General features: G+C 60.5%; 45 protein-coding genes (1 of these 45 cut by a window edge). 20 read left to right on the top strand and 25 right to left on the bottom strand.

All coding sequences use genetic code 11. The features are described 5' to 3' along the window. Positions 1-1,411, top strand: the 3' portion of a protein-coding gene (locus tag TMS3_RS12320) for an HD domain-containing phosphohydrolase (protein ID WP_025165584.1). 1,547 nt of this gene lie to the left of the window's left edge; the window shows 1,411 of its 2,958 coding nt (coding positions 1,548-2,958); the start codon falls outside the window, past its left edge; it ends in the stop codon at positions 1,409-1,411. 106 nt (positions 1,412-1,517) lie between these two features. On the opposite strand, the gene TMS3_RS12315 is transcribed toward TMS3_RS12320, so the two are convergent. Beyond that, on the bottom strand, positions 1,518-1,859 hold the full coding sequence (locus TMS3_RS12315) for a YggL family protein (protein WP_025165583.1): 342 nt from the start codon (positions 1,857-1,859) through the stop codon (positions 1,518-1,520). A gap of 236 nt (positions 1,860-2,095) precedes the next feature. Here TMS3_RS12315 and dacB point away from each other — a divergent pair, with 236 nt between their 5' ends. Further along, on the top strand, positions 2,096-3,538 hold the full coding sequence (gene dacB / locus TMS3_RS12310) for a D-alanyl-D-alanine carboxypeptidase/D-alanyl-D-alanine endopeptidase (RefSeq protein ID WP_025165582.1): 1,443 nt from the start codon (positions 2,096-2,098) through the stop codon (positions 3,536-3,538). 77 nt (positions 3,539-3,615) lie between these two features. Here the strand turns inward: dacB and rlmKL are convergent, their stop codons facing one another. After that, positions 3,616-5,889: a bifunctional 23S rRNA (guanine(2069)-N(7))-methyltransferase RlmK/23S rRNA (guanine(2445)-N(2))-methyltransferase RlmL gene (gene rlmKL / locus TMS3_RS12305; protein WP_025165581.1), complete on the bottom strand. Its 2,274-nt coding sequence runs from the start codon at positions 5,887-5,889 to the stop codon at positions 3,616-3,618. Between the two features lie 427 nt (positions 5,890-6,316). On the opposite strand from rlmKL, the gene rmf reads away from it, so the two are divergent. Next, positions 6,317-6,532: a ribosome modulation factor gene (gene rmf / locus TMS3_RS24635; protein ID WP_083491746.1), complete on the top strand. Its 216-nt coding sequence runs from the start codon at positions 6,317-6,319 to the stop codon at positions 6,530-6,532. A gap of 89 nt (positions 6,533-6,621) precedes the next feature. Here the strand turns inward: rmf and TMS3_RS12300 are convergent, their stop codons facing one another. Further along, positions 6,622-7,650 carry a quinone-dependent dihydroorotate dehydrogenase gene (locus TMS3_RS12300; protein ID WP_025165580.1) on the bottom strand — a complete coding sequence of 343 codons (1,029 nt, stop codon included), beginning with the start codon at positions 7,648-7,650 and terminating at the stop codon, positions 6,622-6,624. An 86-nt stretch (positions 7,651-7,736) separates the two neighbouring features. Continuing rightward, positions 7,737-7,958 carry a DUF2835 domain-containing protein gene (locus TMS3_RS12295; RefSeq protein ID WP_025165579.1) on the bottom strand — a complete coding sequence of 74 codons (222 nt, stop codon included), beginning with the start codon at positions 7,956-7,958 and terminating at the stop codon, positions 7,737-7,739. A gap of 150 nt (positions 7,959-8,108) precedes the next feature. On the opposite strand from TMS3_RS12295, the gene TMS3_RS12290 reads away from it, so the two are divergent. Further along, positions 8,109-9,014 (top strand): DUF6685 family protein, encoded by a 906-nt coding sequence (locus TMS3_RS12290; protein WP_025165578.1) that lies wholly within the window; start codon positions 8,109-8,111, stop codon positions 9,012-9,014. Positions 9,015-9,078: 64 nt separating this feature from the next. Here the strand turns inward: TMS3_RS12290 and TMS3_RS12285 are convergent, their stop codons facing one another. Beyond that, a complete protein-coding gene (locus TMS3_RS12285; protein ID WP_025165577.1) occupies positions 9,079-9,474 on the bottom strand; it encodes a helix-turn-helix domain-containing protein in 396 nt (131 codons plus the stop codon). Between the two features lie 132 nt (positions 9,475-9,606). Between TMS3_RS12285 and TMS3_RS12280 the strand changes: the two genes are divergently transcribed. Further along, positions 9,607-9,828 (top strand): hypothetical protein, encoded by a 222-nt coding sequence (locus TMS3_RS12280; RefSeq protein WP_025165576.1) that lies wholly within the window; start codon positions 9,607-9,609, stop codon positions 9,826-9,828. Then, positions 9,825-10,100: a hypothetical protein gene (locus TMS3_RS12275; protein WP_025165575.1), complete on the top strand. Its 276-nt coding sequence runs from the start codon at positions 9,825-9,827 to the stop codon at positions 10,098-10,100. The genes TMS3_RS12280 and TMS3_RS12275 overlap by 4 nt, the downstream gene beginning before the upstream one ends. 220 nt (positions 10,101-10,320) lie before the next feature. Here TMS3_RS12275 and TMS3_RS12270 read toward each other — a convergent pair whose 3' ends face one another. From TMS3_RS12270 to TMS3_RS12250, 5 genes are all read right to left on the bottom strand, one after another. Further along, on the bottom strand, positions 10,321-15,183 hold the full coding sequence (locus tag TMS3_RS12270; protein WP_025165574.1) for an NAD-glutamate dehydrogenase: 4,863 nt from the start codon (positions 15,181-15,183) through the stop codon (positions 10,321-10,323). Between the two features lie 337 nt (positions 15,184-15,520). Beyond that, a complete protein-coding gene (locus TMS3_RS12265) occupies positions 15,521-16,825 on the bottom strand; it encodes a TRAP transporter large permease (RefSeq protein WP_025165573.1) in 1,305 nt (434 codons plus the stop codon). A 61-nt stretch (positions 16,826-16,886) separates the two neighbouring features. After that, positions 16,887-17,393 (bottom strand): TRAP transporter small permease, encoded by a 507-nt coding sequence (locus tag TMS3_RS12260; RefSeq protein WP_025165572.1) that lies wholly within the window; start codon positions 17,391-17,393, stop codon positions 16,887-16,889. Between the two features lie 93 nt (positions 17,394-17,486). Next, positions 17,487-18,473 (bottom strand): TRAP transporter substrate-binding protein, encoded by a 987-nt coding sequence (locus tag TMS3_RS12255; protein WP_025165571.1) that lies wholly within the window; start codon positions 18,471-18,473, stop codon positions 17,487-17,489. A 355-nt stretch (positions 18,474-18,828) separates the two neighbouring features. Continuing rightward, entirely contained in the window at positions 18,829-19,773 is a 945-nt protein-coding gene (locus TMS3_RS12250) for a LysR family transcriptional regulator (RefSeq protein WP_025165570.1), read from the bottom strand. Positions 19,774-20,053: 280 nt separating this feature from the next. Here TMS3_RS12250 and TMS3_RS12245 point away from each other — a divergent pair, with 280 nt between their 5' ends. The 11 genes from TMS3_RS12245 to TMS3_RS12195 all read left to right on the top strand — a co-directional run bounded on the left by TMS3_RS12245 (position 20,054) and on the right by TMS3_RS12195 (position 33,119). After that, positions 20,054-21,271, top strand: coding sequence for an OprD family porin (locus TMS3_RS12245; RefSeq protein WP_025165569.1), 1,218 nt, complete (start codon positions 20,054-20,056; stop codon positions 21,269-21,271). A gap of 143 nt (positions 21,272-21,414) precedes the next feature. After that, on the top strand, positions 21,415-23,298 hold the full coding sequence (locus TMS3_RS12240) for a methyl-accepting chemotaxis protein (protein WP_025165568.1): 1,884 nt from the start codon (positions 21,415-21,417) through the stop codon (positions 23,296-23,298). Positions 23,299-23,709: 411 nt separating this feature from the next. Then, complete coding sequence (locus tag TMS3_RS12235; RefSeq protein WP_025165567.1) at positions 23,710-24,462, top strand: 5-oxoprolinase subunit PxpA; 753 nt, start codon at positions 23,710-23,712, stop codon at positions 24,460-24,462. After that, entirely contained in the window at positions 24,459-25,178 is a 720-nt protein-coding gene (gene pxpB / locus TMS3_RS12230; RefSeq protein ID WP_025165566.1) for a 5-oxoprolinase subunit PxpB, read from the top strand. Before TMS3_RS12235 ends, pxpB begins: the two co-directional genes overlap by 4 nt. Further along, the gene (locus tag TMS3_RS12225) at positions 25,175-26,116 is read left to right on the top strand and encodes a 5-oxoprolinase subunit C family protein (RefSeq protein WP_029866313.1); all 942 of its coding nucleotides are present in this window, start codon (positions 25,175-25,177) and stop codon (positions 26,114-26,116) included. Before pxpB ends, TMS3_RS12225 begins: the two co-directional genes overlap by 4 nt. Positions 26,117-26,325: 209 nt before the next feature. Then, a complete protein-coding gene (locus TMS3_RS12220; RefSeq protein ID WP_025165564.1) occupies positions 26,326-27,285 on the top strand; it encodes an AAA family ATPase in 960 nt (319 codons plus the stop codon). Between the two features lie 4 nt (positions 27,286-27,289). Next, on the top strand, positions 27,290-28,231 hold the full coding sequence (locus TMS3_RS12215; RefSeq protein ID WP_025165563.1) for a DUF58 domain-containing protein: 942 nt from the start codon (positions 27,290-27,292) through the stop codon (positions 28,229-28,231). After that, positions 28,228-28,722 carry a DUF4381 domain-containing protein gene (locus tag TMS3_RS12210; protein WP_025165562.1) on the top strand — a complete coding sequence of 165 codons (495 nt, stop codon included), beginning with the start codon at positions 28,228-28,230 and terminating at the stop codon, positions 28,720-28,722. Before TMS3_RS12215 ends, TMS3_RS12210 begins: the two co-directional genes overlap by 4 nt. Next, a complete protein-coding gene (locus tag TMS3_RS12205; protein ID WP_025165561.1) occupies positions 28,715-29,734 on the top strand; it encodes a vWA domain-containing protein in 1,020 nt (339 codons plus the stop codon). Before TMS3_RS12210 ends, TMS3_RS12205 begins: the two co-directional genes overlap by 8 nt. Beyond that, entirely contained in the window at positions 29,731-31,479 is a 1,749-nt protein-coding gene (locus TMS3_RS12200; protein ID WP_029866311.1) for a VWA domain-containing protein, read from the top strand. Before TMS3_RS12205 ends, TMS3_RS12200 begins: the two co-directional genes overlap by 4 nt. After that, entirely contained in the window at positions 31,476-33,119 is a 1,644-nt protein-coding gene (locus tag TMS3_RS12195; protein ID WP_025165559.1) for a BatD family protein, read from the top strand. The genes TMS3_RS12200 and TMS3_RS12195 overlap by 4 nt, the downstream gene beginning before the upstream one ends. Positions 33,120-33,489: 370 nt before the next feature. On the opposite strand, the gene TMS3_RS12190 is transcribed toward TMS3_RS12195, so the two are convergent. From TMS3_RS12190 to TMS3_RS12145, 10 genes are all read right to left on the bottom strand, one after another. Continuing rightward, complete coding sequence (locus tag TMS3_RS12190; RefSeq protein WP_025165558.1) at positions 33,490-35,844, bottom strand: efflux RND transporter permease subunit; 2,355 nt, start codon at positions 35,842-35,844, stop codon at positions 33,490-33,492. Positions 35,845-35,862: 18 nt separating this feature from the next. Next, positions 35,863-36,954 carry a WD40/YVTN/BNR-like repeat-containing protein gene (locus TMS3_RS12185; protein ID WP_235576633.1) on the bottom strand — a complete coding sequence of 364 codons (1,092 nt, stop codon included), beginning with the start codon at positions 36,952-36,954 and terminating at the stop codon, positions 35,863-35,865. A gap of 197 nt (positions 36,955-37,151) precedes the next feature. After that, positions 37,152-38,522: a DUF1329 domain-containing protein gene (locus TMS3_RS12180; protein WP_025165556.1), complete on the bottom strand. Its 1,371-nt coding sequence runs from the start codon at positions 38,520-38,522 to the stop codon at positions 37,152-37,154. Between the two features lie 66 nt (positions 38,523-38,588). After that, positions 38,589-40,625: a DUF1302 domain-containing protein gene (locus TMS3_RS12175; protein WP_025165555.1), complete on the bottom strand. Its 2,037-nt coding sequence runs from the start codon at positions 40,623-40,625 to the stop codon at positions 38,589-38,591. Positions 40,626-41,283: 658 nt separating this feature from the next. Then, complete coding sequence (pepN, locus tag TMS3_RS12170; protein ID WP_025165554.1) at positions 41,284-43,971, bottom strand: aminopeptidase N; 2,688 nt, start codon at positions 43,969-43,971, stop codon at positions 41,284-41,286. 83 nt (positions 43,972-44,054) lie between these two features. After that, positions 44,055-44,882, bottom strand: coding sequence for a DUF2797 domain-containing protein (locus TMS3_RS12165; protein WP_025165553.1), 828 nt, complete (start codon positions 44,880-44,882; stop codon positions 44,055-44,057). Beyond that, positions 44,882-45,148 carry a YeaC family protein gene (locus TMS3_RS12160; protein ID WP_025165552.1) on the bottom strand — a complete coding sequence of 89 codons (267 nt, stop codon included), beginning with the start codon at positions 45,146-45,148 and terminating at the stop codon, positions 44,882-44,884. The genes TMS3_RS12165 and TMS3_RS12160 overlap by 1 nt, the downstream gene beginning before the upstream one ends. A 27-nt stretch (positions 45,149-45,175) precedes the next feature. Beyond that, positions 45,176-46,033, bottom strand: coding sequence for a rhomboid family intramembrane serine protease (locus tag TMS3_RS12155; RefSeq protein WP_025165551.1), 858 nt, complete (start codon positions 46,031-46,033; stop codon positions 45,176-45,178). Further along, positions 46,030-47,004 carry a metallophosphoesterase gene (locus TMS3_RS12150; protein WP_200929660.1) on the bottom strand — a complete coding sequence of 325 codons (975 nt, stop codon included), beginning with the start codon at positions 47,002-47,004 and terminating at the stop codon, positions 46,030-46,032. The genes TMS3_RS12155 and TMS3_RS12150 overlap by 4 nt, the downstream gene beginning before the upstream one ends. Further along, entirely contained in the window at positions 47,004-47,894 is an 891-nt protein-coding gene (locus TMS3_RS12145) for an NAD(+) kinase (RefSeq protein WP_025165549.1), read from the bottom strand. Before TMS3_RS12145 ends, TMS3_RS12150 begins: the two co-directional genes overlap by 1 nt. Before the next feature lie 105 nt (positions 47,895-47,999). On the opposite strand from TMS3_RS12145, the gene TMS3_RS12140 reads away from it, so the two are divergent. Continuing rightward, the gene (locus TMS3_RS12140) at positions 48,000-48,947 is read left to right on the top strand and encodes a DUF1853 family protein (protein ID WP_025165548.1); all 948 of its coding nucleotides are present in this window, start codon (positions 48,000-48,002) and stop codon (positions 48,945-48,947) included. A 79-nt stretch (positions 48,948-49,026) separates the two neighbouring features. Here the strand turns inward: TMS3_RS12140 and TMS3_RS12135 are convergent, their stop codons facing one another. From TMS3_RS12135 to TMS3_RS12115, 5 genes are all read right to left on the bottom strand, one after another. After that, the gene (locus TMS3_RS12135; RefSeq protein WP_025165547.1) at positions 49,027-50,136 is read right to left on the bottom strand and encodes a cyclic nucleotide-binding domain-containing protein; all 1,110 of its coding nucleotides are present in this window, start codon (positions 50,134-50,136) and stop codon (positions 49,027-49,029) included. Between the two features lie 21 nt (positions 50,137-50,157). Beyond that, on the bottom strand, positions 50,158-51,078 hold the full coding sequence (locus TMS3_RS12130) for a 1-aminocyclopropane-1-carboxylate deaminase/D-cysteine desulfhydrase (RefSeq protein WP_051394223.1): 921 nt from the start codon (positions 51,076-51,078) through the stop codon (positions 50,158-50,160). A 51-nt stretch (positions 51,079-51,129) separates the two neighbouring features. Further along, complete coding sequence (locus tag TMS3_RS12125; protein WP_025165545.1) at positions 51,130-52,500, bottom strand: chromosome partitioning protein ParA; 1,371 nt, start codon at positions 52,498-52,500, stop codon at positions 51,130-51,132. 217 nt (positions 52,501-52,717) lie between these two features. After that, a complete protein-coding gene (locus TMS3_RS12120) occupies positions 52,718-53,089 on the bottom strand; it encodes a nuclear transport factor 2 family protein (RefSeq protein ID WP_407691616.1) in 372 nt (123 codons plus the stop codon). 74 nt (positions 53,090-53,163) lie between these two features. Further along, positions 53,164-55,197 (bottom strand): NADPH-dependent 2,4-dienoyl-CoA reductase, encoded by a 2,034-nt coding sequence (locus TMS3_RS12115; RefSeq protein WP_025165543.1) that lies wholly within the window; start codon positions 55,195-55,197, stop codon positions 53,164-53,166. A 185-nt stretch (positions 55,198-55,382) separates the two neighbouring features. Between TMS3_RS12115 and TMS3_RS12110 the strand changes: the two genes are divergently transcribed. Both TMS3_RS12110 and TMS3_RS12105 read left to right on the top strand, forming a co-directional pair. Beyond that, positions 55,383-56,324, top strand: coding sequence for a carbon-nitrogen hydrolase family protein (locus tag TMS3_RS12110; protein WP_025165542.1), 942 nt, complete (start codon positions 55,383-55,385; stop codon positions 56,322-56,324). Further along, positions 56,321-57,376 carry an AraC family transcriptional regulator gene (locus tag TMS3_RS12105; RefSeq protein ID WP_025165541.1) on the top strand — a complete coding sequence of 352 codons (1,056 nt, stop codon included), beginning with the start codon at positions 56,321-56,323 and terminating at the stop codon, positions 57,374-57,376. Before TMS3_RS12110 ends, TMS3_RS12105 begins: the two co-directional genes overlap by 4 nt. Positions 57,377-57,671: the final 295 nt, after the last annotated feature.

Below are 57,671 nucleotides of genomic sequence, written 5' to 3'. Positions count from 1 at the left end.
TGAGTACCAGCGTCTGCTACAAGCCCTCGACTGTGCCCGCGTACATGTGATCTCGACCGGCCTGCACCATCGCCAAGGCGACACCGTTGGTGTGCTGGTATTGCTGCACTGCGACACGGGCGAAGAATCCGACCTGGTGATCCAACGCCCCGAACGCCTGGCCTTCATCGAGGCGGTCTCCGGCGTCGCCGCGTTGTGCATCGAAAGCCAGCGCTTGCTGGAGCGGCAGAAACGCCTGCTCGATGCCATCATCCAACTTGTCGCCGGTGCCATCGACGCCAAGAGTCCTTACACCGGCGGTCACTGCCAGCGTGTGCCGGAAATCACTCTGATGCTCGCTCACGCGGCGGCTGACAGTGACGAGCCAGCCTTTCACGACTACCAGCCCAGCGCCGAAGAATGGGAAGCCCTGCATATCGCCGCCTGGTTACATGATTGCGGCAAAGTCACCACCCCCGAATACGTAGTGGACAAGGCGACCAAGCTGGAGACCCTCTATGATCGTATTCATGAAGTGCGCACCCGTTTCGAGGTCCTCAAACGCGACGCCTGGATCGCCTACTGGCGTGGCTGCGCGCAAGGAGGCGCCGAGGAATCATTGGCCGCCCTGCGCGATGAATTGCTGACGACCCTGGATGAGGAGTTCGCCTTCGTCGCGCGCAGCAACCTGGGCGGCGAAACCATGGCTGACGCCGATCTGACGCGCCTGCAACAGATCGCCAAACGCACCTGGATGCGCACTCTGGATGACCGCCTCGGCGTGTCATGGGAAGAAGCCCAGCGCCAAGCCCGACAGCCAGCACCGAGCCTACCGGTCAGCGAACCGCTGCTGGCCGACCGCCCCGAACACCTGTTCGAACGCCCAGCTGCCGAGCTCATTCCCGAGAACAATCCCTGGGGCTTCAAGTTGCAGGTGCCGCAGCACAAGTTCAACCGCGGCGAGCTGTACAACCTGAGCATCAGCTACGGCACCCTGACAACCGAGGAACGCTACATCATCAACCACCACATCGTGCAGACCATCCTGATGCTCAGTCGCCTGCCCTTCCCCGAGCACTTGCGGCATGTCGCGGAGATCGCTGGCGGCCATCACGAGAAGATGGACGGCTCGGGCTATCCAAAAGGTCTGCGTCGCGAACAGATGAGCCTGCCGGCCAGGATGATGGCGATTGCCGATATCTTCGAGGCGCTGACAGCAGCGGACCGGCCCTACAAAAAAGGCAAACTGCTCTCCGAGTCACTCAACCTCATGGCGAACATGTGCAAAGGCGCGCACATCGACCCCGAGCTGTTTGCCTTGTTCGTGCGCGCGAAAATCTATCAACGTTACGCCGAACGTTTTATGCAGGCGCAGCAAATCGATGCAGTGGATGAACACAGCGTGCTGAAGAAAGCCGGACTGGTGGACTAGGTCTGCAGGATCTTATGGCGGGACGATAAAGAAGTGCAGGGTGATGCAGCGATAGCGGGGCTAAACAGCGGCAGGGCATGCGTTGCGCATGCCCTGCCGGCGGACATCAGGCCGGGTTGACCTGAGCTTCCGGGTACCAGACATCCATCAACGGGCTGACATTGAAGTCGACCAGCTCGCTGCGGCCCTTCAGCCAGGCCTCGACAGCAGCACGCTGCTCGTCGTTGACCGAGCCGCGCTTGGCCAGGCACACCAGGCCGTAGTCATCGCCACCGACATAACCCAGGCCGTTGGCCGTCATGGCGTCGCTGAGGAACTGATCGAGGAATGCATCAACGGCCTCGTCAGTCAGGTCCTCTTTAAAGTTCAGGTTCAGCTCAAAACCCAGCTCTTGGAATTCATCCACGCAGAGTTTTTTGCGCAGACGGCGGGAACGGTTGGTAGCCATGAAACAATCCTCAAGAGTGATAACGCGCGGCACTTTAGCAGTTTAGCGCTCGACATGCCCGACTCTCTGTTAGCTGAGCCATCAGCGGCCAATAAATAACTAGCGCACGCTGGTCGTAGAGCCGCCCTGGCGCCTTGGCCTTCGGGCATAATGCGCAACAATCTGCCAAACCGCTGTGGGACTTTGCGCCTAAGCCGCGTGTCCTTTTCAGCCCTCGCCTGGAGGGTACCTGCCCCATGATCAAAACCCTGCGCCAACTGGCTATTGCCGGCTTGCTACTGCCGCTCGCCCTGCCCCTCAACGCCGCCGTCGACAGCAGTTTGCCCAGCAAAGTGCAGCAGGCGCTGAAAGCCAACAAGATCAACTCCAGGTCGCTGTCATTGGTTACCCTGCCGCTCAACGGCCCGGGCAACAGCACCTTTTTCAATGCCGATATTTCAGTCAACCCGGCTTCGACCATGAAGCTGGTGACCACTTATGCCGCACTGGAACTGCTCGGCCCTACTTACCAGTGGAAAACCGAGTTTTACACCGACGGCACACTGAAAGGCGACGTACTACACGGCAACCTGTTCCTCAAAGGGGGCGGTGACCCCAAGCTGAACATGGAGAAGCTCTGGTTGCTGCTGCGTGACCTGCGCGCCAATGGCGTACGCCAGGTGACGGGCGACCTGATTCTCGACCGCAGCCATTTCAACCAGCCCGAACTGCCTACCTTCAATGATGACGGCGGTGACTCCAACAAACCTTTCCTGGTCACCCCCGACGCCCTACTGGTCAATCTCAAGGCCCTGCGCTTTATCGCGCGCAACGAGGCGGGCACCGTGCACATCGCCGCCGAACCACCGATTGCCAATATTCGCATCGACAACCGAGTCACATCACTGAAAGCCGGCAAATGTCCGGGTTGGCCGGACGTGCGTTACAACCCGGTGAAACAGTTCGACGGCACCACGGTGATCGTCACCGGCAAGCTGGCGGCGGGCTGCAGCGCGCAGACTTACCTGTCGCTGCTCGATCACCCGAGCTATGCCGCCGGCACTGTCAGGGCAATCTGGCAGGAGCTGGGGGGCAGCATCCTCGGCAAGGACCGCATGGCCGAAGTCCCGAAGAACGCCCGCCTGCTCGCCCGCGCCTTCTCCCCGGACCTGGTGGAGATCATCCGCGACATCAATAAATACAGTAACAACACCATGGCTCGACAGTTGTTCCTGAGCCTCGGCGCGCGCTTTCGCAACGAAGCCGACGGCGACGATGCCAAGGCCGCACAGCGGGTGATCCGCGCTTGGTTGGCGCGCAAAGGCATCACCGCCTCACAACTGGTGATGGAGAACGGCTCGGGTTTGTCCCGCGCCGAGCGTCTCAGCGCCCGGGAGATGGCGAAGATCCTGCAACTGGCCTGGAAAGGCCCCTATGCAGCCGAATTCATCAGCTCCCTGCCACTGGTGGCGATGGACGGTACCATGCGCAAACGCCTGCAGCGCACCGCCCTGGTCGGCGAGGCGCACATCAAAACCGGTACGCTGAACAATGTGCGCGCCATCGCCGGTTTCAGCCGCGACAGCAATGGCAATAGCTGGGCCGTGGTGGCGATTCTCAACGATCCCAAGCCCTGGGGCGCCTCATCGATTCTCGACCAGGTACTAATCGACCTGTATCGCCAGCCCAAAACCCGCTAACGAACGTGTAGGAGCGACCTTGGCGGCGATGAGCTACAGACTCAATCGCGGCCAAGGCCGCTCCTACACAAACCAGATCAGCCGCGCGAGGTCAGTCGCCAGGCCCGATGGATTTTCGGGTTGCGGGCGAAATCCGGATCCAGGGTCGAAGCGCTGATCTCCTCCACCGCATAACGCGTCGCCAGCCCCTCATCGAGCAGGAACTTGCGGAAGTTGTTGGAGAAGTACAGCACGCCGCCCGGGGCCAGGCGCGCCATGGCCAAGTCGAGCAATTGCACGTGGTCGCGCTGCACGTCGAACACGCCCTCCATACGCTTGGAGTTCGAGAACGTCGGCGGGTCGATGAAGATCAACTCGTACTCGCCGCGATCTTCCGCCAGCCAGGTCATCACATCGCCCTGCTCCAGCTTGTTCTTGTCGGAGAAGCCATTGAGCGACAGGTTGCGTCGCGCCCAGTCCAGATAGGTCTTCGACAGATCGACACTGGTGGTACTGCGCGCCCCGCCCTTGGCCGCATGCACAGTCGCGGTAGCGGTATAGCAATACAGATTGAGGAAGCGCTTACCGGCGGCCTCACGCTGGATACGCAAACGCAACGGTCGGTGATCGAGGAACAACCCGGTGTCGAGGTAATCGGTGAGGTTGACCAGCAGCTTGGCGCCGCCCTCGTTCACCTCCATGAATTGCCCCTGAGTGGCCTGGCGCTGGTATTGCTTGGTGCCTGCCTGGCGCTCGCGGCGCTTGATGATCACCTTGCTCTTGTCGACATTCAGCGCCTGCGGGATCGCCGCCAGAGCATCGAACAAGCGCGCCTGGGCCTTTTCCGGGTCGATTGACTTGGGCGCAGCGTACTCCTGCACGTGTACCCAGTCTTCATAGAGATCGATCGCCAGGGCGTACTCCGGCATATCGGCGTCATACAGCCGGTAGCACTCAACGCCCTCGCGCCGCGCCCACTTGCCCAACTGCTTGAGGTTCTTCTGCAGGCGGTTGGCGAACATCTGCCCACCTTCGCTCAGGCGCGCCTGCTCGACGACTGGGGCCGGCGCCGGCGCCGGCTTGAGCGGATTGCCGTTCTTATTGTACTGACGCTCTTGCGGCTCCAGCGGCGCCTTGGCGGCTTCAGCCTGCTCGCGCTCACGCTCGCGTTGCTCCGGCGTACGGCGCTCGCCGGTGACGAACTGCTCCGGCTGCACCTTGATCAGCAACAACTTGCACGGCAAGGCGCCGTTCCAGAAGGCGTACTGTTTGTGGCTGCGAATGCCCATGCGCTTGCCCAGATCGGGCGCGCCGGTGAACACCGCCGCCTCCCAACCCATACAGGCCTGGCGCAGACGTTCGCCGAGGTTCTGGTAGAGGTACAGCAGGCTGGCCTCATCGCCAAGCCGCTCGCCATAAGGTGGATTGCAGATCACCAGGCCTTTCTGGTTCTGATCCGGGCGCGGTTCGAAGGTCGCCACTTCACCCTGGTACACCTTGATCCAGTGGCTCAGCCCGGCGCGATCGATGTTGTTGCGCGCCGGCTGAATCAGCCGCGGGTCGGCTTCATAGCCACGAATCCATAACGGCGGCTTGGCCAGGCCTTCGGCCTCGCGCTGCTTGGCCTCGGCATGCAGTTTTTTCCACAGGGCCGGCACATGACCCAGCCAGTTACTGAAGCCCCACTGCTCGCGGGTGAGGTTCGGCGCGATGTCAGCAGCGATCATCGCCGCCTCCACCAGAAAGGTGCCCACACCGCACATGGGGTCGGCCAGCGCGCCACCTTCGGCGGCAATACGTGGCCAGCCGGCGCGAATCAGCACTGCCGCAGCGAGGTTTTCCTTGAGCGGCGCAGCGCCTTGCTGCAGGCGATAGCCACGCTGATGCAGGCTGTGCCCGGAGAGGTCCAGTGACAGAATCGCCTCGCCGCGATCCAGGCGCAGGTGAATGCGCAGATCCGGGTTGAGCTTGTCAATCGACGGACGCGTACCATCGGCCTGGCGCAGCTTGTCGACGATTGCGTCCTTGACTTTCAGCGCACCGAAATGGGTGTTGTCGATGCCCGAGCCATGACCACTGAACTCCACTGCCAGGCTACCGGCAGGCTGCAGATGTTCAAACCAGTCCACTTCCAGCACGCCTTCATAGAGCGTTTCGGCGTCCTGTACCGAGAAGCGCTTGAGCACCAGCAACACGCGGTTGGCCAGACGCGACCACAGACACAGCCGGTAGGCAGTCTCCATCGTGGCCATGCCGCGGATGGCGGAAGTATGTTCGCGCGCCTCCTCGAGCCCCAGGTTGCTGGCTTCCTCGAGCAGCAAGCCTTCCAGGCCTTTGGGGCAAGTGAGAAAGAGTTCGTAACGATCCGACATGGGAATATCCAGTGCCTAAGGCAATAAGCGGCGTGAAGAGCAATCAACACAGCCAAAATAAGTGACAAAAAGTCGCAGCGCGACCCTTCGTCGGAATAAACAATACTCACAATCGCGAGTTATTCGCGATGGCATAACACCAGCACACACAGCGCAAACGCCCATGACGTCAGTGCCCGTCTGCAAAAGCGGTGCATTTCCTGACCCGCCTTATGGCCACACCCTCAAAAGCATTGCGCCTTTATGACAAAACGATCATTCACAGGCACTCAAGCATTCGATAGAAATCTACCTAGGCCGTCGCCGCAAGGGCGAGGGCACAGGAGGTTCGCGACGCCGGCAGCGAACACCGATGGCAGATACTTTCTGCCTGACCTCGCCACGAGGTCTAAGGGACATAACAGTCAACAAGTGAGGGCAACACCCTATGAGAAGACTTAAGCGTGACCCGTTAGACAAAGCTTTTTTGCGCGGCTATCAATACGGCATCAGTGGTAAATCCCGCGAAATGTGTCCTTTCACTCTTCCGTCCGTTCGCCAAGCCTGGTTAAACGGCTGGCGCGAAGGTCGCGGTGACAACTGGGACGGCATGACCGGCACCGCCGGTATCCATCGACTCAACGAACTTCACGCTGTCGGCTGAACAAGGAACCTACTGACTTCACCATGCGGTCCCATCCGGGCCGCGGGCGCAAGCCCAAGGGCTCCCTCAGGGAGCCCTTTTTATTGCCCTCATGCCTTACGCGGCAGCCCGGCAATCGCATCCACCGCTTCGCGGATCAACGCCGGCCCCTTATAAATAAACCCTGAATAAATCTGCACCAGACTGGCGCCCGCGGCGATCTTCTCTGCAGCGTGCCTGCCTTCGGTGATGCCGCCTACGGCAATGATCGGCATGCGCCCAGCCAGCTCACTGGCCAGCACCTGGACTATATGCGTGCTCTGGTCGCGCACCGGCGCACCGGACAGACCGCCCGCCTCATCGCCAAACTCCAGCCCTTTGACCCCTTCACGGCCCAGCGTGGTGTTGGTAGCAATCACTGCGTCCATCCCGGCTTCGAGCAATGCGGCGGCGACTTGCCGAGTTTCCTCGTCGCTCATGTCCGGGGCTATCTTGATCGCCAGCGGTACCCGCTTGCCATGTTGCTGAGTCAAAGACTCCTGACGCTGGCGCAAGGCTTCGAGCAGCTGCTTGAGCGAGTCACCAAACTGCAGGCTGCGCAAGCCCGGGGTGTTCGGCGAGCTGACGTTGACCGTGACGTAACTGGCGTGGGCATAAACCTTGTCCAGACCTAGCAGGTAGTCGTCCACTGCTCGCTCGACCGGGGTATCGAAGTTCTTGCCGATATTGATACCCAGTACGCCGTTGAACTTCGCTGCCTGTACCCGTGCCAGCAGATGATCGACACCGTGATTATTGAAACCCATGCGATTGATGATCGCCTCGGCCTCTGGCAGACGAAACAGGCGTGGCTTGGGGTTGCCCGGCTGCGGGCGGGGCGTCACGGTGCCGATTTCGACAAAGCCAAACCCCAACTGGGCGAAGCCATCAATGGCATCGCCATTCTTGTCCAGGCCGGCTGCCAATCCGACCGGGTTGGCAAACTCCAGGCCCATGACCTTGACCGGCAAGCTGGCCGGCGCTTTGTTCAGCCAAGCATTAAGGCCCAGCCGACCGCCGGCGCCGATCAGGTCGATAGACAGTTCGTGAGAGGTCTCCGGGGAGAGTTTGAACAGCAGCTCGCGGGCCAGGGTATACATGGGCAGGCTTAGCTCGATAAGGGTGAAGTCGGGAAGCCAGCGATTATAGCCGTCCAGGCGCCCTGCACGCGAGGCGCCCTGGCACTTCAGTTCAAACGCCGCAGGTTCACTAATTCGCCAGCCGCGCTAAACTCCAACTCAAAGGCGCCGTAAACGCCTTCATGGGTCAAAAACGGCCGAACGTGATGAGCGGGCAGACTGACCCGACGACCGTCACGGCTGTGCAGCAGAATGCGGTTGGCGCGGCCTTGATAGACTGCACGCAAACGCTCGGCAGATAACGCAATATCCAGTACCAGACTGGGCATGGAGGCACCTTCACAAATGAGTGCGGCAATCTTGCCACAAGCGGCGCACAGCCCCCGTAATAAACCTGTCGTATTGTCCGGCATAGGCTGTGCAAGGTGCGCAAGGCACTGTCACACTGGCGTAGATGATCCTGGAGTTCGTATCCGGCCATGAGTCTGTCCGAGCAACCCGCTACCCTCAGTTCACGCCTTGCCGGCCTGGCCCAACGCCTGGGTCTGATCGGTCGTGTGCCACGCCAGATACTGGAGCGCGCCAGCACCCTTCGCCTGCCATTCGCCCCGCTGCCGGCACGCCGCGATAGCATCTGCTGGCTGGATGGCCCACAGCTACATCGCCTGGTCGAACTACCGCGTGACGCGCTCTCCGGCCCGGTTCAGGAAGACAAGGCCCAAGCCCGTGCAGTGCTGATGCGGATCGTCGAGGTGCATGAGCAGCAGCTGGCATCGTTCGACCTGCGTCGGGTCGATGGGTTGTCCAGCAACGAACCCGACCAAGCCCACTTTTCCTGTTTCGAGGATTACGCAGCCAGCGAAGGCTGCCGTCACGTGCGCATCATCAGCTACAAAGACTTCGTCAAAACCATCAGCCTGGCCCTGCCGCGGTTTCTCGCTGGCGATCCGATCGAATTACGTCAAGCCTGCTGGCATGGCGAGCGGGTGTTCTGGGCTGGCGAGCATCACAGCGAAGCCTTCGCCTGTGCCGTAGCCTATGCCCGCCGGCGCGAGCTGGAAGTCGCCCTACCCGCCCAGTTATCCCACTACCGTCTGAGCGTCAACGGCCTGACGGAATTGCAACGCTGCTATCACGTCCTGGCCATGCCCGGCGCCGCTTGGAGCGACCCGGCGTTTATGAGCCTGCTGCTGGATAACGGCCTGCCTTACGCACGCCTGTCGCTGCTACGCACCCCAGGCGCTGCGGAGTTCCTCCTGCTGCCCAAACACTCAGCCGAGGCCACCGCCCTGGGTGAAGGCCTGCGCCTGGCCGGGGCAGCTGATGTGGTAGCGTACATGAAGACTCTCGCGGCGCAGAACGCGGCTGAAACCCATCAGCGCTAAAGACATGAGACCTGCCAGGCGAACAGGGCTTTGCGTTTCGACTCGTAGCCCGACCGGCTAAGGCTCAGCCCGCCCCGTCTTCACTGTCACACAACTCATCCAGCACGGCTTGGTGACGACTCGTCCACTCCTCCAGTGAAACACCACTGCTTTTCAACAGATCTGGATTGCACTTGACCAAATAGACTGCCGCCTTTTGTGCGGAATCCGCCACCTTGAGCTCCAGTGGTTGCCGGTCGACCGGCCCTTCGTAAGCGATCCAGCGGCTGAATTCCTCGAACACACTGCAGACTTTCTCGAAGTCCTCGTCGTGCATCTTCTGCCAGCCGTTCTCAATATTCTCCAAGCGCTTGGGTTTTATCCCGACGATTTCCGCGAAGGCGGGCCGACTCAGGCCCATCAGTTCGCGCAGGCCCCGAAGCCGCTCGCCAGCTGTAAATAGGAAACGCCTCTTCGTCATCGTTGACCCAGCCTTGACGGGAAATCATTATGCTGTTGACTTACTAATAATTAGTAACTAAAACTAACAGCGTGGAACCTGGCCCATCGCGAACAGGCCTGCCGAGGAGGTCGTCATGGTGCAGGAAGCCGAATGAAAGTGGAAGAACTTGCCGGTGACCTCTTCGTTGCCTGCCCTCGCTACATCACTCTGGAGCGATTCGCCGAACTGACGGGATTCAAGGAGCAGAAGAAGATGCTGGCTCGATGGGTCGCCGAGGGTGCTCTGCCCACTCGCCGTTTTGGCCAGCATCGAATGATCGACATGCATGCGTTGCTCCAGCGCCTTAGACAAGCCAAAGGAACTCAAGGATGAAACACGTCTGTCTTTCACAAGTATGCCTACACGCCGTCGATCTGGTTCGGGGCAAGATCATCCACCTGCAGGAAGAAGAGCGCGTCCTCTTCGAACCCTTTTCATCGATCGGCTATTTAAGTTTCATGCCTTGCGCGCACACACCAACACTGACCCTATGCTCCTGCCGTCACCCTGCGCTCTTCGAGTTCTATTTCTACTATCGCTGGCTGCCCGGCAATCTGCATCACTTCAAGTTGCCGCATGGCGAGCGCACGCATGAATTGATTTAGCCACACGAAGACATTCATCGAGGCGTCACCTGCTGAATCTCTCCACTATCGCCGGCCTGACAAATCAACAGAGACTGAGCGCGGTGCCCACACGCCAAGAGAGCCTCAGGCTTTCGCCGCCCGCCAGTATTTCGCGTAAGCGTCGACAATCGGCCCTCCCGACAGACCTCTATAAAAAAGCCCCGCACTAGGCGGGGCTCAGGTTTAGCTCAGACAGGCCTCAGGGAATGCAGACTCCATGCTGAGCGCTTTGCGCCAGGTCCATCAGTTCACGGTTGGCGACTGCGTACATGGCGTAGTCGGCGCCGGTCGACGCGCGCAGCTCAGCGAGCATGTTTTTCCAACGCTCCACCAGCGGACGGTGCTGCTCCAGCCATACCCCCACGCGCTCATCGATCAGCTCAGGCCCGTCGGCCATTTGCAGAACCGAAACGGTGATCGCCCGCTGCTGCCAATCCAGATCATCACGGAACGCTTCCCGCGCCAGAGCCTGCCAGTTGCTTTCCACCGCCAGGCTGGTGATTTGCTGCACGTACCAGGACAGCTCCAGCGCCCCGCCTACAGCGAAGTAAGCCGTCGCCACCTGAACCGGATCCTGACCGGTGACATCCGAGGCCTCGATAATTGGCAGCAAGGTGTACAGGTGACTGGTTCCCGCCACCACGCGCGCCAACGCCTCAGGCACACCGGCTTCGACATAGCCCTGGAAGCGCGCCAGCCACTGCTCGCGCGCCGGCCCCTCAAGCAATTCGTCCAGGCGCATGGCCAAGGCTTCGATGCGCGGTGCGAAATGCGCCACGTCGTGAGCGGCATCCAGCTCGTTACGCCGGCTACGCAGGAACCAACGCGTGGCACGACGGCCCAGACGCATCAACTCGTCCATCAGGGCCAGTTGCAGCTCGGCCGGCACTTGGTAATCCAACGCTTCGATCTGCTGCCACCAATGCGGCAAGCGGAATACATCACGCACAATCACATAGGCGCCCGCGACATTCGCCGCGCTCATGCCGGTGGACTCCTTCAAGCGCTGCACGAAGGTAATGCCCATGTGGTTGACCAGATCGTTGGCAATCTGCGTGCTGACAATCTCACGCTTCAGACGATGACGGTGCATGGCTTCGCCGAACTTATCCGCCAGCAATGACGGGAAGGCGGTTTCCATCTCACGCGCCAAGTAGTCATCATCCGGCACTTGGGATTTCAGCAGCGACTCTTTCAGATCGATCTTGCTGTAGGAAATCAGCACCGACAGCTCAGGTCGTGTCAGGCCCTGACCACTGGCGGCACGCTCGTTGAGTTCCTCGTCCGTGGGCAAGAACTCCATGCCACGATCCAGTTTACCCGCGGTCTCCAGCGCACCCATCAGGCGCTTGTATTCGGCCAGACGTTCACGTGCGCGGCGCTCGGCAATAGACAATGCCTGCGTCTGTTTGTAGTTGTTGCCCAATACCAGACAACCTACCGCGTCGGTCATTTCGGCCAACAACGTATTGCGCTGCTTACCGGTCATATCCCCTGCGGTAACGATCTCGTTGAGCAGGATCTTGATATTGACCTCATGGTCGGAACAGTCGACCCCGGCGGCGTTGTCGATGAAGTCGGTGTTGCTGGCGCCGCCATTGAGGCCGAACTCCACCCGACCGAGCTGGGTCACGCCGAGGTTACCGCCTTCGCCCACCACCTTGGCGCGCAACTCGCGACCGTCGACACGCAGCGCATCGTTGGCCTTGTCGCCCACATCGGCGTGGCTTTCCTTGCTCGACTTGACGTAGGTGCCGATGCCGCCGTTCCACAGCAGGTCAACTGGCGCCTTGAGCAGGGCATTGAGCAGTTCGGTCGGCGCCAACTTGTCGGCACGGATATCGAAGCGTTCCTGCATCTGCGGGGTGATGGCGATGCTCTTGGCACTGCGCAGGAAAATACCGCCGCCGGCAGAGATCAACGAGGCATCGTAATCCGCCCAGGACGAACGCGGCAGGTCGAACAGTCGCTGGCGCTCGACGAAGCTCTTCGCCGCATCCGGGTTAGGGTCGATGAAGATGTGCATGTGGTTGAACGCCGCAACCAGCTGCAGCTTGTCGGAGAGCAGCAGGCCGTTACCGAACACGTCACCGGCCATGTCGCCGATGCCGATCACCGTGGTGTGGTCCTTTTGCACATCGATACCGCGCTCACGGAAGTGACGCTGCACCGAAACCCAGCCGCCCCTGGCCGTGATGCCCATGCCTTTATGGTCATAACCAGCCGAGCCACCCGAGGCGAAGGCATCGCCGAGCCAGAAGTCGTACTCGCCGGCAATACCGTTGGCGATATCGGAGAACGTCGCGGTGCCCTTGTCCGCTGCGACCACCAGGTAGGGGTCGTCCTCGTCATGGCGCACCACGTTGACCGGCGGTACCACTTCGCCTTCCTTGAGGTTGTCGGTAATGTCCAGCAAACCACTGATGAAGATTCGATAGCAGGCAATACCCTCGGCCTGGATCTCATCGCGCGACCCCCCTAACGGCAGGCGCCGCGGCACGAAACCACCCTTGGCACCGACTGGTACGATCACGGCGTTCTTCACCTGCTGAGCCTTGACCAGGCCGAGCACTTCGGTGCGGAAGTCTTCCTCGCGGTCCGACCAGCGCAGGCCACCCCGTGCGACCTTGCCACCGCGCAAATGGACACCCTCGACACGCGGCGAGTAGACGAAAATCTCATACTTCGGCACCGGCTTGGGCATGTCCGGGATAGCCCGCGGATTGAGCTTGAAGCTGAAGTAGGGCTTGCCCAGCCCTGCGGCATCGACCTGGTAAAAGTTGGTGCGCACGGTGGCTTTGATCAGGTCCAGATAGCGGCGCAGGATGCGGTCTTCGCTCAGCACCGCGACATTGTCCAGGGCATTGACGATCGCCTGCTCCAGCTTCTGCTGCTTGCTGTCGAGGTCCTCGGCAGTCAGCTTGCGCGCCAGATAGAAACGGGTCTTGAACAGCCGCACCAATTCCTTGGCGATATTGGTGTGACTGACCAGGGTGCTGGCGACATAGCTGAGAGAGAAACCCAGGCGAATCTGCTTGAGATAACGCGCGTAGGCACGCAGCAACGCCACATCGCGCCACGGCATGGCGGCAGTCAGCACCAGTCGGTTGAAGGCATCATTCTCGGCGTCGCCGCCGACGATATGCACGAAGGCATCTTGCAGGGTGTCATTGAGCTGCTGGATATCGACATTCAAACCTTCGGCATAGGTGAAGGCGAAGTCGTGAATCCAGAACTCCCGACCATCCTGCCGGTTGAGGCGATAGGGGAACTCACCGAGTACGCGCAGGCCGAGGTTTTCCAAGACCGGCAAGACATCCGAAAGCGGCAGCGGCGTATCGGCGTGAAACAGCTTGCAGTGCAGTTGCTGGCCACTCTGGGTCAATGGCTGGTAGAAGCTCATCACCAGCGGTCGCTCATTGCTCAGGCTCAGCAGATGCTGCATGTCGACCACAGCAGAGTGCGGCGCGCAGCGCTCACGGTAACCCGCCGGAAAACCACCAGGGAAGTCCGCCAGCACATTGGTGCCCTGCGCTTCGCCCAAGGTTTCCACGATCAGACCGGCGTAATCGTCATTCCAGGAACGGCAGGCCTGAATCACTTCTTTTTCCAGGCGCACCGGATCGATCTGCACCTTGTTGTTCGGGTCGACCCGCAGGATGAATTGCACCCGCGCCAGCACCGACTCGGAGAAGAAGGTCCAGAACTCGACGTCGGTGCCTTGCAGGCGCTCCATCAGTACCTGTTGGATTTTCAGGCGGATCTCGGTGGAGTAGACATCGCGCGGTACATAGACCAGGCAGTAGCACACCCGCCCGTAAGGATCGCGGCGCAGGAATACGCGAATCTTGTTGCGTTCCTGAATCTGCACGATGGCCATCGCGGTGTTGAACAGCTCATCCAGGGAGGTCTGGAACAGGTCGTCGCGTGGCAATACTTCCAGCACCTGAGCTAATTCCTTGCCCTGGTGCGCCTTACTGTCGAAGCCCGCACGCTGCTCGATCACTGCGACCTTGCGGCGGATATAGGGAATATTCCACACGCTTTCGGCATACACCGCCGAGGTGTAGAGGCCCATGAAGCGGCACTCCTTGACCACCTGCCCCTTGCTATCCAGCTCACGAATGGAAACGAAATCCGGGTAGGCAGGACGGTGCACGCGGCTCGGCTCGGCGGCCTTGGCGAAGGACAGCAGCAGCGGCGCGCGCAGATAGCTGACGGCCTCTGGGTCGATATGCTGCTCCTCGGCCTTGAGCCCCTTGCGCAGTCGCTTGGACAGGCCCAGCAAGGAACTCTCGTCATACATCACCGTACCGCCATCAGCGGCATCGGCTACGGTAAATTCCTCATAACCGAGGAAGGTGAAATGGTCGTCGAGCAACCAGTTGAGGAACACCTTGATTTCTTCGAGCTCGGCACCCTCGACCTTGAGCTTGGCCTTATCCAGCCAAGCCAACAGCTCCTTGGCCTTGGCCTTCATCGGCTGGAAGTCGGCGACGCTCAGGCGCACCTCCTTGAAAACTTCCTGCAGGGCTTTTTCCAGGGTTCTCAACTCGCCGGCGCTGGCACAGCGATCGATCTCCAGAAAAATCAGCGCCTCTTGCAGCACACCCTCGCCCTGCGTGCCGCTGGGCAGAATCTCCAATAGCTCGCCATTACTGTTGCGGCGCACACTGAGCACACTGTTCTGCAGGGTATGAATGCTGTAACCGCGACGGTTCAGCTCCATGCGCACCGAGTCGACCAGAAACGGAATATCTCGATGGAGCACTTCCACCGCACTGTGGGTCGACTGCCAGCCGTGTTTTTCATAATCCGGGTTGAACACCCGCACTTCTGTCTTGGCAGGGTCGAAGCGCTCCAAGAGGCGCCACGCCGACAAGGTGCAGCCGACCAGGTCGGAAAGACGACGCTGGGTGAGCTCCTCGAGAGCGATGATGCCGAAAAATTGCTCGGCGAACAGGGCGACTTGTGGCAACGCCTGCTCACTGACGTGCTGCGCCAAGGCCGCTTGCAGTTGATGCTGGAAGTCGGCTTTGCTGGCCGCAGTAAAGAACGCCATGGTTGTGCTCCGTTTGGCTTGTGATTCGACTAGGGCAGTCGCGAGTCATGACTGGTGCCACAACGCTGTAGTTCAACGTTAGTCCAGGAGGCCACAATTGCGTTCAAAGTGGCTGCTCCTGAACTCTGGCGACCTCAACGACTCGCTGGTCACATTTGCCGGATGAGCTTAACGATGGAACACCGTGAAGCGCTTGCCGCGCTGCGACATTTTCTTTCAAGGCTGCTCCCCCAACAGGCAAATGCCATGGAAAGAGGGGCATTCCTCCAGCTTGCAGCGCCAAGTGGAAGCTCGACCACCGACAAAGGGCGCCGCAACACCCCTGGTCTGGACAAACTCAGGCGCCCCGCATCGCCTGCGGCAACAGTAGAACGATCTGCGGAAATGCAGTGATCAGGATCGCCGCCAATACCAACAACAGGAAGAACGGAAAGCTGGCCTTGGCTACTTTCCACATGTCGTAGCCGGTCAGGTTCTGGATGACGAACAGATTGAACCCCACCGGTGGGGTGATCTGCGCCATCTCGACCACCAGAATGAGGAAGATGCCGAACCACAGCAGGTCGATGCCCGCCGCCTGCACCGCCGGCAGCACCACCGCGGTGGTCAGCAGGATGATCGAAATACCGTCGAGAAAGCAGCCCAGGACGATAAATAACAGGGTCAGTGCCAAGAGTAATAGATAAGGCGAAAGCTGCTTGGCGATGATCCAATCGGCCAGCGCCGAAGGCAGCCCGGTGAAACTCATGGCCGAAGTCAGATAAGCGGCGCCGAGCAAAATGAAGAAGATCATGCACGAGGTGCAAACCGCCCCCATCAGGCTGGCCATGAAGGTCTCGCGGCTCAGAGAGCCCGAGCACAGGGCAATCAGCAGTGCGCCGACAACCCCGACCGCCGCCGCTTCAGTGGCCGTGGCAAAGCCGGCGTATATTGAGCCGATCACCGTCATGATTAACAGCACTACGGGAATCAACAACTTGGAACCCCGAAGCTTCTCCATAAACGGCAAGGCTTCGGTTTTTTCCGGCAGTTTGTCGCGATTGAACATCGCCCAGAGCATCAGAAAACCACTGAAAATCGCCAGCAACAGCAGGCCCGGCAGAATGCCCGCGATGAACAGCCGGGAGATGGACACCTGCGCCGCCACGCCATAGACGATCATCATGATCGAAGGCGGAATCAACAGCCCCAGAGTTCCGGCCCCCGCCAGCGAGCCCATGGCAATGTTATCCGGGTAGCCGCGAGACTTCAGTTCCGGCAGGGAAATCCGGCCGATGGTCGCCGCCGTGGCCGCCGACGAACCGCTGACCGCCGCAAAGATACCGCAGCCGAATACATTGACATGCAGCAGACGTCCGGGCAGCCCGCGCATCCACGGCGACAGGCCATTGAACATGTCTTCGGAAAGCCGCGTGCGATAAAGGATCTCGCCCATCCAGATGAACAGCGGCAGTGCCGTCAATGTCCAACTGGCACTGGAAGCCCAACTGGTGGAAGCGAGAATCGAGCCGGCCGGCGCACCGCCGAACAGCTCCATGCCGATGATACCCACGCCTATCAGCGACAGCGCAACCCATACCCCCCCACCAAGCAGGGCAAACAACGTCACCAGCAAGGTGACTGTAATTATCATGTGGTCCATGGCTAACTCACTGATGCGGTGCGGCCACGGCCGCAGAAAAGAGGGACGCCTGCAGTAGCTCTCATTCGCTCATCGCTGCGCTGACGTCGGCGACCTCGAAACGCCGCCCCAGGCATACCAGTACCAGACGCTCGGCCATCGCGATTACCAGGATCAGGGTACCGAGCAACATGGGTAGCTGTGGCAACCACATCGGAATGGGCAGCAGGCCGGACGACACCTCGTTGAACTCATAGGACTCGATTACGAAAAGCGTGCAATACCAGGCCAGATAAGCGGCGATTGCCAGCCCGATGAAGGTACTCAGCAGGTCGGCGAAAAAACGCCCGCGAGCCGGCAGCAACCGCCACAGCAGTTCGACACGAACATGTGCGCCACGCTGCAAGGCATATGGCAATGCCAGGAAGCCCGAAGCCGCCATGGCGTAAGCAGCAAACTCATCCGCGGAAGGCACCATAGTCCCCAGTTGGCGCGAGACGATCTGCGCGACCACCAACAGACAGATCAGGACGAGAAACACACCGGACAACCATCCGGACAGGGTGTAGAGCTTATGCAATGGCGTCATGGTCCGCAGAATCCCCTGATCGCTGGTAGATATCGGAGTACAACGCACACTGCATGCACAGATGCGCGTTAACCCCAATGACGTGAGACGACGTCAGTTCTTGTACGCGTCGATGATTGCCTTACCGTCGGCGCCGGACTTCTGCAGCCATTCGTCGACCATGGTTTTACCGATGCTCTCGAAACCGGCCTCGACCGCCTCAGGCGCGCTTTCGGCAACCTGCATGCCGTTATCGGCGAGGGTCTTCACCAGCGCACTGGTCTCCTCCTGAGCAATCGCCCAACCGCGGGTCTCGGCACGCGCAGCGGCCTCCAGCACAGCCTTTTGCGATGCGTCGGGCAGACGTTTGAAGGCACGCGCATTGACGATCACGAAGTTCTTCGGGATGAACGCCTTCACGTCATAGTAGTAGCTGGCGAAATCCCAGGCTTGGGAGTCGACGCCGGTAGTCGGCGAAGTCAACATGCCGCTGATCATGCTGGTACTGAAGGCTTGAGGGATTTCACCGGTTTGAATCACCGTCGGAATAGCCCCCATCAGCTCGACCATGCGCGAGGTCGCCGGGTTGTAGGCACGAAACTTCATGCCCTTGAAGTCATCCATGTTGCTGATCGGAGTCTTGCTGTAGATGCTCTGCGGCGACCAGGGCATGGCGTACAGCAGCTTGATCCCCTGCTTGGCAAGACGTGCTTCCACCGCCGGGCGACTGACCTCCCAGAGTTTCTGCGCCTGACTGTAGTTACGGACCAGAAATGGAACGCTGTCCACTTCATAGATCGGGTCTTCGTTACCCAATACCGACATCAGCACATCGCCGACCTGAACCTGACCGGTCTGCACCGCGCGCTTGACCTCGGGACGCTTGAACAGCACCGAGTTGGCATGGATGCGTATCTGCAACTCGCCGGCGGTGGCGGCTTCGACATCTTTGGAGAAATCCTTGGCCACCGTGGTGATGAAATTGCCGTCAGGCTGCTCGACCGACATGTTCCAACGCTCAGCGGCCTGCGCGGAACACACACTGATGCCCAAGGCGAAGGTCATAGCCGAAAGTGCGAAGCGAAATGAAGTGTTCTTCATGAGTTTCTCCGGATTATTGTTGTAGGCGCTGTGGTCTGTGCCGGCGCTTGAGGGAAAACACCCCGAGTCTTGTTGAATAGGCAAAACCTGTCCAACTAGAAAAAGCGGGAGCGCATGATCGGAAAATGTTATGAGGCGAAACACTGCGAAAGCAGGGCGCACCATCAATGTGGATGATTATAGAGAGGCAAGAGGGGCGGCATTGCCCGGCCCGCCCATTTGCGAAGACGCTGACAGGCGTGCGGTGGCTCCAGTAGCGCTCTGAGGCGCTACGCATAAATCCGCGCAACGACACTTCACTTGCACACTCGGCGAATCGACGCTTCTCACTATCGGCGACGTCGCCAGCACAGACTCAGTCGGTGCTCGGCTCCACGCCGGGAATCGTCAGCGCGACCATCGCCTCGCCCATCTGTTCGGCGTACTCGCAGAGCGCCTCACAGGCGAGCGCGATTATGTCTTCGCTCAGCTCGAGGCCAGCGCCGGTGCGCCAGGTGGCAACCATACCGAGCGGAGAAGGCTGCGGCACATCATCGAGGATGGTCAGTACGCCTTGCTTCAGCTCTTCGCTGACCAAGGCCGCCGGTAACGCGCCGATGCCGAAACCGTCACGAACCAAGCGCGTCATGGCCGCCACGGAATTCACGCAACTGATCCGCGGCGCACTGACGTTGCCGGCGTGCAGTAGGTTGAGGATGTCCTGGTGCGGGCGGGAATTTTTCGAGAAGGTGATGATTCGCTCTTTAGCCAACTCATCCATCGATGCGTAGTCACGGTGATACAACGAGCCGGTCGGCACTATCCATTGCACCGGGAAGTTCGCCAATTCCAGATTGCGCACACTGTCGCCGTTGACCATATCGGTCTGCAAAATGATATCCAGATAGCCCTTGTGCAATTGATCGCAGAGATTACGCGCGGTATCAGCCGTCAGCTCGATTTCCACTGCTGGGTAGCGCTCCATGATCTTGGTCACGAAGGGGCTCAGCCAGGTGTGAATAACCGTGTCCATGGCCCCTACCCGGATGCGCCCCTGGATGTTGCCGGTATCGCTGATTGACTGCTTAAGCGCCTGCATGGTGTCGATCATGCGCTCGGCGTATTCGAGCACCTTCTGCCCTTCCGGCGTCAGCGAAACGCCCTTCGAATCACGTAGGAAGAGGCGCACCCCCAACTCGTCTTCCAGCGCAGCAATACGACTTGAAATAGAGGCCTGGGTGCTGAACAACTTTTCCGCGGTGAGACGAAAACTCTTCAGCCGCGCGACCCACACGAAGGTCTCGAGAAATCTCAGGTTCATGGCCAGCGGGCCCCTCTGTGTAATGAAGCTCTGCTACGGACAAAGCAATACGCAATGATGCACGCGAAGCAGGCCGCATGCCAATTTCGAGGCTATCCCCTGAATGGCGTATCGAATTTTCTTATCGCCCGCCCCCTGTTTTTTCTCGTTGGACGTTTACGCCTTGCCCTCCCAAGAATGCCCCGGCGGTATCGCAAGCCCCAATAAAAACAAACATAGAACTGCGCCCTGCCCAGCCCCCCCTTTCAGCTGCGTGCATGGCGTCCAGGAGATACTCAGGATGACCCCGAACAAGCGTATAGCGGCCCTGCTGATAGCCAGCAGCCTTCCCGGTCTGGCCAACGCCGATTTCATCAGCGACAGTAAAGGCACCCTCGAGCTACGCAACTTTTACTTCAACCGTGATTTTCGCCAGCACAGCGCACGCGACAAAGCGGAAGAATGGGCGCAGGGTTTTCTCCTGCGCCTGGAGTCTGGCTATACCGATGGCACGCTGGGCGTGGGCCTCGACGCTACCGGACTAATGGGCTTGAAGCTCGACTCCGGCGATGGCACCGCTGGCAGCGGCCTGTTGCCGGCCGACCGCTCCGGCGGTTCCCAGGACGAATACTCGAAGCTCGACCTGACGGCGAAGTTCAGAGCATCCAAGAGCACCTTGCGAGTGGGTTCCCTGGCCTTCCGCAGCCCGATCGTTTCCTCGAATGACACGCGCCTGCTCCCGGCATCGTTTCGAGGCGCCCTGCTGAATGTGCAGGAGTTTGACCAGCTCACACTGCAAGGCGGCAAGATCGATCGCATCAAGGCCAACAGTTCCAGCGACTATACCGAAATGAGCGCCAACCGCATCGGAGGCAACAGCGACTCGTTCGTGTTCGGCGGTGGCGATTACAAACTCACCCCCGAGCTCAGCGCTGGCCTGCACTATGGCAATCTGCAGGACATCTATCGGCAGTACTACAGCACCCTGGTCTACCTCAGACCATTGGGTGAAGGGCAGTCGCTCAAGACCGACCTGCGCTTTTCCAAGAGTCAGGAAGACGGCAACTTCCGCGATATCGACAACCAGGCCTTCGGTGCCATGTTCACCTACACCCTGGGCGGCCACTCCTTCGGCGCCGGCTACCAGCGCATGAGCGGCGATGATCCATTCCCATACATCGCCAGCAGCGACCCCTTTCTGGTTAACTTCATCCAGATCAATGACTTCGCCAACATCGACGAACGCTCCTGGCAGGCGCGATACGACTATAACTTCGCCGCACTCGGCCTACCCGGCCTGACGTTCATGAGCCGCTATGTCTCCGGCGACAACGTACAGGTTGGCGCCAGCAACGCTGGCAAGGAATGGGAGCGCAACACCGACATCGCGTACGTCGTCCAGCAAGGTCCGCTGAAGAACCTAGGGGTCAAATGGCGTAATGCGACCGTGCGCTCGAACTTCGGCAACGACCTGAACGAGAACCGCCTGATCCTCAGCTACAGCCTGGCGCTCTGGTAAAGCGCTGCACCGCCGACGGTCAGGCACCGTCGGCCCTTCTCCTGTTCCGCCAACTGCCTGCGCCCTTGGCGCTTTCGATGCTCAAGCTATCCAATCACCGACCGATGCCTGTAACTCATGCCCGAAGGTGGTGAGGAGTATCCATGCAGTTCTTCCTATCCTGGAAACAGAAGTTCCGCCTACTAATCGTCATCACCCTGATCAGCCTGGGCCTGATGGCGGCCTCGTCGTTTTGGGCGAGCCAGCGATTGAGTACCTCTCTGCAAGCCCGCGAAGAAGCCACGGCCTACGCTGGCGCCTCCTTCGCGCTGATGAACGACTGGCTGAAACTCGGGCCCCTGCGCCAAACACTCACCCCCGAAACCCAAGACGCCTTCCCCCAGCGGCTGAACGCGCTCGAACAACGCGCCGGACAGTTCGTCGCCCAGGCCCAAGGCCTGGGGTACAGCGTGATCGCCGAGAGCGCCAGGCAAATAGAGCAGTTGATCCTGGCCGAAACCGACTTGCAACGACAATGGCTGGAGCTGAGTCAGCAACTCGGCCTGAGCCCCTTCGCCGGCAAACGCCAGGCCCTGGCGAACAGCGCCGAGAAACTGGAGCCGATCAACATCGATCTGATTCGCCCCTTTATCGCCGCAGCCCTGAGCAACCAACGCGACTACCTGGCGACCTTCGATAATGGCTACGCAGACAAGACCGAGGCGGCCATCGGCGACATGCAGGCCAAAATCGACGAACTGGACTGGCGAGAAAACCAGATCGGGCAGGCGGTCACAGGCTTTGCCGAGACCTTTGCCCAGGCGCACGCACTGATCCAGCAGATCCGCAAGATCGACACTCAACTGGCTAGCCTGGGTTGGCAGATCGAACAACGCATAGATGAGCAAAACCTCACGCTGAAAGACGGCTTGCTCACCACCACCGCCCTGCAAGCACAACAAGCTCGCCGCGCTTCGCACTGGATCATGGGTCTGAGCTTCGTCGGCGTCGCGCTGTTCCTGCTGCTCACCCTGAGTCAGGCTTCGCGGGCCCTGATGAGGCAACTGGACAATGTCACCCAACGCCTCACTCAAGTCGCCTCCGGTAACCTCACAGGCACACTGCCAGTCGGCCGCAACCCCAAGGACGAATTCAACCAGCTGAGCGCGACGACCAACCGGATGATCCAGGGCATCGGCCGGATCGTCAGCCAGGTCATCGACGCCAACCGCGAACTGGCCCAACTGCACAGCCACCTCATCGAGGCAATGCGTCGCCTCGGCGAAAACAGCAGTCAGGTTGAATTACAGACCGAACAGGCCGCCTCGGCCTCGCAGCAGATATCGGCAACCATCAACGAGATGGCGCAACGCAGTTCCGACGTCGGCGACGCCACCCACACGGCCTACGACTCGGCCCGCATGGGCAGTAGCATCATCGACGCCAGCGTCGCGAGCATGGACCGGTTGTCGCAACTGATTCAGGCCACCCATGCACAGGTTGCCCTGCTCACTCAATCCAGCGAAAAGGTGGCCGGCATCATCGATGTGATCAACAGCCTGGCGGACCAGACCAATCTGCTCGCCTTGAATGCCGCCATCGAGGCCGCCCGTGCCGGCGATGCAGGACGTGGCTTCTCGGTGGTAGCTGACGAGGTGCGCTCACTGGCGCAGAAAACCGTCTCGGCCACCACCGACATCGCGCGTATCGTCGGCGAGTTCAAGCAACAGACACAGAATATGGATGAGCTGATGACCAGCGGGTTGTCCCTCGCCGCGGAAAGCGAGCGGCATACCGGACAGGTGGCGGGCGTCATCGAGGAGATCACCCAATCGATGGAGCGGCTCAGCGGCGAGATGAATCAGGTCGTGGTGGCCATCGAGGAAATTTCCAGCACCACCGAGGACATCGCCGGAAAGATGGAGGAAATCAACGTCCACACCGGCGAGACCAAGGGCCTGCGCCTGAACCTGGATCAACACACCCAAAGTCTTTCCACCCAGATCAAGGCCCTGAACCGCAGCGCGCAGCAGTTCCAGGTCATCTGACAGGCGCCCATGGCTACGACGTGCCAGCGATCGGCAAACGTTCGCCATGCTTGACGTGGATGGCGCCCTCGCCATGCAGCGACGGCACGTATTGCACAGCATACGAGTGCGCTCGAGCGGGCTGGCAATGCCGTTCTGCATGACGAAGATCCGCCAGGCCGCCAGCATCCAGACACCGGGGCCAGAGGTGCTCGGGCGTTTGGCCGCAGTGGCGACTAGCACAGCGGCAACCATCGACTTTTCCTATCTCCGGTGCACGTTTTTATTAGTTGGACGCGCCAAGTGGTCCGTTCAAGAATGCTGCACGGTCCATTTTTTATAAAAACAAGCCCGTGCAGCGGCCACTCAACAAGCGTTGCCGCCTGCGTCTGACAGACCAGAGCATGACGCTCCGCCCAGAGGAATACTTCCGTGAATAGCCTGCTTCTGAACTGCGATATCGGCGAAAGCTTTGGCCCTTGGAAAATGGGCATGGATGCCGAGGTCATGCCCTATATCGACTGCGCCAACATCGCCTGCGGCTTCCACGCCTCGGACCCCAGCACCATGCGCAAGACCGTTGCCCTGGCTGTCAGCCACGGCGTGCGCATCGGTGCCCACCCGGCCTATCAAGACCTGGTCGGCTTCGGCCGTCGTTCGATGGACTGTTCGGCGCAGGAAGTCGAGGACCTGCTGCTCTACCAGATCGGCGCCCTCGAAGCGATCTGCCGCAGCCAGGGCAGCCGTGTCAGCTATGTAAAACCACACGGCGCGCTGTACCAGGACATGATGCGCAAACCGGACATCCTCCGCGCGGTGATGCGCGCCGTGGCCAGCTATGACAAGGGCCTGCCGGTGATGCTGATGACTACCCGCGACAATCAACAGGCGCAAGCCATAGGCGACGAATTCGGCATCACCCTGTGGTTCGAGGCCTTCGCCGACCGTGCCTATGACGCCGCAGGTTATCTGGTCGCGCGCAGCCAGCCGGGCGCGGTACATCACGACAGCGACGTTATCGTCAACCAGGCCACCACCCTGGCCAAGGGAGATGCGCTGGTCGCCAGCGATGGCAGCGCTCTGCCCCTACGGGCCGACACCCTGTGCGTGCATGGCGACAACGCCGGATCGGTCGCCGCAGTGCGGCGCATCCGCCAAGCATTCGACGCATTGGCTCAGGCATGACTGCACGCGCCCCTGTGCCACAACTCGAAGTCGCCGGCATCGACAGCCTGATCCTGCGCCTGTTCGACCGCATCGAAGAAAGCAACATGCCCTGGATGCTGGCCGCCAGCCAACGGCTGCGCAGCAGTTTCGGCGATGCCCTGATCGACCTGGTCCCGTCCTATACGACCCTGTTGTTGCACTACGATCTCGAACGCATTACGGCGCTCGGGGCCAGGCAGTTGATCGCCGCGGCCTTCGCCGACCTGCAACCTGCCACTACTGCAGGTGGACGCTGTCACAACCTACCGACCTGGTACGACCGCAGCGTCGGTCCGGAACTACCGCTGCTGGCTCAGCGCAGCGGCCTCAGCGAGGCCGAGGTCATCCGCCGCCACAGTAGCCATGAATACCAGGTATTTGCCCTCGGCTTCGCACCCGGTTTCGCCTTCATGGGGCTGGTCGAAGAAGCCCTGGCCACGCCACGCCTGAGTACTCCGCGCAAACGCATCGCACCCGGCAGCGTGGGCATTGCCGAACGCCAGACCGCGGTCTATCCGGTGGTCTCGCCCGGCGGCTGGAACCTGCTCGGACGCAGCCCGGCCAAACTCTTCGACCGCAACATCGACGGCTACAGTCTGTTGCAGCCAGGCGATCGGGTACGTTTCGAGCCCATCGACCGTGCCGAATTCATCCGTCTCGGCGGCGACGACAGCCCTCTGGAGATGACCCAATGAGCCACTCCCCCACCACTGGCGGGTTGCGCGTCGAACGCAGTACCCCATTTATCCAACTGCAGGACGCCGGCCGCTATGGCGTGCGCCACCTGGGCGTGACCCAGAGCGGCGCCCTGGACTGGATATCCATGTACTGGGCCAATTGGCTATTGGGCAACGCGCTCGGCGCCGCGGTGCTGGAAATCACCCTGGGCAATCTCAACCTGATCTGCGAACAGGACGCTTGCCTGGCCCTGACAGGTGCTGACCTCGGCGCCAGCCTGGACGGCCAGCCCCTGGCACCCTGGCGCAGCTTCAATGTTCGCCAGGGCCAGCAACTCAAGTTCGCCCAACCACGTCATGGTGCACGCGCCTACCTGGCGGCGCCCGGCGGCTTCAATGCCCCCAGCGTGCTCGGCAGCTGCGCCAGCATTGCCCGCGAGGAACTGGGCGGCTTGCAGGGTAACGGCAAACCCCTGGCGGCCGGCGAGCGGCTGACCTGGACCGGTACGGGACTGCACCAACGGGTAATGGATGAGCGACTGATTCCCGTATTCACGCCTTCACCGCGCCTGCAACTGGTCATGGGCGCGCAAATCGGCGACTTCAGTGGGCAGAGCCTGTTCGACGTATTCAATGACGCCTGGAAGATTGACTCACGCTCCGACCGAATGGGCATGCGCCTGCTCGGCCCAAAGTTGCACTGCCGGCGCTCAAGCATGGTTTCTGAAGGTATTCCACTGGGCGCCGTGCAAGTGCCGCCCGATGGCCAACCAATTGTCCTGCTCAATGATCGCCAGACCATCGGCGGCTACCCGCGCCTCGGTGCCCTCACCCCACAAGCGGTGGCGAGGCTGGCGCAATGCCTGCCCGGAGAGGAGCTGCGCCTGGTACCGGTGCAGCAGGAGTCGGCGCAAGACGCGCACCGGCGTCTACTCGATCAATGGCGACATGGCTAGGGTCTGTTACCGTTTCATTGCGAGCCGCGAATGAAACGGCAACAGACCCTAGCTCCCACCTCATCCGCTCATTCTGGAGTACCTCGCCAAGCGCCAGTCGCATGGCGAGGATGCCGAGTCGCGCATAGCCGACACGACGGCAAATGCATTAAAGTCTAGGCCGTCGTTGCGCCTGGCACGACGTGCATCCCCCCATAAAGAGTCCAACGATGGAACACCGTGAAGCGCTTGTCGCGCTGCGACATTTTCTTTCAAGTCAGATACTCGGCCAGGAAAAACTCATCGAAAGGCTGCTGATTGCCCTGCTGGCTGATGGCCACATGCTGGTCGAGGGAGCTCCCGGCCTGGCAAAGACCAAGGCGATCAAGGAACTGGCCGAAGGGATCGAAGCTGAGTTCCATCGCATTCAGTTCACTCCAGACCTGTTACCTGCCGACATCACTGGTACTGAAATCTACCGCCCGGAGACGGGTAGCTTCGCGTTTCAGCAGGGACCAATTTTTCATAATCTGGTACTCGCCGACGAGATCAACCGTGCTCCGGCCAAGGTACAGTCGGCGTTGCTCGAAGCCATGGCCGAGCGCCAGGTCAGCGTCGGCCGCAACACCTACGACCTGTCGCCGCTGTTTCTGGTGATGGCCACGCAGAACCCGATCGAGCAGGAAGGCACCTACCCACTGCCGGAGGCCCAGCTCGACCGCTTCCTGATGCACGTCACGATCGGCTTCCCGGATGCCGCGGTGGAGCGCAAGATTCTCCTGCAGGCCCGTGGCGAGGCGCTCAATGGCGAGACCAAACCCGAACACAGGGTCAGCCAGCAGGCCATTTTCACCGCGCGCAAGGAGATCCTTGGCTTGTACATGGCCGATGCGGTGGAGGAATACCTGGTGCAACTGGTGATGGCCTCACGCACGCCGGGTAAGTTCGACCCCGAACTGGCCGAGTGGATCGCCTATGGCGCCAGCCCGCGCGGCTCGATAGCCCTGGACCGTTGCTCGCGCGCGCACGCCTGGCTAGCTGGCCGCGACTTCGTCAGCCCGGAGGACATCCAGGCGGTGCTGTTCGACGTGTTGCGCCACCGCATCATCCTGTCGTTCGAGGCCGAGGCCGCTGGCATCGATCAGGACCGCGTGGTGCAACGGATTCTCGATGTAGTCGCCGTCGCCTGACGCCATGCATGCACTTCCCACGCAACCGGGTATCCGGGTCAATCTCGCCGAACTGATCGAGATGCGCCACCGCGTGCGCGAGGTGCAGTTGTTCTCCACCCCGGCACGGCGCAGCCCACTGATCGGTCTGCATCACTCCAAGCTACGTGGCCGCGGCGTGGATTTCGACCAGGTACGCGTCTATCAGGCCGGCGATGACGTACGCACCATCGACTGGCGGGTCACCGCACGCACCCAGGAGCCACATACCAAGCTGTTCCATGAAGAACGCGAGCGGCCGACCTATATTCTGGTCGAGCAGAGCCCACGGCTATTTTTCGGCTCAGGGCTGATGTTCAAGTCGGTACTCGCGGCCCAGGCCGCCAGCCTGATCGGTTGGGCCGCCCTAGAACACAACGACCGCATCGGCGGCCTGGTATTCGGCAACCACGCACAACACGAAATCAAGCCGCGGCGCAGCAAGCAGAGCCTGCTGCAATTGCTCAACCGCCTGGCACTGGCCAACCAGGCGCTATCGCGCGATGCGCAGAGTCTAGCCGACAGTTTCACTCTGGCCCTGCGCCGCGCCCGCGAAGTCTTGCGCCCCGGTAGCCTGGTGATCGTCCTGTGCGACGAGCGCACCCTCGATGACAGCAGCGAACAGCAGTTGCAGCTCCTCGCCCGGCATACCGACCTGTTGCTGCTACCGCTCTCCGACCCGCTCGATCACGCCCTGCCCGCCGCTGGCCTGCTGCGCTTTGCCGAACGCGGCGCACAGCTGGAACTGGACACCCACAACCCCGAGCTGCGCCAGGCCTACCGTGCACAAGGTCAAGCACGCGCAGACCGTTGGCAGCGCCTGGCGCAGAAACTCGGCGTGCCCCTGCTGCCCCTGAGCACGCAGGCCGAGCTGATCGAGCAACTGCGTGATCAGCTCAACGCCCAGCGCCCCAGGAAGCAACCATGAACCCGCTGGACCCACTCGAACCACTAATCGCGCCAGCCGCGATCAGCTGGTGGCCGCCCGCGCCGGGCTGGTGGCTGCTGGCGGCAGTGCTGCCGTTGCTGCTCTGGGGACTGGTTAAGCTGTACAAACGACGCCTACACCGCGTCAAAGCCACTGATAGAGTGCAGGCTCTGGATATGCTGCGCCAAGCTGCGCTGAGCGAACTCGAACAACTGAGCAAGCCTTACTATGGCGTACCGGCCGGTCCCTGGTTGCAGCAGCTCAATGCATTGCTCAAGCGCCTGTGCCGCCAGCAGTACCCGCAGAGCAACAGCCATCTGCTAAGCAGCCGCGCCTGGCTGGCCTTCCTCGACAACCGCTGCCCGGCGGCCGGCTTGACCCGCTGGATGATCCTGGTCGAAGGCGCCTACCGCCCACACTGCACCCTGGATGACAAGGCAATCGAAGGGCTCAACCAAGCCGTCGCCATCTGGATTGGCAAGCATGTTTGAATTCGCCTGGCCCTGGATCTTCCTCCTCGCGCCCCTGCCCTGGCTGCTACGCCTGCTGCTACCCGCGGCAGACAGCGGCGAGGCGGCACTGAACATCAGCTTTCTCGACGAACTGCAAACGCTGTCAGGACGCCGGGCGCGGGCCAGCCTGCCTGCCTGGCGGCAGCAAACGCGCTTCGTGCTGCTGTGGCTGTTACTGCTGAGTGCCAGCGCACGCCCGCAATGGCTCGGTGAGCCGCTGCCCTTTCCGGCCAGCGGCCGCGACCTGCTGGTCGCGGTGGATGTCTCTGGCTCGATGGACTACGCCGACATGCGCTGGGAGGATGAAGAGGTCAGCCGCCTGACCCTGGTCAAGCACCTGCTCGGTGACTTTATCGAAGGCCGTCAAGGCGACCGCGTCGGTCTGATCCTGTTCGGCAGCCAAGCCTATCTGCAGGCACCGTTGACCTTCGACCGGCAGACGGTACGCACCTGGCTGGACGAAGCCCTGATCGGTATCGCCGGCAAGAATACCGCTATCGGCGACGCCATCGGCCTGGCCGTCAAACGCCTGCGCCAGCGCCCGGCAGACAGCCGCATACTGGTTTTGGTCACCGATGGCGCGAACACCGGCGGCGAAATAGAGCCTTTGACCGCCGCACGTCTGGCCGCCGAAGAAGGGGTTAAAATCTACCCGATCGGTATTGGCGCCGACCCTCGGCAAAGCGCCGCGCTCGGTATCTTCGGCCTCAACCCCGGGCTGGACCTGGACGAGCCGACCCTGCATGCAATAGCCGAGTTGACCGGCGGAGAGTACTTTCGCGCGCGCGATAGCGAGGAACTGCGCGCCATCGAAAGCAGCCTCAATCGACTCGAACCGGTGGCCCAGCAGCCAACCCTGACACGCCTCACCCTGGCGCTATATGCCTGGCCGCTGAGCGCTGCGCTGTTGTTGAGCCTGCTCTTGGTCATCCGCGAGCTGTGGCCACAACTGCGGCGAATGCCCAGGCAAAATAAGGCGAAGGCATCATGATCGAACTGTCGCCAATCGCACTATGGCCGCACTTGCTGCGCCCATACTGGTTACTCCTGCTACCGCTACTGAGCTGGCTGCTGTGGCGGCTCTGGCACCGCGAAAAACGCACTGGACGCTGGCAATTACTGCTACCGCCAGCGTTTCATGCCGCCCTGCTTAGCGGCGGCTCAGGCCGTACCAGCCGCCTACCGTGGATAGCCCTCGGCCTGGCCTGGTCATTAGCCCTGCTGGCCTTGCTCGGGCCGAGCTGGCAACGACTCGAACAGACCAGCCAGAAACCCGCCGACCCGCTGGTCATACTGCTCGAGCTAAGCCCGGAAATGCTCGCCGCAGACGTCTCGCCGAATCGTCTGCAGCAGGCCAAGCGCAAGGTGCTCGACCTGCTGCAGGCGCGACGCGATGCACAGACTGCTATCGTGGTGTTCGCCGGCAGCGCCCACACCCTGGTGCCGCTGTCCGATGACCTGAGCACCAGCCGCAACCTGCTCGACTCCCTCAAGCCATCGATCATGCCCGAGCCCGGGCATCGCGCCGATCTCGCCGTGAGTAAAGCCCTGAACCTGCTCGAACAGGGTGCCCAAGGCCAAGGCCGCGTGCTGCTGATTGGCAGCACCTTGAGTGAGCAGGAACGCCTTGGCATTAGCCAGGCACTCGACAACCGCGGTGTGCGCCTGCACATTCTGGGCATCGGCAGCATCCAGGGCGCCCCCATCACCCTGGAAGACGGCGGTTTTCTCAAAGATGCGCAAGGCACCATCCTGATCCCTCGCCTGGACAATACCGGACTCACGCGCTTCGCTCAGGCCATTGGCGGACGTTACCGCCAGGCCAGCCTGGATGACCGTGATCTGCGTAGCCTCGGCCTGCTAGAGCGCACCCAACAACTGCGTACCGATGGTCAGCAGACTCGCCTGCAAGCCTGGGCCGATCAGGGTTACTGGTTGCTTTTGCCGTTGTTGCTGCTGGCGGCTTGCGCCGGGCGCCGCGGCTGGTTGCTGTGTCTGCCACTGCTGCTGGCACTGCCACAGCCGAGCTATGCCTTCGGCCTCGACGATCTCTGGTTACGCCCGGACCAGCAGGGTCAGCGCCTGCTCGAAGCCCAGCGCCCAGACGAGGCGGCCAAACATTTCGAGGATTCACAATGGCAAGGCCTGGCGCTGTACCAGGCGGGGGACTATGCCAGCGCCGCCGAACGCTTCGCCGCAAGCGACAGCGCCGCCGCCCACTACAATCGTGGCAATGCCCTGGCCCGCAGCAATGAACTGGAAGCCGCAGTAGAGGCCTATAGCCAAGCGCTTGAACGCCAACCGGACCTGGCTCAGGCGCAGAACAACATGGCCCTGATCGAAGAGCTGCTGCGCCAGCGCCAAGAGCAACAGGAACAACAGGCAGCGGCAGACAAGCCATCGAGCGATGAGCCAACACCGCCCGAACAACCCCAGTCGGGGCAATCTGGACAAGACACGGATAAGCAAGCAGCACCCAACCAGCCCGCCCCCGGCGCCAGCGAGGAGCCCGCGGAGCAACCCGCGCCCGGCGACGACAAGAGCACGCCGACGCCAAGCGAACCCGCCAGCGAGCCAGGTAGTGAAGAACAGATCGCCAGTGCCGACGAAGCACTGGATGGCGAGCGCCGGCAGGCGTTAGAACAATGGCTGCGGCAGATCCCTGACGACCCCGGTGAACTGCTGCGGCGAAAATTTTGGTACGAACAGCAACAGCGCCAGGAACAGACTCGATGACCCGCCTGCTCTGCACCCTGATCCTCGCTTTGCTGGCCTTCCAGGTCAGCGCCCAGGGCTTTAACGCGAGCATCGACCGATCTCGTTTGAACGACGGAGAAACGGTCGAGCTGACCCTGGAGTCGGACGATGCCACTGTGTTCGGCAAACCGGAGCTCAGCCCACTCAGCGAACTCTTCGAAGTGCTTGGCACCCGCCAGGTCAACCGCTTGACCACTCTCAACGGCAAATCACAGGCCATCACTCGCTGGATCGTCACCCTGCAACCCAAACAGAGCGGCTATGTAGTAGTGCCGCCCCTACGCCTAGGCGATATGCAGAGCCTGCCCATCACTCTGCACGTTGAGAAAAACAGCCGTGATACCAGCAACCATCAGCTGGCCCCGGTATTTATCGACGCCAGCCTCGACCAGGAGAGCGTTTACGTACAGGCGCAAACCCTTTTGACCCTGCGCATCTACCACTCAGTCTCGCTGTACGACGACAGCAGCCTGAGCCCGCTGGAAATGCCGCAGGCGCGCATCGAATCACTCGGCCCGCCGCGCACCTATGAAAAAGAAATCAACGGTGTTCGCCATGGCGTGATCGAACTGCGCTATGCCATTTTCCCGCAGCAAAGCGGCGAACTGACCATCCCGGCCCAAGTGTTCAGCGCCACGGTGGTGGATCGCTCAAACAGCAGCGATTACCTGCCCTTTGGTCCTCGCACCGGCAAGGTGACGCAGGTGAGGTCACCGCAGATCCCACTCAGGGTCAAAGCCAAACCCGCCAACTATCCCAGCACCGCGCCCTGGCTGCCCGCACGCACGCTGAGCCTGGCGGAAACCTGGACGCCCGACCCCGCGCAGGCGCAAGTCGGCGACTCGCTGACCCGCAGCCTGCTGCTCAAGGTCGACGGGCTCTCCAGTGCCCAACTGCCGCCTTTACCGGCGACCCGTGTCGACGGGCTGCGCCGTTACCCGGATCAACCCAAACTCGGCAACCAGAGCAGCGAGCATGGGTTGATCGGCAGCCGTGAAGAGCGTGAAGCGCTGGTGCCCAATCGCCACGGAGCATTCGAGATACCCGCAGTGGAAGTGGTCTGGTGGAATACCCGGGAGGATCGCCTGGAACGCACCAGCCTGCCGGCGCGCAGCCTGGAAGTCGCGCTGAACCCCAGCCTTGATCTGGAAGCGGCGGCGCCTCCAGTGACGACGCAAATCCTCGAGTCAGGTCCACCCATCTGGCCCTGGCAGTTGAGCAGCGCACTGCTGGCCCTCACTACCCTGCTCGGCTTTGCCCTGTGGTGGCGCGCACGACGCCAGCCTGCGGTACTGCGTGCAGCGCAAACCGGGCCCAGCCCGCGCACCTTGCTCGACGAGCTTAAACGCGCCTGCCTGGCCAACGACTCGCTGGCTACCCGCCATGCGCTCGATGCCTGGGCCCGGCAGCAACCGGAGACCCTGGCGGGCATGGCGGCTCGCTTCGTGCCCTTGTCCGATGCACTGGATGGCCTGAACGGCACGCTGTACAGCGAAACCGGTCAACAATGGCAGGGCGAAGACCTCTGGCGAGCGATACGCAGCCTGCCTGCCGCTGAAGGTACCGAGCACAGCACCACGCAAGAAGTCAGCCCATTGCCGCCACTCTATCCACGCTAACCCCATGCGAACTACAGCTGTTGAGCCGCTTGCCGGCGTGGCCGCAGTCCCCGCGTTAATCCACCTCGTGTTCGGCCCGACAGCCCTGCCTTAGCAGTCGCCTCTCCTGGGCAAGCCAAGGTCGCAGCCAAATGATGCAAGGGCCGCGCAGCAGTTACGCCGCTGCTCGCGACTACTCCTGCCTGAACTGGCGTAACCCTGACTCCCGCGCTGCAGACCCGCTGCAAACGCCAGTGATGCCTAGCCAACACCTGCTTGAACGTGTGAGCACTACAGAAGCGCTCGAGTCTTGCCGAGCAGCCTGAACCGCGGGCAAAAAAAACCGCGACCCTTGGGTCGCGGCTTTCACAGTAGTGACTGCGAATCAGGCTCAGGCCTTATTGCGCAGCTTCTCCGGATTGATCAGGAAGCGCGCCAGAGCAGGCAGCAGCCAGATCGCCCCAATCATGTTCCAGAGGAACATAAAGGTCAGCATCAGTCCCATATCCGCCTGGAACTTGATTGCCGAGAAGATCCAGGTTGCCACCCCGATCGCCAGACAGACGCCGGTGAACAACACGGCCTTACCGGTCGACTTGAGGGTCTCATAGTAGGCCTCCTGCAACGACAGCCCTTGGCGCAGGTAGGTTTCCAGGCGGCTATAGATATAGATGCCGTAGTCGACACCAATACCCACGCCGAGAGCAATCACCGGTAGGGTCGCCACCTTCACACCAATGCCCATATAGGCCATCAGCGCGTTACCCAGCACCGAAGTCAGCACCAGCGGCAGGATGACACAGAGTGTGGCGGCCACGGAGCGGAACGTCAGCAGACACATGATGCTCACCGCCGCATAGACAGCCACCAGCATGGTCGTTTCGGACGCAGCGATCACCTCGTTGGTAGCCGCTTCAATACCGGCGTTACCTGCCGCCAGAATGAACTGCAGATCTTCCGTGTTATTTTCCTTGGCGAAATCCTCTACGACCGCAACGGTACGCTCCAGCGTTGCCGCCTTGTGATCGTTGAGGAACACCAGCACCGGTGCCACCGAACAATCGGCGTTGTACAAGCCATCGGCGCGGGCAATCGAGTTGTTCAATACGTGCTGATTGCGCGACAGGGTCTCCCACTTCAGGTTGCCCTCGTTCATTCCTTTGATCACCTGGCGCGATACCGTGACCATGGAGATGGCCGACTGCACGCCTTCGGTGTTCTCCATCTTCCACATCAGCTCATCCATGGCCGACAGTGCCGGGTAGGTTGAGCAACGCTCCGGCCCAGTCTTGACCATCACCACCAGCACATCGGAACTGGTCGAGTAGTTGCGGATGACGAAGTCGTTGTCCAGGTTGTAGCGTGAGTCGGGGTGCAGTTCCGGGGCGCCCTGATCGAGGTCACCGATCTTCAGGTTCTGGCCGTACCAGATACCGCCGCCTAACGCACCCAAGGCAATCACCACGGAAATCGGAGCGATCATCGGATGGGCGAAATTGGAAATCAAACGCCAGAGCGGGTGGTCCCTGTCGGCATCCTCGCGGCTGCGCTGGACCGCCTTCTTGCCAATACCGATGTAGGAGATCATGACCGGTAACAGGATCAAGTTGGTCAGGATGATCACCGCCACGCCCATCGACGCGCCGATGGCCAGCTCGCGAATTACCCCGATGTCGATCAGCAGCAAGGTGACGAAGCCCACAGCATCCGACAACAGTGCGACCAGACCCGGGATAAACAGCTGACGGAAAGCCATCCGCGCGGCAGACAGCGAGTCAGTCGCCTCACCCGAGGCCATGGCGATGCCGTTGATCTTCTGCACACCGTGGGAAATGCCGATGGCAAACACCAGGAACGGCACCAGCATCGAATAGGGATCGAGACCGAAACCCAGGGTATGCAGCAAGCCGAGCTGCCAAATCACCGCGATCAGGGTGGTCACCACCACCGTCAAGGCACTCTTGAAACAACGGGTGAACCACAACAGCAACACGAAGGTGATGCCGATGGCCGCGGCAAAGAACAGCGCCACACCGACCAAGCCATCGATCAGGTCGCCAACCTTCTTGGCAAAACCAATGACGTGCACCTTCACATTGGGATTCTGCGCCTGGTATTTCTCGCGAATCTTCTCTTCCAGTTCGTGGGAAAACTGCTGATAGTCCAGGGGGATCAGCTTGCTCTGATCGTTCGGGTCGGGATAGGACTCCAGCAGCGGCACATCGACGATACTCGATTTGAAGTTGTTGGCGACCAAGCGGCCGACCTGCCCGGACTTGAGAATGTTGCTACGCAACTCCTCGAGGCTGTCCGATGAACCGTCGTAGGTCTGCGGAATCACCTCGCCACCGGCGAAGCCTTCCTCGGTCACTTCGGTCCAGCGTACGCTCGGACTCCACAATGACTTCAGACCAGAACGATCTACGCCAGGAATGTAGAAGGCTTCGTCGTTGATCTGACGCAGCGTCTCCATGTATTCCTTGCTGAAGATGTCGCCCTCAACCGCTTCCACGGAGATGCGCACGGTGTTGCCCAGGTTCGCCAGATCATTGCGATGCTCGAGCATTTTCTGGATATACGGATGCCCCAGCGGAATCATCTTCTCGAAGCTGGTTTGCGGGCGCACTTGTGAAGCCTGGTAGAACAGAAAAACACTGATCAACAGGCACAGCAAAATCACCGCTGGACGGTTGTTGAATATCAACCGCTCCAGGAAAGACGCAGGTTGTTGTTGATGCTTACTCATGCAAACTCTCCCGGCTTATTATTGTTGGCCCAGATCGGCGCCAGTTGGCGAAGCGACATGCACGCCGCCCTGCCCCACCAGAATCAGGTTGCCGTTATCCACTGCAGCCACACCGGCCAGCGAAAGCCGGTCAGCGCGGTTGACCAAATTGAAATTACGACCGTGATCCGTGCTTTTCAGCACGGTGCCGCTATGTCCGACCACCACGATCGAGCCATCCGCCAACAAATTGCCGTCAGCCAGGCCAAACTTAAGCGGGCCATTGTTCGGGGTATTCAGTTCAATCTGCTGCCAGCTATCGCCAAAGTCGGTAGAACGGAACAGGTGGCCACGCAGGCCGTACACCAGCAGGGTGCCAGCTTCATTCGTGCCCAAGGCACCGAACAAAGAACCTTGGTACGGACCTTGGAGCGTTTCCCAGGTTTGCCCCCAGTCGACCGAGCGGAACATGCCGCCCAATTCACCGACTACGAACAACCCAGAATCCTTGACCGCAACAATGGCATTCAGGTGATATCCATCTTCATTGTCCAGACGGTCGCTGACGTCTTCCCAGTTCGCCCCACCATCGGTGGTTGCCAGCAAAGCCCCATAGGCACCGACGGCGAAGCCGTTATTGGGGTCCTTGAACCAGACGTCGAGCAACGGCGCCTCACGCTCTAAATCTTCGAACTGTTTGACCCAGGTCAGGCCGCCATCTGTGCTGGCGAGGATTTGCGCGTCGTGGCCTACAGCCCAGCCATGCTGATCATCGACAAAGAACACCGCAGTGAGCAATTGTTTGGTCGGCACCTTGGCTTGCGTCCAATTGGCACCGTTATCATCGGAATAAAGGATATGACCGCGATCACCCACTGCCACCAAGCGTTTGCCAACAGCGGCGACATCCAGCAGCAGGTTTTTTACCGCTTTGGGTGACTCGATGGAGTAACTGGTAGCTGAACCGGTGGCAGCTTGTGCCTGTAGTGGCGCAGCGACAAAAGTCAGCATCGACAGCACGCTGCACAGCGAGAGTGCTTTAGCCAGCGGCGAGTGGACGCACAACACCGGAGCGCGGAACAATCCCGCAGCATGACCGGCCAGGGTGCGCCGCATGACGGGCTCACTCATATACCTTCCCCTTTATTGTTATAGCTGGTACTGCCATTTAGCAGGCCGCCTATGCTATCGAGCTTTCGAAAGGCCTGACAATCAGTGAGTCGTTATGTTTTGTTAAGGCAAACCCGCGTGATTGACAGCCTATTCGACTGACGAATACGAAAAGGCCGCTACAACTGTAGCGGCCTTTGGCCAAGACTACCTAACCTTTAACGGGTGCCGCGTCGACGCAGGGCGGCCGGTTTGAAGTAACCGTCATCCGGAATCGGCTGACTGAAATCAATGGTGTCCGACTCTTCGTTGTCAAGATTCTGTACGTGGTAACGGCGCGCCTGCAAATCGTGGAAGACATCAAGTGCTGACCAGGTGGTCGGCAGGTCGTAATAGTTCTTCAGATAGGCGATCGACACGCGCCACAGTTCGCCACGACCGTCGTACTGATCGACTACCGCTGCTTGCCAGCTGTCTTCGTCGAGGTACAGGGTGCGTTTGGAGTAGATATGACGAGCGCCGGACTTCAACGTGCCTTCTACGACCCACACACGGTGCAGCTCGTTGCGCGTTACTGCCGGGTTCAAGTGGCCAACCTGCAGCAGGTCTTCGTACTTAACCTCAGGGCTGGTGACTTTGTAGTTGTTATACGGGATGTAAATTTCTTTCTTACCCACCAATTTCCAGTCATAACGATCCGGAGCGCCGTTGAACATATCGGTGTCGTCGGCGGTGCGCAGGCCATCTGCAGCGGCGATCGGCGTGTCATACGCCAAGTTCGGCGCGCGGCGCACGCGGCGCTGGCCGGCGTTGTAGCCCCAGGCCTGGCGAGGCTCTTTCACCTGATCCAGAGTTTCATGTACCAGCACCGCACCACCGGCCAGGCGTGCCGGGCTCTTGGTGAAGGACAGGTAGTAGAACATGATGTTGTTCATGTTGGCGTACGAGCCTTTCGGGTCGTAGAACTTGAACAAGGCTTCCTGCTGCGAGGTCACCAGTGAGTAGGCGCCATTGCGCTGCACTGCTACTTCCGAGGCGCGCCGCACGATATAGCTACCGCGATAGCGGGTGATGTGGTTCCACAGCGCCTCAACCCCATTCTGTGGAATCGGAAACGGGATGCCGCCATAGGCTTCGGAGAAGCCATTACCGCCATCCAGCAGCTTGGCGCTGGTGGCGTTCTTGATGCTGTTGTCGTACACCCATTGCGGTGCCGAGCCGGAACGACGAGTCTGATACACCGGCATCTGGTAGCTGTTCGGGTAAGTATTGAACAGCGCAATCTGACCTGCAGTCAGGTTGTCTTTGTACTGGTCCAGGTTGGCCTTGGTAATGGTGAACAGCGGCGTGTCGCTGGCAAATGGATCCGGGTGATGTTGACCCGCGGCCTTGTAGTCAGCAGGCGCCTGGGTGATACCACCCGTCCACTCAGGTATGGTCCCGGCAGCGTTACCCGCCTTCTCGGCACCGAACGGGGTCAGGCTAGCGCCCAGCTTGGCCGCTTCTTGTGGCGAAACCGCCGCCAGCGCGCTTCCTGCAGACAGTGCCAGCGCAATGGCGGCCCCCATCAGCGTATGTTTTATCAACATCGTATTTCTCCGTGATAAATCGTCGAGCGAGCGCCCACGGGCACCCACTAGGGTTCTGGTTAAGGCTTAGAAGGAGTACTTGACGTTCAGACCGATGTTGTCGCGATCGCGCGCCGAGTTGTTCTGACCAGCGCCATAGAATTCGGTGTACTGAATTTCGGCTTCCAGGCTGTTCAGGTAACTGGCACGCATACCGAGGGTGTACGCCTTGCGGCCTTCAATAAAGTTACCGGTCTGGTGCGAGTTGCCTTCGAAGTCATCCTTGTAAACAGCAAACGGCGACAGGTTCACCCCGGCATAAACGTCATTCCAGGTACCGGACAGCATCAGGGTGTAGCCGTAGGCGTTCTTGTTGATCTGGTCATCGCGGTCATAACCGGAGACATAGGAACCGTTCGGACGGCCCGCGTAGTAACGGTTACCGTTGCGCGACTGGTACTGCAAATCGCTGCCGCGCAAATGCTCGGAAGCCAGCTCGGCAACACCGAACAGCGAATCGAAGCCGAGGGTCGGGCCGAAGTTATACACGGTGCCCAGCGAGGCATTGAATGCCTCGACTCGCTCTGAGTTATGGATCTCATCGCCCAGCTGAACAGCCTGCCCGCCGATATTCGCCGTGCGACCGGATGACAGAAACGCCGCCTGGGTAAGCAAGTCGCCCAGCAGGTCATTGGTGGCCGCGATACCGATCGGCATGTTCGGCCGATAGGCCAGCTCACCGAATACCGAAGCCTCGCCGACCGTGGTGTTGAAGCTCATGCCGTACATGCGGATGTCTTCGGCATACTCGCGGCGGCCGATCACGTTGTTGGCCAGATCGACTGCAGCCAGCCCACCTACGGCGGTGTTCACCGTGTTAGTTAACGCATCGGCATAGGCCTGAGCGAGCGCCGGATTAAGGGCTGGGTTAGCAATTACCGCCTGCAAAGTAGCCAACGGCACGCCGGCTTGAGCCGCAACGCCCTGCTGCACCTGTGGGGTCAGCGCCGGGGTAGCGGCCCCAGCAATGGTCGCCAAATCCAGGCCGGTAAAACTGCTGTCCACCTCGGCGAAGATGGTCGGCTCCTTGGCGTGGTAGTTGACGAAATAGAAGCCGAACTCGGTAGAGTTCAGCTCCTCGGCGATATAGCGGAAAGCCACGCCAAACTGCCCGTCGTTCTTGGCATTCAGGTCGCTGCCAATAGTCGCTACCTTGATGGTGCCGTTGCTGTCGAAGAAGTCGTTGCCGCCCAGGCCACCGACCTTGCCCGCGGAAAGCCCAGTATAGAGCGGCTGCAGACCCGCCAGAGCCGTCTGCTCGCTGTAAGCGGTGTTGCCACCATCGGCGAACAAGTCGGTCTCGGAGAAGTAAGTCCCGACCGGGTCGATAGCCGACTCCTTCCAGTTGAACTGGTAAAAGCTTTCCATCGACAGATTGTCGGTCAGGCCGACACTGAAGTTCAGCGCCTCGACCGGCACCAGTACTTCCTTCAGTTCGGAACCCGGCAAGCGGAACTTGGCCGCATCTACCGGGTTGGTGGTGTTAATGCCGCCACGGTAGAAGATGCCCTCGCCCCAGTTGAATACCTGACGCCCCAGGCGTGCGGTGACCGGCATGTCGGCCACATCCCAGTTGCCATAGACATAGGCATCGAGGATCTGCGCATCGCGACCGGCCTTGTGGCGAGTCTGGTAAGTGAAGCGATCATCCTTGGGGAAGCTCTGGCTCGGCTGCACCGGATCGTTGGCGTTGTAGTAGTCGTTACGCTTATCCATGATCTGGGTGTCATAGAAAGCCGTGCCACGAACGAACAAGCCATAGTTCTTGTAAGTCGCCCCCATGTCGGAGGTGATCTTGTACACCTCGGAAACCAGGCCGGTATCGAAGTTGCGATTACCGTCATTGGTATTGATGTCGTTGTTGCTCTTGTCCTGGCCCTGCACCCGCCACAGCTGGCCATAGGACACGGTGGTATCGATGGAGCCGGCGATTTCATTGTCGGCAAAGCTGAACTCAACCGCGTGAGCATGGGCGGCAACCAGCAACGGCAGGATGCCGACAAATGCAAAACCGGCCTTGGCTGGCGCAAATCGCAATACGGGCTTGCGGGACTTAATTTCCATCGAGACTTCACTCCGTGGACCAACAGATCATTCTTTTTGCGCCCACGAACCGGGGCACGACATAGCCGTACTGACGACGACTTTTTGTTGATTGGCAGGCGTTTCCCTACGCGCTTACAGGCCGTTGAAAGTCATCGTGGACAGCCCTCGGCTGTTACTCCGCATCGCTGCGTGGCGTCTTGCGCCCCGCATACATGGGTGCGGAAACTGCCGCTACCCGTGGAAGTGGAGGCGCCCTAGCCGTCGCTCGCGAACCTTTCAACGCTCTGTTACACGCGCCTCACCGCTAGGCATGCACCATTGCGGGGCCGAATCCATAGCGGTATTGCAACCATAGTGCCAATTCAAACGACCGTATCAAAACCAGCCACCCAGCGAACACAGAACCGATCAATCCTTTTTGTGACCGATCATTCACTGAACAAATAATGTAAAAGCCAGCAAAAGCTGGCCTGTTTTGTCTGACAACCTGACGCGTTACGTCCCTTCACACGACCAGCCACTGCGAATCAGCCGCAGGAAAAGCAGGCACAGTCAAGCCTGCCGGCGCAATCTTAAGTAAGAAAGCGCATAAGCCAATCTGCTGAAATTCTTTTAAGTAACAAAAAAGTGTTACCCGCCAGAGACGAGTAACACTTTCAGAGGAACAGAGCAGCCCTTAGGCGAGACTCTTGCTGACCACTTCGAAGACATCGCTGGACAGCTCGCCGGACGCGAGAATTCGCTCCAGCTCGGCCTTCATCAGGGACTGGCGCGCCGCATCGTATTTACCCCAACGGGTCAACGGCGCCAGTAAGCGCGAGGCAATCTGCGGATTGAGGGCATTCAGGGTGATCACCTGGTCAGCCAGGAAACGATAACCACTGCCGTCGGCCTGATGGAAGTTCACCAGGTTCTGCCCAGCAAAGGCACCAATCAAAGCCCGTACCTTGTTCGGGTTCTTCAGGGTGAACGCCGGATGCTGCATCAGCTGCTGCACCCGCGCCAAGGCACCCGGCAGGGCACTGGCCGCCTGCACGCTGAACCACTGATCCATGACCAGCGGGTTGTCCTTGAAGAAGTCGGCAAAGCTGGCCAAGGCCTTGGCTTTTTCAGCTCCAAACGGCGAGTTGATCAACACCGCCAAAGCCGTCAGGCGCTCGGTCATGTTGTCGCACGCCTCGAACTGTTCCAGGCAAGCGGCCAACACTTCAGGCTTACTGCTGAGCATCAGGTAAGACAGCGCGATGTTCTGCAAGCTACGCCGGGCAAAGTGCTGGTCTTCGGCGATATAGGTACTGCTGCGAGAGACGTCGCGGTTGTCCTGGTAGCGCTGCCACAACGGCTCGTAGAGTGCCTCGGCCAGCTGCAGGCGGGCGAACTCACGGGCGCTATGGATGGCCTCGACATCGGCCACCTCGCTGATCTCGGTGAGAAAAGCCTCGCCCGGCAGCGAGAGCATCTCGGCGACCATGGCCTGATCCAGCTGTTGGTTGTCCAGCACGCTGCGCAGGGCGGCGATCAGGCGTTGGTCCATGACCAGCGGCTCGCCGCGCTGATGCTGGCCAATCAACTCCTGCAGCACCTGCACGGACAGTTGCTGGCCCGCCTCCCAGCGGTTGAAGCCATCGCTGTCGTGTTGCATGAGGAACATCAGTTGATCACGGTTGTAGGGGAAGCTCAGCTTCACCGGCGCCGAGAAACCGCGCAGCAGCGACGGCAGCGGCCGCTCAGCCACATCTTCGAAGATCACGGTTTGCTCCGCCTCGCAGATTGCGATCACCCGCGAGGTGCCTGACGCAGCCGCCTCACCTGCCAGACGCAGCGGCAACTCGCCGCCCTGAGCAACGAGCAGACCCAGCTCCACGGGGATGACGAACGGCAGCTTCTCGCTCTGCCCCGGCGTAGCCGGGCAGCTCTGGCTGAAGGTCAGGCTGTAGCGTTTGGCCGCTGCATCATAGGCCTCGCTGACCGCCAGACGCGGCGTGCCACCCTGGCTGTACCAGCGCTTGAACTGGCTCAGGTCGACGCCATTGGCATCCTCCATGGCCTTGATGAAGTCGTCGCAGGTCACCGCCTGACCGTCGTGGCGCTCGAAGTACAGGTCGCTGCCCTTGCGGAAGCCTTCGCTGCCGAGCAGGGTACGAATCATCCGCACCACTTCCGAGCCCTTCTCGTACACGGTCAGGGTGTAGAAGTTGGAAATCTCGATGAAGGCATCTGGGCGCACCGGATGGGCCATGGGCCCGGCATCCTCGGCGAACTGGTGGGTACGCAGGTAAGCCACGTCCTCGATGCGCTTGACAGTGCGCGAGTTCATGTCGGCGCTGAACTCGGCATCACGAAACACCGTGAAGCCTTCTTTGAGCGACAACTGGAACCAGTCGCGGCAGGTCACCCGGTTGCCCGACCAGTTGTGGAAATACTCGTGCGCCACTACCGCTTCTACGCGCTGGTGCGCGGCATCGGTGGCGGTCTCGGCCTTGGCCAGCACGCAACTGGAGTTGAAGATATTGAGGCCCTTGTTTTCCATGGCGCCCATGTTGAAGTCGTTGACCGCGACGATCATGAAGATGTCCAGGTCGTACTCGCGACCATAGGTCTCCTCGTCCCAGCGCATCGACTTCTTCAGGCTGTCCATGGCGTGCTGGCACTTGTCGACGTTCTCCGGTTCGACATAGATACGCAGCGCCACCTCGCGCTGACTCATGGTGGTGAAGCTGTCTTCCACACACCACAGGTCGCCGGCCACCAATGCGAACAGGTAGGCCGGCTTCATGAACGGATCTTCCCAGGTCGCCCAGTGCCGAACACTCTTTCCAGCGGCAGTCTCTTCCGGGCCGCTGGCAATCGGATTGCCGTTGGACAACAACACCGGATAACGATGCTGCTCGGCGCTGAGCGTGGTGGTGAACTTGCTCATTACGTCCGGGCGGTCGAGGTAATAGGTGATCTTGCGGAAACCCTCAGCCTCGCACTGGGTGCAGAACATGCTGCCGGATTTGTACAGGCCTTCCAGGGCGGTGTTGCTTTCCGGATGGATGCGCACGCTGCTGTCGATCACGAAGCTCGCGGCTTTCGGTTGCAAGCTCAAGTGGCTGTCGCTGAGCTGGTAATCCGCTTCGGTCAATGCTTGCCCATCCAGTGCCAGCGCCAGCAACTCGAGCTGCTGACCATCCAGCACCAGCGGCGGCAGATCGTTGCCCGGGTCGCCGGCCGCACAGGCCGGATTACGCCGCATCACCAATTGCGCATGCACCAGGCTGTGATCCTCGAACAGCTCGAAGGTCAGGTGCGTCTCGTCGATCAGGTAATCAGGCGCCTGATAGTCCTTGAGGTAAATCATCTTCGGCTGTTCGCTGCGCATGGCTTGTGGCCCTTTTGGTTCAGGGCCGTGGCTAGGCCCAAATGTGCGAATTTTTTTGGTTGTCGACTACTGGTGCAGGCCCGCTAGGCGTGCACGGCCAACTGGTAGGCCGTGTACTTGCGAATATTGATCACTCCGGTGTCGAACATCAGGTACTGGCCCTTGATGCCGATCAAGGTGCCTTCGGCGATGGGGTTCTTGTCCAGGTTGAAGCTGGTGATCTTGGCCGGATAGGCCTCGATCGGGTAGGCGATCTCGACCGGTTGCTGATCGCTCAACGGCTGAATGGCTTGCAGGCCGAAGCGCTGTTGCAGCTCAAGCAAGCCCTCGCCACAGCTGTCGAACAACTGGTCGCGCACCGCCGCTAGATCGACCGGCGCGGCATCGCCTTTGAGCAAGGCACGCCAGTTGGTCTTGTCCGCCACCTGGCTACGCAGCAGGTCTTCGACGAAGCCCGACTGCTGGCGGGTCGCCACGCGCAGAATCGGCAGCGCCTGGCTCGCACCCTGATCCAGCCAGCGGGTAGGTACCTGAGTTCCTCGAGTAATGCCGACTTTGACCCCGGATGAGTTGGCCAGGTAGACCACATGGTCGGTCATGCAGAACTGTTCGCCCCAGCTCGGCTCGCGGCAGGTGCCGGCGTCATAGTGACAGCGCTCCGGACTCATGATGCAGATATCGCACTGTGCGAGTTTCTGCATGCAGGGGTAGCAGTAACCCTGGCTGAAACTGGTCTTGGTCTTGCGCCCGCAATGTGTACAGTGGATGGCGCCGAGGTATTCCAAACGCAGACTCTTGCCGATCAGTGGGTTGACCGGTATTTCCTGATCGTCCAGCCGAAAGGCGTACTGCACTGGGGCTTCCAGACGTGCCGCCATCTTGCTCAGGGCACCGCGTGCTAATTCGACCATCAGTGCAGGGTATCCGCGGAGGTCTTGAACAGCAGATTCGGCACTGGCGCGGACTTGGAGCTGCACTCCTGCGGGCCCATATAGCCGATACGCTGATCTTCCGGCAGGTTCTGCACTTCCCAGGCAATCAGCGCCTGCAGGCAGAGTTCTTTCTGCTCTTGAGTCAGCTTACGGCCATCGGCCCATTTACCGATTTCCACAGCCAGCTTGAGGCTCTGGTAGATCTCCGGGGTGATGTTTTCGATAGTTTCTAGAAAGGACGACATGCGGGCCTCCGAATACAAAGCGGCAGTTTAACGGCGCTGACGCGCCAGCGCACCGCCCAGCAGGCCAGTGGTACAACCGGCAAGCAGACCACCGACATGCGCGGCATTGGCAATAGCACCAAATTGCAGCAGTTCGAAGATGCCGGTCATGCAGATCAGCAGCCAGGCCAACATCATCACCAGCACCCCAGGCGGCAGGCGGTAGTCGGCGTTCGGCGCCAAACGCTGGTACAGCCAACAGTGCCCAAGCAGCCCGTAGAGCACCCCGGACAAACCGCCAAACAAGGATGGTCCGCTGAAGCTGTACTGGGCCAAATTCGAGACCAGACCGAACAACAGGGTCAGCCCGAGAAGCATCCAGGTGCCTTGATGCGCCTCGATACGCCGCCCCAGCTCCCAGTACCACAGCGCATTCATTGCCAAGTGAAGAATGCCGAAATGGATCAGCATCGGCGTCAGCAAACGCCACCACTGCCCCGTTGCCAAGGTTTCGGCCAGGTAGCTGAAATAGATGTAATCACCCTGGATGCGGAAATCGACGAAGCTCAGCCAACGAATCACCGCAAAGTTCTCGCCCAGCAGGGTCAAGGCCGCAACCAGCATTGTCAGCAGCAACATCCCGGCCGTCAGCGGGCGGCTTTTCAACTGCTGGGCAAACCCTTGTGCCGGTCCGGACGCAGCGGCCAGCCGTACAGCCGGATCACCTTGCGGGTAACGGCTATAGAGATCACGCACCTGTTCGGCCAGTTGCTCACCTGGCACCCAGAGCACTTGTTCACCGGCCTCCTCGGAGACTCGATGAGGAACCTGCAAACGCTGCAGCAGCTCGATAAAGCCGCTGAGGTTGGTCTGCATCGGCAAGCGTAAAACGGCCACGGGTGTCATCGCGGCGCCTCCGGTTTTTCCACATCGACCCAGACGAACTTGCTCGGATCGAGGCGCGTTTCCTGATCCAACCGGTACGCCACCAGTTTGCCGTACAGCACCGCGCTGTAGTCCAGACAGGCCAGATTAGGGCGGATCGGCGCCGGCTTGCCACGGCGCCAGTAGTGGCCGACGAACAACAGCGGCTGATCGGCGCCATATTTCAGCAGCTCGGCCTTTTGCAGTTCACTCAGCGGCGTCTGCGCCGCCAGGGCCGGCAAGGCATCCGGCTGAAAAACGATGTCACCATAGGTCTGCGGATCTTCCTCCCAGAACTTGGTGCGGAAATGCGAGCGGGTGAAGCCCTCATCGCTGGTCAAGGTCAGGCCATGCGGCAGGCGCATATCGGTGCCGCGCAGCAAGCGATCCATGGCAGTGTTGGCAAAACTGCCCGGCACGGCCGCGGCCTTTAGAAACGCCTCGTTGATGCGCCCGTCTGCAAACTGTGCGCTAAGCGATTCGATCAGCTCGGCATCCCAGCAGGCATGCACGACGCGGAAGCGCCCCGCATCAATGAACAGCGGCAGCTCATAGAACCAGCCGAGAAATTCGCGCCACTCCGCCGGATACGCCGCGAACTGCTCCAGCGTCTCCTGAATCAACCGGGCATGCCGCGGCGTGTGTTCGCGCACGTACTGGTGACCACTGCCGGGCGCCGCCGGGGTACTCCAGGCCAAGGCATTGAATTCATGGTTGCCCATGATGCACAGCGCTTCGCCGGCCACGACCATGTCGCGCACCAGGTGCAAGGCTTCACGGATACGCGGCCCGCGATCGACCAGATCTCCGAGAAACAGCGCCATGCGCTGCGGGTGTCGCCACACGCCGCCCTGTATGCGGTAGCCGAGGGTATCGAGCAAGCGCTCCAGGGTGCGAGCACAGCCGTGGATGTCGCCGATCAGGTCATAACTACGGGTCGGGTCGAGAATCATCATGCCCCTCCGCCACCGAGCCGACTGCCCCAGCCCAACTTGGTACGACAGATTTCGTAGTAGTTGTGATCGAGCGGATGAATCAGGCAGAGCTTCTGCGGTTTCTTGCGCACCGTGATGGTGTCGCCAGGCGCGCAGGTGAAGTGGTTTTGCCCATCGCAGGAGACCTGCGGATAGATCGACATGTCCTTGGACACGACAATTTTCAACTCGCTATTGCCATCCACCACGATTGGCCGGCTGGACAGCGTATGCGGGTACATCGGCACGATGACGATGGCATCCAGCTTGGGGTGCATGATCGGTCCGCCGGCAGACAACGCATAAGCGGTAGAGCCGGTCGGCGTAGCGACGATCAGACCGTCGGCCTTCTGACTGCAGACGAACTGACCATCGATATACAGCTCGAACTCAATCATCCGCGTCGACTTACCCGGGTGCAGCACCACATCGTTGAGCGCATCGCCCTGGCCGATAGCCTCGCCATGCCTGCGCACTTCCGCTTCCAGCAAAAAGCGGTTTTCGGTCAGGTAGTTGCCTTCCAGCACCTCGGCGACTTTCTGCTCCAGCTCATCTGGACGAATGTCGGTGAGAAAGCCCAAATTACCGCGATTGACACCGAGCACCGGCACTTTGCTGCGGGCCAGTGCCCGCGCGGCACCAAGCAGACTGCCATCACCACCCACCACAATCACCAGATCGCAGACCTCGCCGAGAATCTTCCGTGAGGACGTTTGCAGACCATGGCCGGGCAACACCTCAGCAATGGTGTCCTCGAGAATCACATGCAGGTGGCGGTCGAGCAGAAAGTTCTTCAGCCGGCGGATGGTGTCGAGCACCTGGGTACTGCCGAGGCGACCGATAATGCCGATATTACGAAACTGCTCCATGGTGCTCCCGCAAACGCTGAATCTAGAGGGCTCGATTATGGGCGAAAGCTGGCAACAGCGGCAAACTTGAGCCTTTACTGAAAATTAAGCGCTATTCTCGACAACATGACACCTTTCACCTCGCTCGCCGACCTGCCCCAGCAATTGCGCCAACCTGTAGTGCGGGACTTGGCCTGGGTGCTGCTTTCGCAGCCGCTGCTGAGCACCACCCCCTGGCCGCAACGCCACCCGTTCAGTGCCAGCCATTGGGCTCGCCACCCGGGAGCACTGGCCGACTGGCTGCTGCAGCTCGACCACGACAGTAGCAGTCTGGTGTCCTGGTTGGCGCGAAGCTCGGTACGCCGTCTGGGCCTGTATTACGAACGCCTCTGGCAGTTCGCCTTGCGCGCCGCACCGGACATCGAACTGCTCGCAGCCAATCTGCCGATCCGCCTGAGCGGGCATACCCTGGGTGAGCTGGATTTACTGCTGCGCGATGACGAAGGCACTCACCACCTGGAGCTGGCGATCAAGTTTTATCTCGGCCCCGAGCAGGATAGCGGCGAACAGCCTGCGCACTGGCTCGGCCCCGGCAGCCTGGACCGCCTGGATATCAAGCTCGACCACCTGAGTCAGCATCAACTTCCGCTGTCCGCCCGCGGCGAAGCGCGCGCGGCCCTGGCCGAGCTGGACCTGGTGCATGCTCAGGCGGCACTCTGGCTCGGCGGTTATCTGTTCTACCCCTGGTCGAACTGCTGCGTCTCACCACTGGGGGCTAACCCGCGGCATTTAAAAGGCCGCTGGCTGCACCAGCGCGATTGGCCGAGCCTGACCCAACAGAGTGCCGACGGTTGCTGGCAACCTTTGCCACGTAATGCCTGGCTCGCACCCGCGCGAGTTGCGGTAGACGATCTATGGTCAAACGCAAAATTGAAGGACTGGTTCGCTGCCCTGCAGCCACAGGCCAATGCGCAATTGCTGGTCAGGCTGGAGAGCGGCCCGCAGGGCGACTGGCACGAGGCTGAACGCGTTTTTCTGGTCGGCGATGAGTGGCCTGCGCTGGCTGAGGAATAATCGTCCACAACAGCTCTCGGTCTTCGAGCTAAAGGCCTATCGCCTGCCGCTCGCAAAGCATCCTGACGCCCGACGGAAGTCAGCGGCTGCGCTCGACGCGCCCGCCGGAGCGGGCCAAATAACCGGAGCCACTTTCACACAGCAGTCCTTCGCGCTGCACCGCCGGCAAACCGTCCACCCCATCGCGCAAGACATAGGCCGTGAAGCCCAGCTGCGCCAGCAGAAACACCGCATTGGTACTGCGCTTACCGCTGTCGCAGTAACACAGGTACGTCCGCCCCTTATCCAGCAGACGTGCCTTCAGGCGCAACAACTGTAACGGCATATTCAAGGACTCCAACGCATGGGCACGCTGGTACTCCTCCTGCAGCCGCACATCCAGCCATTGTGCGCCGGAGGCCAGTAAGCGTGCCGCCTCACCAAGCGAGACCTCATCCACCACAGGGGCCTTGAGCAAGGCGAAGAAGTCCTGACGGGCCAATCGCAGCACCACACCATCTTCCAACAGGGTTACCGTGGCATTGCGCGGACTGTCGGCAAGCAAGGCTTCCTCACCAAAACAGGCGCCCACCTCCAGCTCTGCCAACACCTGATGGGCGCTACCGGCGCCGCGAATCACTTCGGCACGGCCACTGTAGAGAAAATAACAACAGTCGCCGACCTCGCCTTCGCGCAACACGGTGCTACCTGCTGGCAATTCGAGACGCTGCAAACGCCCAAGCATGCTACGCACATTGGAAGGCGGTACCTTGGCAAACAACGGGTTGTCCAGCAGGCGCTCCAACCACTCCACGTCCTCATCCTGGTGACCAAGCTCCAGGATCAAGTCCTGATACGTCAGACGCCAGGTCAGTAATCGGTTGAGAGTCGCACTGTCCAACGTCAGCACGCTGGCATCGGTCAAGGCTCGCGCCTCATGCCGGCGCGGTAAGCTGGGCGACAACGGATGGCAACTGGCTGCACTGCCAGCGAGCACAGACTCGCGCTGACCATCGGGCGCCTGCAAGGACAACTCGCCAGCCAACAGGTAGTAAGTCAGGCGCGCTTGATCGCCTTGACGAAAAAGCAGTTGGCCCGCCAATACCGGTTGCGGTACCAATTGACTGCGCAACTCGCGCCACTGCTGTTCGGACAGCATATTGAGCGGCGTCAGGCTGCGTAACTGTTCGGGATTCAGGGGATCACTCATGAAATTTCCGGGCTCCGCGGGTCAGGTCTCGGTATCGCCAGCCGCCGGATCAAGACGCGCCTGCTCATGTTTGCGCAGTGCTGCGGTGCGACCCTGCAGGCCGCCAGTATGGACGAATACCAAGCGGCTACCACGCGCAAAATAACCAGCCTCGACTTGCCGACGCAATGCCATCAACGCCTTCCCGGTATAGACCGGCTCCAAAGGCACAGTGCTACCTGCTTCGCACGCCCAGATAAACTCTGCCAACTCGCTATCGACCTTGGCAAAGCCACCACGTGCAGCGTCCAGGAGGTGGTAGCCATGTTCCGCCATCCCGGCCTGATGCAAAATACGCCGCACCTGTTGCGCCACACCATGATCGTCGGGTACTGCCACGGCGCCATAGACCGGATGAGCGCCCGCTTCACCAAGCACCAAGCCCGCCAAAGTGGTACCCGTGCCAACCGCCAGCCACCATCCGTCATAGTCCGTCCAACCAAGTGCAACCAGTTGCTCATGCACCAGCGGCACCAGACCGGCACAGCCCTGTGCGCCTAGCAGCCCCCCGCCGCCCTCAGCCACCGGATACAGGGTCGGGTAACGCTCACGCCACTCATCCCAGAACCCCGGTTGATGTCGGGCGCGATAACCGCCATAGCCAAGCCAGTGCAACTGCATGCCGAACGCCAGCAAATCGCGCACTGTCGGCGTGTCCTGCACTGTGCCGCGCAACAAGCCAACGGTTGGGAAACTGAAACGCCGCCCCGCGGCGGCCAGTGCATGCAAGTGATTGGAATGCGCCCCGCCCAGACTGATCAAGCCATCAGCCTCGGCAGCGGCGGCCGCCTGCACATGCGGCGCGAGCTTGAACCATTTGTTGCCACTGATCAGCGCATCGATCAGGTCCAGACGCAACACCGCCACCTCAATTCCGGCTGACGTCAGCCAATCGAGGTTCATGCGCTCAAGCGGTGCCCGTAGCGTCCAGTCGGGCGAGACTAATGACAAGGTTTAGCCGACAGTGCGCAAACGACTACTGGCCTTATGCCGCGCGCAGCAGTTGGACTCGCCCAGGATAAAGCGGCTGGGGGTATCGACACGGTCGATCGGAATGGCACAGCGCCCGCCACTAGTCAGTGAGGCCTCGCAAGTCGGTTGCTGAAAGTGCGCCAACCAATGACGGTATTGCTCCTCGGAAACGAAACACTTGGCCGCTGCATAAGCCATGGAGTTGTCCTGATAGCTGGCAATATCCTGCAAGGGAATAGTCAGGTGACCAGCGCCAGGATGATAGACCACGAACACTACGCCAAGCCTGGAGAGACGCTCAAGAATCTGCTCACCGCTCTGACTGGCCAGTTCGTCGCATTCGCGCTTGAGTCGCGCGATTTCCTGCTGTGACTGAGCCTCCTGCTCATTGCGATAGGCTAACTCGACATCACGCAAGACTACTTGCTCTTTGTACTCGACCACTGCCGAAGCGATTTTCGCCTGCATCTCGTTCTCGAACTGCATACGCAGAACATCGCTCTCGCTACGGCCATGCTGCTCCAGTTGCCGCAACTGCTGGGTCATTTCTTCACGGGAGGCTTGCAGGCTTGCGGCCCGTTCGACCAACTGCGTCTTGAGGTTGGCGTTAAGTTCTTCCTGTTGGCGCAATGCCTGCTGCAGGCCGCGCATCTGCGCCTGGAGACTATTGTTGCGCTCCTCATTGGCCAGTTTGTACTTAGCCAACTCCTCTTCGTGCTGCTGGCTCAGGCTGCTGATACGCAAACGCTGCTGTTTGATCAACTGCGCGGTTTTCAGGCGGTGCTCATGATCCATCTTTTCGGCGCCCCTGGTCGCGCCTTCCTTGGACGGATCGGGCGCGTACCACTTGTCATCCGAAGCCATCTGCAGACGCTCTGGTGCAAGTGCCTGGACGCTCTCCTCCTCTACCAGCAGGCCCAGCTTGTTGCGCTTGGCCGCGTCGCGCAGCAGCACCAGGTCATTCTTGCCTGGCGCTAAACTCGGATCCCACAAGTGCATTTGATGCCAGGACACCGGGCACTGACTGCGACAAGCCAGGCGGATCGGCCCAGCCCCCAGATCGGGGCCACGCCCAGCGCGTTCGGCCAGGTGCTGTAAGGGAATATTCCAGCCTTTGTCGGGCGCGCCTTTCTCATCGAAATCCAGATAGAAAAACACCGCCGCCCGGATCATCAGGCGCGGATTGATCATCACAAAAGCCACGCGCATCTGCTGATCGGCGAACTCCGGCATGCCTACCACACCATCCAGCAAGGCTTCGAATTCGGGAAATAGCATCTCCTTGCAGATGCCGCCACGCTCATTGAAGAACATCACGGCCTCAACAATCTGCGGCTTATTCTGCATGCTCATCGATTTCCCTCTAGGCCAAAACAGGGTGTAGTCCGTTCCGTCGGCTGACATTCCTGACAGGACAGGCTAAACCTGATGCCCAGGCGCTGCTCCTTTATTCAGGCAAGTCTAGGGGAAAAACCAATGCCAGCAATGTGACTGGGTTGGCAGTCGCCATGCCGACCAGCCCAAGCAGGCCGGCGGCATAACGAAACTGTGATGGGTTTGGTACAGCGGACTAGCCGGTTTTAGCGGACAGGAATGGCGCCAGACGCCGGCCCATTTCCTCTCCCAGGGCTTGCAGACCACTCATCGGCCGGATCATCACCTCGAATTCGACAATCTTGCCGTCTGCGTCGAAGCGAATCATGTCGATACCTTTCAACTCGCGCTCGCCCACCTTGGCGCTGAACTCCAGAACAACACTCAAGCCATCGCTACTGCTCAGCTCGCGATGGTAGGCGAAGCCCTCGAACACCTGAAACACCGTATTGAGGATCAATGACACCATCGGCGCCCCCTCGTAGGGCTTGAAGGCCATGGGTGAACGAAATACCGCCTGCGCGTGCAACAGTTCCGGCAACGCACGCAGGTCACCGGCGAGCAGCATCGCATGCCACTTATCCAGCGCCTCGGCAACTGTAGGTTGAACAGTTAACTCTGTAGACATGAGCGACGCTCCTATTAGATTTCTGCGGCCAACCGCGAGCCCTGGTTGATGGCACGCTTGGCGTCCAGCTCAGCCGCCACATCGGCGCCACCGATCAGGTGCACGCTCTGGCCAGCGGCAATCAGCTCGTCATGCAGTTCGCGCAGCGGATCCTGACCGGCACATACGATTACCGTATCGACTGGCAACACCTGCGGCTCACCCTCAGCGATGCGAATGTGCAGACCATCGTCATCGACCTTGAGGTATTCGACGCTGTTGAGCATCTGCACCTGCTTGTTCTTCAGCCCGGCGCGATGGATCCACCCGGTTGTCTTGCCCAGGCCATCGCCGACCTTGGACTTCTTGCGCTGCAACAGGAATACCTGGCGAGCCGGTGCATGCGGTTCGGCCTTGATCCCGGCAACCCCGCCGCGAGCCTGCAGGTCGCTGTCGATGCCCCACTCCTTCCAGAACGCCTCGCGACTCAGACTGGTGGCTTCACCCTGGTGGATAATGAACTCGGACACGTCGAAGCCGATACCGCCAGCGCCGATCACCGCGACCCGCTGACCGACCGGCTTGCGCTCAAGGATTGCGTCCAGGTAATTGATCACCTTGGCATGCTCGATGCCAGGAATCTCCGGGGTGCGTGGTGCGATGCCGGTGGCCAGAATCACCTCGTCGAAGCCACCCTGGCTCAACTCATCGCCACTGACGCGGGTATTCAGACGCAGATCGACCCCGGTGGTTTCCAGCTTGCGCTTGAAATAGCGCAGGGTTTCGAAAAACTCCTCCTTACCCGGCACCCGCTTGGCGACATTGAACTGACCACCGATTTCACTGGCCGAATCGAACAGCGTCACCTGATGGCCACGCTCAGCCGCCACCGTGGCGGCAGCAAGACCGGCGGGACCGGCGCCAACCACAGCAATTTTCTTGACCTCAACGGTCGCAATGTAATTCAGCTCGGTCTCATGGCAGGCGCGTGGGTTGACCAGGCAACTGGTCAGCTTGCCGCCGAAGGTATGATCCAGGCAGGCCTGATTGCAGCCGATGCAGGTGTTGATCTCATCACTGCGACCCTCGGCGGCCTTATTGACGAAGTCCGGGTCGGCGAGGAACGGACGGGCCATGGAGACCATGTCGGCGTCGCCTTCGGCCAGTACCTGCTCGGCGATTTCCGGGGTATTGATGCGGTTGGTGGTAATCAGCGGAATCTTGATCTCGCCGCGCAGCTTGGCGGTCACTTTGGTGAAGGCCGCACGCGGCACCTTGGTGGCGATGGTCGGAATCCGCGCCTCGTGCCAGCCGATACCGGTATTGATCAGGGTCGCGCCGGCCTGCTCGATGGCCTTGGCCAACAGAACGATCTCATCCCAGGCACTACCGCCTTCGACCAGATCGAGCATCGACAGGCGATAGATGATGATGAAATTCGGGCCAACCGCCTCACGCACGCGGCGAACGATTTCCAGCGGCAGCCGCATGCGGTTCTCGTAGCTGCCACCCCAGCGATCGCTGCGATGATTAGTGTGGGCGGCGAGGAACTGATTGATGAAGTAGCCTTCCGACCCCATGATCTCAACACCGTCATAACCGGCCTGTTGCGCCAGACTGGAGCAATTGACGAAGTCCTGGATCTGCTTCTCGATACCTTCCTCGTCCAGCTCTCGAGGCTTGAACGGATTGATCGGCGCCTGAATGGCACTTGGCGCCACAGACTTGGGGCTGTAGGCATAACGCCCGGCATGCAGAATCTGCATACAAATCTTGCCGCCCGACTCATGCACCGCCTGGGTGACAATCTTGTGCTTCTCAGCTTCTTCCACGGTGGTCAGCTTGGCCGCACCGGAGTAGACCCCACCCTCCTCATTCGGGCCAATACCACCGGTCACCATCAGACCGACGCCGCCACGGGCGCGCTCGGCGAAGTAGGCTGCCATGCGCTCGAAGCCGCCCGGCTTTTCTTCCAGACCGGTGTGCATCGAGCCCATCAGTGTACGGTTCTTCAACGTGGTGAAGCCCAGATCCAACGGAGCGAGCAGGTGCGGGTAATGAGTGGTCATGGCGTTCTCCACATCGAGCCTATGCATTTCACGGAATGCCGTGGTCTCAGCTGGACCACGGTCGGTATGCACTCAACGATATAGAGCCTGCCCAAGAGCCTCAATGATCATAAATAACTAACAGCTAACCTAAATGAACAGCAAGGCTTGGCAAGAATCATTCATCTGCCTACCCTGTAGCCATGATGCGTAAACTCTCGATACTCCTCTTCACAGTGGTAGTCAGCGGCTGCCTGACAGCGTTCCTGATATGGGCCGAGCGACGTCCCGACGCGCACTATTTGTCCGACCTGCGCAGCACCATTATCAGCAAACCAGCCCCGGCTCAGGCACGCGGCAACCTATTATTGATCCGCCCGCAACTCTACCCGCTGGACTACCAAAGCCCGGCGCACCTGCGCCTGAAGCTTGCTGCCGCATTGGATAATGCCCGGCAAGCCGGCCTGCTCGGCCCGGGAACATTGGTGGCGCTGCCTGAGCATATCGGCACCTGGCTGCTGGCGCGCGGCGAAAAGACCGAGTTCTATCGGGCGCTCAACCGCAAGGAAGTGCGCAACTGGTTGCTGCTCGGCAATCCGCTGCTGGCGGTCAAGGCGCTACTGATGAACCTTGATGCCGAGCGCCTGGACGAGGCGCTGCTGCGCATGAAAGCAGAGCAGATGACCAAGGATTACCAGCAACTGTTTTCCGGACTCGCACGCGAGTACCAGATCACTCTGCTGGCGGGTTCGATCCTGCTACCCGAGCCACACCTGAAGGACGGGCAGCTGCGCAGTGGCAATGGCCCACTGCGCACGCTCAGCCTGGTTTTCTCCCCGGAAGGAACAATCCAAGGCGAGCCGCACTACGAGCCCTGGCCCCAACAACCAGGCACCACCGCGCCGCAACGCCTCAGCGTCGGCGACATGACCTATAGCGTCGAGCGCGACTGGCGCCCCGGTTACCCGCAGAGCCTCTTACGTCTGGTCGACAGCGACGGATCTAGCCCGGCACTGTTCCTCCGCGGAAAACTGGGCTGGCCGATTGGTGGAGCGCCTCGTGAAGTCCTGCTGACCCCCCAGCAAATCCAACAGGGCAGCCAGGCACCGGGCAGCCATCTGCTGAACATCTGGATTGCCCCCAAATGAAACCACAGCGAGTTCGCCTCGGCGATCTCTCGGTAGGCTTCGTTTACAGCCTGGCCGACGCCATGCGCCACCTCAACCAAGACCCGCTGCCACTTTTTGCCCAGTACGACCTCGATGCGGCTCGCTTGGCCGAACCTAGAGCGCGCCTGTCCATCCCGCGTTACATGCGCCTCGGCCACGCGGCCATTCAGCAAACCGCTGAACCCGGCCTGGGTTTGCTCATGGGTCAGCAGAGTCGCCTAAGCCAAGCCGGACTGGCGGGCGTCACTGCCGCTCAAGCACCCACTGTGCGCGAAGCGGCGCGGACCCTGACCCGTTTCGAGCCGCTGTACGCCTCCAATTACCGTGGGCAATCTAGCCTGCACGAAGACGCCAAGGGTGCCTGGTTACGCTTTTATTCGATCAGCCCCTACAACGCCTACAACCACTTCGTAGTCGACTCGGTACTGGCCAGCTGGACGCAACAACTGGGTAGCCTGGTCAGACAGCGCCTGCCCGTGGAGAAAGTCGAGATTGAATTCCCGGCGCCCAGCTATGCCCCTGATTACCCAGAGTCATTCGGCTGCCCAGTGGAGTTCGCCGCCGCACACAATCAATTGCGCCTGAGCCAGGCCACGCTCAGCCTGCGCAATCCGGAACACTGCCCGAGCACTTGGCGTCAGCTGCTGGAAATCTGCGAGCGAGAGCTGGAACAGCTGACTCGCACCCGCAACCTGCACGAACGAGTCATCCAACTGCTCGGCCCACTGCTACATGGACGCGAGCCCGATTTACAGGAAGTCGCCGCACGCCTGCACCTGCCCCCCTGGACGCTCAGGCGCAAACTGGCAGAAGAAGGCACGCAGTTCCGCACCATTCTCAACGAAACCCGCCGCGACCTGGCCATGGCTTATATTCGTGACACCGAGCTGGCCTTCGGTGAGATTGCCTACCTGCTCGGATTTTCTTCGGCCGAAGCCTTTCAGCGCGCCTTTAAACGCTGGAACCAGCAAACCCCAGGCGAGTTTCGCCGCGCCCAGCGAAACCCAGCGAAACCGCCTGACTCACCATGAGGACACAGCCTTTAGGCCGCTCTCACAACTCGGTGGCGTCTTCCACTGGCTCAGGCAGATCCTGCTCAAGTGCACGGTACTCGAGAAGCTCTTCTTGGTAATCATCCATTGGACGGTCCTCTTTGATTAGCCTGCAGGGCCAGATAGCCAGCATGTCCAGGGAGTTTAAAAAGCGCAGATGACCGATAGATGACAATAAATCGCAGACAATAAAAAACCCTCAGGTATTGCTACCTGAGGGTTTCGTATATGGCGCAGCGGACGGGACNNACCAACTGAACTACCGCTGCGTATC

This window comes from Pseudomonas taeanensis MS-3 (assembly GCF_000498575.2).
Classification (GTDB): Bacteria; Pseudomonadota; Gammaproteobacteria; order Pseudomonadales; family Pseudomonadaceae; genus Aquipseudomonas; species Aquipseudomonas taeanensis.
Note: the sequence above shows the minus strand (reverse complement) of the source record. Positions and strands in the feature narration are given on the sequence as shown.

What these genes read in the sequence shown, in the direction of transcription:
- TMS3_RS12315 (WP_025165583.1), bottom strand. Translation starts at nt 1,859, where the DNA reads ATGGCTACCAACCGTTCCCGCCGTCTGCGCAAAAAACTCTGCGTGGAT.
- dacB (WP_025165582.1), top strand. Translation starts at nt 2,096, where the DNA reads ATGATCAAAACCCTGCGCCAACTGGCTATTGCCGGCTTGCTACTGCCG.
- rlmKL (WP_025165581.1), bottom strand. Translation starts at nt 5,889, where the DNA reads ATGTCGGATCGTTACGAACTCTTTCTCACTTGCCCCAAAGGCCTGGAA.
- rmf (WP_083491746.1), top strand. Translation starts at nt 6,317, where the DNA reads ATGAGAAGACTTAAGCGTGACCCGTTAGACAAAGCTTTTTTGCGCGGC.
- TMS3_RS12300 (WP_025165580.1), bottom strand. Translation starts at nt 7,650, where the DNA reads ATGTATACCCTGGCCCGCGAGCTGCTGTTCAAACTCTCCCCGGAGACC.
- TMS3_RS12295 (WP_025165579.1), bottom strand. Translation starts at nt 7,958, where the DNA reads ATGCCCAGTCTGGTACTGGATATTGCGTTATCTGCCGAGCGTTTGCGT.
- TMS3_RS12290 (WP_025165578.1), top strand. Translation starts at nt 8,109, where the DNA reads ATGAGTCTGTCCGAGCAACCCGCTACCCTCAGTTCACGCCTTGCCGGC.
- TMS3_RS12285 (WP_025165577.1), bottom strand. Translation starts at nt 9,474, where the DNA reads ATGACGAAGAGGCGTTTCCTATTTACAGCTGGCGAGCGGCTTCGGGGC.
- TMS3_RS12280 (WP_025165576.1), top strand. Translation starts at nt 9,607, where the DNA reads ATGAAAGTGGAAGAACTTGCCGGTGACCTCTTCGTTGCCTGCCCTCGC.
- TMS3_RS12275 (WP_025165575.1), top strand. Translation starts at nt 9,825, where the DNA reads ATGAAACACGTCTGTCTTTCACAAGTATGCCTACACGCCGTCGATCTG.
- TMS3_RS12270 (WP_025165574.1), bottom strand. Translation starts at nt 15,183, where the DNA reads ATGGCGTTCTTTACTGCGGCCAGCAAAGCCGACTTCCAGCATCAACTG.
- TMS3_RS12265 (WP_025165573.1), bottom strand. Translation starts at nt 16,825, where the DNA reads ATGGACCACATGATAATTACAGTCACCTTGCTGGTGACGTTGTTTGCC.
- TMS3_RS12260 (WP_025165572.1), bottom strand. Translation starts at nt 17,393, where the DNA reads ATGACGCCATTGCATAAGCTCTACACCCTGTCCGGATGGTTGTCCGGT.
- TMS3_RS12255 (WP_025165571.1), bottom strand. Translation starts at nt 18,473, where the DNA reads ATGAAGAACACTTCATTTCGCTTCGCACTTTCGGCTATGACCTTCGCC.
- TMS3_RS12250 (WP_025165570.1), bottom strand. Translation starts at nt 19,773, where the DNA reads ATGAACCTGAGATTTCTCGAGACCTTCGTGTGGGTCGCGCGGCTGAAG.
- TMS3_RS12245 (WP_025165569.1), top strand. Translation starts at nt 20,054, where the DNA reads ATGACCCCGAACAAGCGTATAGCGGCCCTGCTGATAGCCAGCAGCCTT.
- TMS3_RS12240 (WP_025165568.1), top strand. Translation starts at nt 21,415, where the DNA reads ATGCAGTTCTTCCTATCCTGGAAACAGAAGTTCCGCCTACTAATCGTC.
- pxpB (WP_025165566.1), top strand. Translation starts at nt 24,459, where the DNA reads ATGACTGCACGCGCCCCTGTGCCACAACTCGAAGTCGCCGGCATCGAC.
- TMS3_RS12225 (WP_029866313.1), top strand. Translation starts at nt 25,175, where the DNA reads ATGAGCCACTCCCCCACCACTGGCGGGTTGCGCGTCGAACGCAGTACC.
- TMS3_RS12220 (WP_025165564.1), top strand. Translation starts at nt 26,326, where the DNA reads ATGGAACACCGTGAAGCGCTTGTCGCGCTGCGACATTTTCTTTCAAGT.
- TMS3_RS12215 (WP_025165563.1), top strand. Translation starts at nt 27,290, where the DNA reads ATGCATGCACTTCCCACGCAACCGGGTATCCGGGTCAATCTCGCCGAA.
- TMS3_RS12210 (WP_025165562.1), top strand. Translation starts at nt 28,228, where the DNA reads ATGAACCCGCTGGACCCACTCGAACCACTAATCGCGCCAGCCGCGATC.
- TMS3_RS12205 (WP_025165561.1), top strand. Translation starts at nt 28,715, where the DNA reads ATGTTTGAATTCGCCTGGCCCTGGATCTTCCTCCTCGCGCCCCTGCCC.
- TMS3_RS12200 (WP_029866311.1), top strand. Translation starts at nt 29,731, where the DNA reads ATGATCGAACTGTCGCCAATCGCACTATGGCCGCACTTGCTGCGCCCA.
- TMS3_RS12195 (WP_025165559.1), top strand. Translation starts at nt 31,476, where the DNA reads ATGACCCGCCTGCTCTGCACCCTGATCCTCGCTTTGCTGGCCTTCCAG.
- TMS3_RS12190 (WP_025165558.1), bottom strand. Translation starts at nt 35,844, where the DNA reads ATGAGTAAGCATCAACAACAACCTGCGTCTTTCCTGGAGCGGTTGATA.
- TMS3_RS12185 (WP_235576633.1), bottom strand. Translation starts at nt 36,954, where the DNA reads ATGAGTGAGCCCGTCATGCGGCGCACCCTGGCCGGTCATGCTGCGGGA.
- TMS3_RS12180 (WP_025165556.1), bottom strand. Translation starts at nt 38,522, where the DNA reads ATGTTGATAAAACATACGCTGATGGGGGCCGCCATTGCGCTGGCACTG.
- TMS3_RS12175 (WP_025165555.1), bottom strand. Translation starts at nt 40,625, where the DNA reads ATGGAAATTAAGTCCCGCAAGCCCGTATTGCGATTTGCGCCAGCCAAG.
- pepN (WP_025165554.1), bottom strand. Translation starts at nt 43,971, where the DNA reads ATGCGCAGCGAACAGCCGAAGATGATTTACCTCAAGGACTATCAGGCG.
- TMS3_RS12165 (WP_025165553.1), bottom strand. Translation starts at nt 44,882, where the DNA reads ATGGTCGAATTAGCACGCGGTGCCCTGAGCAAGATGGCGGCACGTCTG.
- TMS3_RS12160 (WP_025165552.1), bottom strand. Translation starts at nt 45,148, where the DNA reads ATGTCGTCCTTTCTAGAAACTATCGAAAACATCACCCCGGAGATCTAC.
- TMS3_RS12155 (WP_025165551.1), bottom strand. Translation starts at nt 46,033, where the DNA reads ATGACACCCGTGGCCGTTTTACGCTTGCCGATGCAGACCAACCTCAGC.
- TMS3_RS12150 (WP_200929660.1), bottom strand. Translation starts at nt 47,004, where the DNA reads ATGATTCTCGACCCGACCCGTAGTTATGACCTGATCGGCGACATCCAC.
- TMS3_RS12145 (WP_025165549.1), bottom strand. Translation starts at nt 47,894, where the DNA reads ATGGAGCAGTTTCGTAATATCGGCATTATCGGTCGCCTCGGCAGTACC.
- TMS3_RS12140 (WP_025165548.1), top strand. Translation starts at nt 48,000, where the DNA reads ATGACACCTTTCACCTCGCTCGCCGACCTGCCCCAGCAATTGCGCCAA.
- TMS3_RS12135 (WP_025165547.1), bottom strand. Translation starts at nt 50,136, where the DNA reads ATGAGTGATCCCCTGAATCCCGAACAGTTACGCAGCCTGACGCCGCTC.
- TMS3_RS12130 (WP_051394223.1), bottom strand. Translation starts at nt 51,078, where the DNA reads ATGAACCTCGATTGGCTGACGTCAGCCGGAATTGAGGTGGCGGTGTTG.
- TMS3_RS12125 (WP_025165545.1), bottom strand. Translation starts at nt 52,500, where the DNA reads ATGAGCATGCAGAATAAGCCGCAGATTGTTGAGGCCGTGATGTTCTTC.
- TMS3_RS12120 (WP_407691616.1), bottom strand. Translation starts at nt 53,089, where the DNA reads ATGCTGCTCGCCGGTGACCTGCGTGCGTTGCCGGAACTGTTGCACGCG.
- TMS3_RS12115 (WP_025165543.1), bottom strand. Translation starts at nt 55,197, where the DNA reads ATGACCACTCATTACCCGCACCTGCTCGCTCCGTTGGATCTGGGCTTC.
- TMS3_RS12110 (WP_025165542.1), top strand. Translation starts at nt 55,383, where the DNA reads ATGCGTAAACTCTCGATACTCCTCTTCACAGTGGTAGTCAGCGGCTGC.
- TMS3_RS12105 (WP_025165541.1), top strand. Translation starts at nt 56,321, where the DNA reads ATGAAACCACAGCGAGTTCGCCTCGGCGATCTCTCGGTAGGCTTCGTT.